We start from the raw sequence: 55454 nt of genomic DNA, 5'->3' as shown, positions 1-55454 counted from the left end.
GCGGTTGCGCAGGCTGTGGAGATACTGCTGGACCGCATGTCTGCCGGCGAGCGCGTTGCTGTTCTGACGGAGGAGCAGGAGGTTAGTCCGAGCGAGGCTGCCTCCATTCTTGGCATATCGCGTCCGCTTGTCGTACTCAGAATGGATCGCGGCGAACTTCCGTTTCGATATGTCGGCAAGCATCGCAGGGCGATCCTACGCGATGTATTGAGACTCAAGTCCGAGCTCGACAAGCGACGGGGCGCTCTTGATGACCTTTCCGCGGATACGGAAGAGTTGATCGTCGATCATAACCTCTGAACGTCGACGATGCCGCGCCTTTCGTTTGTCGCCGTTCTCGACGCTTGTGTTCTATACCCGTTTCAACTTCGCAATCTGTTGATCCAGTGTGCCTTCGATCGGTTGCTGGATGCGCGGTGGTCCGATCGGATACATGATGAGTGGATCCGGAACCTCTCTGCAAATACGCCTGGTCTCAGCATCGACAGACTAAGGTCGACACGCGACAAGATGAAAGCGGTTCTGCCTGAAGCCGATGTCGTCGGCTACGAATCTCTTATCAACCAACTGACTCTGAAGGATCCGGACGATCGCCATGTTCTGGCGGTGGCGATCAAGGCGAATGCACGGCTGATCGTAACGTGGAATATGCGAGATTTTCCGACCAGGGTCCTTCAGCCATTCGGCATCGAGGCAAAGTCGCCGGATGTGTTCTTGATGGAGGTCTATTCCGCCTATCCCAGGCATTTTATGGCTAGCCTGACACAGGCAAGACTGAACCTGCGGAAGACGAAACCTTCTCCCGAAGAATTTGCCGCCTCGCTTGAGAGGCAAGGCCTCGCCAATGTTTCCAAATTGGCTCTACAACATCGTTGAACCTGAAGCAAAGCACTCCCATCAAGCTGGACTTACGAGCATCTCGCCGGTAGCTGCGCGCATGCGGGCGCGTATCTCGGCCTTGCCGTCCCGATAGGCGACATCGCCGCGCAGCACCATGGCCAGCGCATGCGGGTAAAGCGTATGCTCGGCATGCAGCAGGCGCGCCGACAGGGCATTAGCGTCATCGCCGGGCAGGATCGGCACCGCTGCCTGCGCGATGATCGGTCCGCCATCCATCTCCTCGGTCACGAAATGCACCGTGCAGCCATGCACCCGCATGCCCGCCTCGATAGCCCGCTCATGCGTATGCAACCCTGGAAACAGCGGCAGAAGGGACGGGTGGATGTTGATCATCCGTCCGAGAAACCGTGCGACGAAGGCCGGTCCTAGAAGGCGCATGTAGCCGGCAAGGCAGATGACGTCCGGCCGTGCCGCATCGAGGGCCTGCGCCACGGCCGCCTCGTGACCGGCCCGATCCGGGTAAGACTTGTGGTCGAGCGCCAGTGTATCGATGCCGGCGGCGGCGGCCGTCTCCAGCCCCTTGGCCTCGGGCCGGTTGGACAGAACCAGCACGATCTCTCCCGGAAAGTCGGGACTTCTCGATGCTTCGATCAAGGCTTCCATGTTGGAGCCGCGCCCGGAAATTAGCACGGCTATACGCTTCCTTTGCGGCGTCGTCACAGGGAGAGGCTTCCGTTGAAGGTGACGGCCGGCCCGGCATGCCGTGGCAGGATGCGGCCGAGCGGCACCACCGTCTCGCCCTCGCGCTGAAGCACCGCCCCGACGGTTGCCGCATCTGCCGCCGGAACGACGACGATCATGCCGATGCCGCAGTTGAAGGTGCGCAGCATCTCCGCTTCGGCGACGCCGCCCTGCCGCGCCAGCCACTGGAACACCGCCGGCACCTTGAAGGCGTCAAGGTCGATGTCGGCGCGCAGGCCCTCGGGCAGGACGCGCGGGATGTTTTCGGGGAAGCCGCCGCCGGTGATATGCGCCAGCGCCTTGATGCCGCCGGTCTCGCGGATGGCGGAGAGCAGCGGCTTCACATAGATCCGCGTCGGCTCGATCAGCGCGGCTGCCAGGGTCCGGCCATCATCGAAGGGAGCCGGCGCGTCGTAGGCCGCGCCGCTCCGCTCCACGATACGGCGCACCAGAGAGTAGCCGTTGGAGTGGATGCCGGAGGAGGCGAGACCCAAGATCATGTCGCCCTCGGCCAGGCCGGCGGACGGCAGCAACTGGCCGCGCTCCGCGGCGCCGACGGCGAAGCCGGCGAGATCATAGTCCTTTTCGGCATAGAGGCCGGGCATTTCCGCCGTCTCGCCGCCGATGAGAGCGCAACCGGCCTGGCGGCACCCTTCCGCGATGCCGGCGACGATAGCCTCGCCCTGCGCCGGATCGAGCCGGCCGGTCGCGAAATAGTCGAGGAAGAAGAGAGGTTCGGCCCCCTGCACGACGAGGTCGTTGACGCACATCGCCACGAGGTCGATACCGATCGTGTCGTGGAGGCCGGTATCGATCGCGATCTTCAGCTTGGTGCCGACGCCGTCATTGGCGGCCACGAGGACAGGATCGGCAAAGCCCGCCGCCCTGAGGTCGAACAGGCCGCCGAACCCGCCGATCTCGCCATCCGCGCCGGGACGGCGGGTGGACTTGACCAGCGGCTTGATGCGCTGGACGAGTTCGTTGCCGGCATCGATGTCCACGCCCGCATCGCGATAGGTGAGCCCGTTGGTCTTCTGGTCGGTCATTGTCTCGAAACCTTCGTCTTTGCCGTTCGGTTGACAGAAGCGGGGATGGGAAACAAGTGCAAAACGCACGGAAAAGGCGGGATAATGCCGCGATGCATCCCTTGACCCCTTGTCCGGCGGCTGCCTATCTCGTCTTTGAAGTCAGGCGGCCGCAGGGCCGTATTCGCCGGGGAAAGTGCAGCACGGACAAATGGTGAAGGATCGCAGCCGGCTCCTCCGGCGTCAGGCCATGTTCTGGGGCATCGCGGCGGCGGTGGTGCTGGCCTTTATCTGGCTGTTCAGCTCCATCCTCCTGCCATTCGTGCTGGGCATGGTGCTGGCCTACTTCCTCGATCCGATCGCCGATTGGTTCACGCGGCGCGGCCTTTCGCGGCTGACGGCTTCGCTGGTCATCCTCGTCCTGTTCATCGTCCTCATCATCGCGCTGATCCTGGTTGTGGTGCCGGTGATCTCCAGCCAGATCACCGCCTTCGTGTTCAACCTGCCGCATTACCTGCAACGCCTTCAGGAACTGGCCATCGAGGCACGCACCGGCCCGCTGTCCTGGCTGTTCCAGGATCAGGAGCAGAGCCTCAGCCAGGATTTCTCCGATATCGTGCGGCAGAGCTCCGCCTTCTTCACCTCCTTCGTTGGCCAGTTATGGACGTCCAGCCTGGCACTGGTGAACTTCCTGTCGCTCTTCGTCGTCACACCGGTCGTCGCCTTCTACCTGCTGCTCGACTGGGACAGGATGATCGACAAGATCGATACGTGGGTGCCGCGCCAGCACCTGACCACCGTGCGCCGCCTCGCGCGGGAGGTGGACCGGTCCGTGGCCGGGTTCGTTCGCGGGCAGGGCAGCCTGTGCCTGATCCTCGGCACCTACTATGCCGTCGGCCTGACGCTCGTCGGGGTGAATTTCGGGCTGCTGATCGGTTTCTTCGCGGGGATGATCTCCTTCATTCCCTATGTCGGTTCGGCGCTCGGGCTGATCGTGGCCATCGGCGTCGCGCTCGTCCAGTTCTGGCCCGACTGGGTCTGGGTGGCGGCGACTGCCGGCGTGTTCCTGACCGGGCAGTTCATCGAAGGCAACATCCTTCAGCCGAAGCTGGTCGGCGCTTCGGTCGGCCTGCATCCCGTCTGGCTGATGTTCGCCCTCTTTGCCTTCGGCGCCATGTTCGGCTTCGTCGGTCTGCTCATCGCCGTGCCTGCGGCGGCGGCCGTGGGCGTGCTGGTGCGCTTCGCGCTCGGCAAATATCTCGAAAGCGACGTCTATTATGGGCGCACCATCGAACAGCAACCTGCGCCTGTGGTGGAAAGCCTGAACCTGTCCGCTGCCATCCGCAGCGAATTCTCGCCCCGGGGCGAGGCCGGGGACGGAGGCAAAGCATGAGTACGACACGTCAACTTCCGTTCGAACTGCCGCACCGCGCATCCTTCGACCGCGCGGACCTGATAGAGAGCGAAGCGAACCTTCTTGCCATCGAGGCCATCGACGCCTGGCCGCACTGGCGTCACCCCGTGCTGATGATCGTGGGGCCGGCAGGCAGCGGCAAGACGCATATAGCCGAAGCCTTCGCGGCCATGTCCGGCGGCAGCCATGCGCGGGCCGGGGACATTTTCGAGCCGCAACCCGGCTTCGTGCGCGTGATCGACGATGTGGATCGTACCGACATGGCTGAAGAGGAGATCTTCGCCATCGTCAACGCCGCGCGCACGGGCCTCGGCCATGTATTGTTGACCAGCCGCACGCCGGCTCCGCTCCTGCGCCTTCGCCTGCCGGACCTTGCCTCCCGGCTTCGAGCGGCAACCCAGATCGAACTGGGGGCACCCGACGACATGCTCCTGCATGGTGTGCTGGTGAAGCTTTTCGCCGACCGTCAGATGGACGTCGACCCCAAGCTCCTGGCCTATGTCCTGTCGCGGATGGAACGCTCCATCGCCTCTGCCGAAGCGCTGGTGGCGCGCCTGGACCGCGAAAGCCTTGCCAGCGGCCGGCGGATCACCCGGGGGATGGTCGCCTCGGTGATCGAGGATGGGGAGGCCTGACCGTCATCAAAGCGTCGCCGCACCCGGCTATGCGCCTTGCAGTTTTGTCCTAAGATGAAGGCGGGAAGAATCGAGTGAGCGAGATGAGCGGCAAGACGACCCGTAGGAAAGCCGGCGCGACGGCGGCGCAGCCCACACGCAGGGCGGCCCCGCGCAAGCGCAAGGAGCCGGCCATCGCCAAGGCCGATGTCGAGCGGGCGGAAGTGGCGGCCGCCGCCGTCGTGGACGGGCTCGTCGGCAATCTCGCCGCCACGGCGGTGGTGACCGCGGCCCATGCCGGCGCCGACGGGATGCCGCCGGTCATGATGCCGGACCGTCCGCTGATGGAGGCGATCGGCGTCGTCCCGGTGGCTCCCCGAAACGACAATCCGCCGGCCGCAGACGAACTGCCGGCCGACCGCTTCGTGAACCGCGAGTTCTCGTGGCTCCAGTTCAACCGCCGCGTGCTGGAGGAGGCCGAGAACACCAAGCATCCGCTGCTGGAGCGGCTGCGTTTCCTGTCGATTTCGGCCGGCAATCTGGATGAGTTCTTCATGGTCCGCGTCGCCGGGCTGGCGGGACAGGTGCGCGAGAAGATTCCGGTGCGCAGCGCCGACGGGCTTCTGCCGCAGGAGCAGCTCGACAGGGTGCTGGACGAGGTGGAGCTTCTCCAGTCCGAGCAGCAGGCGACGCTTGCGGACCTGGTCAAGGAACTGAAGGCGCAGCGCATCAACATCGTCGCGGCCGGAGAACTGAAGAAGCCCGACCGCGAATGGCTGGAGCGCCATTTCGACGAAACCATCTTCCCGGTGCTTACGCCGCTTTCGATCGATCCGGCGCACCCGTTTCCCTTCATTCCCAATCTCGGCTTCTCGATGGCGCTGGCGCTGGTGCGCGAGCGGGATTCCCATCGCATGAACGCGCTTCTGCGCCTGCCCGTCGCCCTGCAGCGCTTTATCGAGATGCCGGTGACGGAGGCGGGAGAAAACCGCTTCGTGCCGCTTGAAAGTGTCGTGGCGCTGTTCATCGGGCGGCTGTTTCCCGGGTACCGGGTGCGGGGGCAGGGCACGTTCCGCCTGATCCGCGATTCCGATATCGAGGTGGAGGAAGAAGCCGAAGACCTCGTCCGCCTTTTCGAATCCGCGCTCAAGCGGCGGCGGCGCGGCTCGGTGATCCGCATCGAGTTCGATTCGGTGATGCCCGAAAGCCTGCGCAATTTCGTCGCCACGGAACTGGCCGTGGCGGAAAACCGCGTCTCGGTGATGGATGGCATGCTGGCGCTCGACGCCGTGTCGCAAATCGTGAAGCTGCCGCGCGAGGACCTGAAGTTCGAGCCTTATATCCCGCGTTTTCCGGAGCGCATCCGCGAGCATAACGGCGACTGCTTCGCCGCCATCCGCGAGAAGGACATCGTCGTCCATCACCCCTACGAATCCTTCGATGTGGTGGTTCAGTTCCTGCGGCAGGCGGCCTCCGACCCCAATGTCGTGGCGATCAAGCAGACGCTGTACCGCACGTCCAACGACTCGCCCATCGTGCGCGCGCTGATCGACGCGGCCGAGGCCGGCAAGTCCGTGACGGCGCTGGTGGAGCTGAAAGCCCGATTCGACGAGGAGGCGAACATCAAGTGGGCGCGCGACCTCGAGCGGGCCGGCGTGCAGGTCGTGTTCGGCTTCATCGAGAAGAAGACCCATTCCAAGCTGTCGCTCGTCGTGCGGCGCGAGGAAGGGCGCATGGTGTCGTTCGTGCATATGGGCACGGGCAACTACCACCCGATCACCGCGCGCATCTATACCGACCTGTCCTACTTCACGGCCGATCCCGACATCGCGCACGACGTGTCGATGATCTTCAACTACATCACCGGCTATGCCGAGCCGACGGAACTGCGCAAGCTGGCCGTCTCTCCCTTGAACCTGCGCCAGCGCATCATCCAGCATATCGAGGAGGAGGTGCAGCACCAGCGCGCCGGGCGGAGCGGCCAGATCTGGATGAAGATGAATTCCCTGGTGGACCCGAAGATCATCGACGCCCTGTACCGCGCCAGCCAGGCCGGAGTGGAGATCGACCTGATCGTGCGGGGCATCTGCTGCCTTCGGCCACGCGTACCCGGCCTTTCGGAAAATATCCGCGTCAAATCTATCGTCGGCCGCTTCCTGGAACACAGCCGCATCTATTGTTTCGGCAACGGCCATGGGTTGCCATCGGAAAAGGCCATCGTCTACATGAGCTCGGCCGATCTGATGCCGCGCAACCTTGACCGGCGGGTGGAAACGATGATTCCGATGACGACCCCGACCGTGCACAGCCAGGTTTTGTCGCAGATCATGCTCGGCAATATTCTCGACAACCAGCAGAGCTGGTCCGTCCTGTCGGACGGCACCTCGCGGCGCATCAGCCCATCGGTCGGCGAACAGCCTTTCGACGCGCAGCGCTACTTCATGACCAATCCGAGCCTGTCCGGGCGCGGCAAGGCCCTGAAGTCGAATGCGCCGAAGCTCATTGCAAGGCAACGCGCGGAGCACTCCCGTTTCGATTGATCTTACAGGCCAGGGCCGCATTGCCGGGCGTTTGCCCGTCGCGGTCGTCGACATCGGCTCCAACTCGGTGCGCCTCGTCATCTATGAGGGCAACAGCCGCGCGCCGGTACAGTTGTTCAACGAAAAAGTCCTGAGCGGGCTGGGCAAGGGCCTTGCCCGCACGGGCCGGCTGGACGACAAATCCGTGGCCAGCGCGCTGGCCGCCCTGACGCGCTTCCGCGCATTGGCGGAGCTTGCCGGTTGCACGGACGTCTATCCGCTGGCTACGGCGGCCGCGCGCGAGGCGTCCAACGGGGCGGAGTTCATCGAGGCGGCGGAGGCCGCAATCGGCCGCGCCATCATCATCCTGTCCGGCGCGGACGAAGCGCGCTACGCCGCCGAGGGCGTGGCCGCGGGCTTCTTCGCCCCGAATGGCATCGTCGGAGATCTGGGCGGCGGCAGCCTTGAACTGGTGGAGGTCTTGTCCGGGCGGTTCGGGACCGGGTTGACGACGCCGCTCGGCGGCCTTCGCCTGCGCGACCTTTCAGGCGGGGAGATCGCCAGGGCCCGTGCCATCGCCGACGGCGAGATCGGCGGATCGACGCTGGCAGGCGCCTGCGAAGGCAAGAGCTTCTACGCCGTCGGCGGCACCTGGCGCAACCTTGCCAAGCTGCACATGGAGCAGACACGCTATCCGTTGCAGGTCATGCATGGGTACCGCGTCGCCGTGGCCGAGCTTGCGGATTTTCTCGACAAGGTGGCGACCGGCGATCCGGAAAAACTGCCGGGCATCGACGCCGTATCGCGCAGCCGCCGGCCGCTTCTTCCCTATGGAGCCGTCACGCTGCAATCGGTGATAGCCAACCTCAAGCCTGTCGATGTCGTGGTTTCCGCCTATGGCGTGCGCGAGGGATATCTGCACTCGCTTCTGCCCCAGGCCGAGATCGAGAAGGATGCGCTGCTGGTCACGGCCCGGGAATTGTCCACCCTGCGGTCCCGCTCGCCCATTCACAACGAAGAGCTCGTCCGCTTCGCTGCCGATACGTTCCACGCGCTGGGCATCGAGGAGACGCCCGAGGAAGAGCGCCTTCGGGACGCCGCATGCCTCCTGGCCGACGTCAGTTGGCGCGCCCATCCGGACTATCGCGGCGGCCAGGCCCTGTCCTTCACGGTGCATGCGGCGCTGCCGGCGCTCGACCATGCCGGACGGACCTTCCTCGGGCTGACGAACTACTTCCGCTACGAGGGGCATTTTGAGCAGGGGATGATGCCTGACCTGGAAAGGCTGATCCCACCGCGCATGCTTCAGCGCGCGCGGGTGTTGGCTTCCTTGTTCCGGGTCGTCTTCCTGCTGACGGCAGCCATTCCGGGCGTGCTCGGCAAGCTGCGCTGGCTGCAGGATCCGCGTGGCGGCTTTACCCTGGCCGTGCCGGCGGAACTGGCCGACCTTCTGGGGGAAAGACCACGTGCGCGTTTCCAGCAATTCGCCAAGGTGGTGGAGCGCACCTTGCGGCTGGAGGTCCGTTAGAGGGCGTCCCAGTCGATGCGAGCGACCGCGTAGGGTTTCAAGGTCAAGGTGGAGCCGGAAAAGGGCTTTGCCAGGGTTTCCGCGGCGTCCGGCATTCGGCTGGCCGCCTCGAAACTGTCTTCGTCCAACATGAAAACAGCGGTTGCGTTTGCCGGAAGCTGCACGCGGTTTTCCCTGCCGGTACGATTGGCGATCCACAAGGCCGTTCCACGCTCGTCCCGAACGGCCAGCGCCTCGACGCTGTCCCCATGCGAGACCGAAAGGCGCGCAAGCCCTTGCAGTGCGGCAAGGCCACGCAAGACGTGGAAGACGGGGAACAAGCCTCTGGCCGCGTCATACCACGGCTGGGGCCAGTCTCGGGGCGTGTGCACAAGCCCGAACGGACCGGTCGCGCCTCCCAAGGTAATGGCGCTTGCGCCGCCTGCCGCCAGACGCGCGATATAACCCAGCATCCACGCGGCCCCGAGCAGGCCGCGCTGGCGCGGATCGTTGAAGTTCATCGCCTGGCGGATATTGCCCGGATTGGCCATCGGGGCGTCGCCATAAGGGTTCATGCGCATGCCGATGGCGCTGGGACCGATGGCGATGGGTTTGCCGGCGGCGATCGCCCCCGCACTGTCAGAGATCGCCGGAAGCGATTCCAGACCTTCCATGATCGAATGATCGTCGCCCGCATGCAGGGTCGCCGTGGTGGTGAAGCTGACGATATCGAGGAGGTCGGCGGGTGGACGCTTGCGATTCATCTCGGTGAAGTAGCTGAACATGCCGCCACCGATGCGCGCACCGGGAAAGGCCAGTCGCGCCGCCTCGAAAAACCGGCGTGGAGGCGGGGCATCGGGCCACGCGCTGCCCGGCAGCGTGCATTTGAGATCGGGTGCGGGGGAAACAAGGACGGTGGTGAACGGCCGTTCCAATGCGTCGACCCAGCGACCGAGCGTCGACAATTCGGCTTCGAACCCGTCGATGGACTGGATAACGGCTTCGAGCCAGATATCGTCCCCCAGCTTTCGCGCGGTTTCCACGAGGACGCGCAAGGTGGCCTCGTAATGGCCGAGCGCCGGGTTGAAATGACAGACGATCTGCCCTGGCCGGATCGTCGACAGCACGTCGGCCTGCGCCAGCGCCGCCTCGATCTCGGATGGGTCGAGGCCGTAGCCGATGGCAGGTATCGCGCCGGCTTCCTCGCGGATGGACACGCGCTCGCCGACGGCTTCCGCCGCCCTCGCCGGCAAGGCGCCGTCAACCGTCAGTGTCACGACCTGCGCGATCTTCTCGCCCTTCTGCAGGGTATAGGGCCATGGTAGGGAAAGAGGGCGGACATAGGTCTTGTATGATGCGTCCGTCCAGTTGCGCTGGTCTTCCATCTCATAGACGTCGCCTTCCATCCGGCATGTGACGGACAGCCCCGGTGCGGCTTCATGCGTCAGGGCGCGCAGGTTCATCATCGGCTGCACGGGGTCGATCAATTGCGGAAAGGTTCCGTCTTCGATCGTCCCGTCGGCATGCTCGATGCGCACCGCGCGGCCGGCGACGCCGACGATGGGGTGCAGCACCACGAAGCCGGTGCGATTGGTGAGAAAATCTGTATCCGCCGATCCGTCGGCGCTGAAGGTGAGTTGCCCGGCGACGGTGGCGGAGATCCGGGCGCTGTAGCGGAAGGCCTGCGCCTCGTCACGCGCGACGGCGTCGTAGGTGATGCCGAAGCCGTCGGCATTCTCGTCGATAGACAGGTTCTCGATCACGGGATTGTAGGTGCCCCAGTTCCTGTCCCGCACGATGAAGGATATCGCCCTTATCAGTTCCACGCCGCCGAAGCGGATGTGCCGCAGGTTTCCCGCGTCCAGTTCGGCCGTCAGCGGACCCGCGGCAAGGATGCGCGGTTGCGGCGAGGGCTCTTCCGTTCCGAACAGGCGAACGGCGGTGGAGGGTGCGTGCGTCATGGATTGACCTTCGAGCTTACGAGGCGTTCGGCCAGCAAGGCGACGATGATGATCGTGCCGATCGCGGTTCCCTGCCAGAAGGGTGAAACGCCCATCAGGTTCAGGCCATTGCGGATCATGACCATGATGAACACGCCGAACAGCGTGCCGATGATGGAGCCGCGTCCGCCATAGAGGCTGGCGCCCCCGATGACGACCGCCGCGATGGCGTCGAGTTCCATCGCATTGCCCATCAGGGGGTCGGCGGACAGCAACTGGGCAATGGAGAAGGTGATCGCGACGGCCGAGAGCGCCCCGGAAATCACGTAAGGCAGGACGGCATAGAAAAGAACGCTCAGGCCGGCCGCCCGCGCGGCTTCCTTGTTGGAGCCGACGGCGTAGATGGTGCGCCCGCCCTTGGTGTAGCCGAGATACAGGAAGGCGGCGAGGTAGAGCGCCAACAGGAAGACGACGTTGGTCGGCACGCCGAGTACGGTCGTATAGACGATGGACTGCATGGCATCCGGGATGGTCGAGATGGCCGTCTGCCCGGACAGGATGTAGGCCAGGCTGCGTCCGATGGCCATGACGCCCAGAGTGACCACGAAGGCCGCGAGGCCGAAGACGTTGATGAGCAGGCCGGACAGAAGGCCAATGCAGCCGCCGGCGGTGACGGCCAGCGCTATCGCCGGCACGATCGGCATCTCACGCAGGGCGAGGCCCAGGATGATGCCCGTCAGCCCGGCGACGGAGCCGACGGAAAGGTCGATGCCGCCGGTCAGGATCACGAAGGTCATGCCCACCGCCACGATGCCGATGACGACGGACTGGTCCAGCATGTTGAAAATGTTGGATTGCGTCAGGAAGTACGGAGACATGAAGGACAGGCAGAAGGCGATCAGCAGCGCCAGAAGCGTCATGCGCACCTCGAGCCGGCCGATCAGCCGGCGGCCGATGGAGCGACCGGACCTCGATCTTGGGGAAACGGTATCTGCGGTCATGTCCATCAACCTCAAAGCGTTTGCGCCATCGCGTCGATATGGCTGCGGATGGTTTCAGGCGGGGGAAGCGGCGCATTGTCCGGCAGGCTGATGCCGACCCAGCCGAAATCATGCCCGCGCGCACTGCGCATCTGCGTCATCAGGGTGGCGCGGCCACCGGCTGCATCGATCACGAAGCCTGCGTCGCGGCGGGCAAGGGCCGCCGGAATCCGCGTTTGCGCGAAGCGGCACGCCTCGCCGCTGCGAAAGCCCGGGTCGGCTGCCGCGTTCTCCACCACCGCGTTCAGGCAGATCAGGCTGTCGTCTTCCATCAGGGCCCAGAATCCCGCGCCGCCATGCTGCCGGGCGAGACGCTGCAGAAGATCGGTGTTGCGCGCCATGGAGGTGCGCGGCGCGGCCAGAAGCGTCAGCTTTTCCTCGTCCAGCATGGCGCTCGGCAGGTCTGCGATGGAGCGTCCGTCGCTGATGACGACGACCCGGTCGGCAAGGCCCAGCAGTTCCTCAAAATCCGACGATACGATCACCAGCGCCACGCCTTGCGCCGCAACCTCGCGCAGCATGGCGTAGATACCTGCCCGGGTGCCGATATCGACGCCCTTGGTCGGTTCGTCGAGGATCAGCACGCGCGGCTCCAGAAGCAACCACCGGGCGATGATCACCTTCTGCTGCATGCCACCCGAGAAGTTCAGCATGGACGCGTCCATGAGCCGCTCTTCGGGCAGGCCGAGGCCGGCGAGGAGGCGCGATACCTGTTTGTCGCGGGCGCGGTAATTGCAGAAGAACCCGCGATGGGCGCCAAGGTGCGCGAGAAGAAGGTTCTCGCGGACAGAGAAGTCCGGAACGATGTTCTGGGAGCGCCTGTCCTCGGCCACGAAGCCCAGCCCGGCGCGCATGGCCTTGTCGGGCCGGTCGGCGGGCAGGGGCTTGCCCTCCAGCATGACGGTGCCGCCATCGCGCCTGCGCAGGCCGAAGATGGCCTCGATCGTTTCGGAGCGGCCCGCCCCGACGAGCCCGCCGAGGCCGAGGATCTCACCCTTGCGAACGGTAAAGGAGACGTCGCGCACAAGCGGCGCGGATGAAAGGCCGCGCACTTCGAGGGCGGGTTCACCGCCGGCCTGCGGTTGCGCGGCGCCCTCGCGGTGGTAGATCGAATGCAACTCGCTTCCCACCATCGCCCGGATCAGCTCGCCCTGGCTCAGGCTGGCGGTGGGGCGCGCATCCATCACGGTGCGTCCCTCGCGCATCACCGTGACGCGGTCGGTAATGGAGAACACCTCCTCCAGCCGGTGCGATACGAAGACGAGGCCCCGGCCCGATGCGCGAAGGCGCTCCATGACCTCGAACAGGCGCTCGACCTCGCCGGGGCTGAGCGCCGCGGTCGGCTCGTCGAAGATGATGAGCTTGGCGCGGACGCCCAGCGCCTTGGCAATCTCGACAAGCTGTTTCTGCGCCGAGGACAGGGTTCGCACCTCCCTGTCGAATGCCAGCCCCTCGCGCTGGCCGAGAGCCTCGAGGATCTCTTCTCCCTGGATGCGCAGAGTGCGATAGTCGAGGCGGCCGGGGCGTCCGAGCTCCGGCAGGAACATGTTCTCCAGCACCGTCAGGTCCGGCACGAGGCTCGTTTCCTGCATGACGATGGCAATTCCCGCCTGCAAGGCGTCGCGGGTGCTGCGCATGTGGATGTCGTGGCCGCGATATGTGATGTCGCCCGTATCGGCCATGACATGCCCGGAGATCACCTTCGACAGCGTGGACTTGCCCGCGCCATTCGCCCCGAGCAGCCCGTGCACCTCGCCCTCCCGGAGTTCGAAATCGGCTCCGGCGAGGGCGCGGGTGCGCTCGAATGTCTTGGTTAGTCCGCGCGCGCTGAGAAGTATGCCGCTGCGCGCCTGATCCTCATCCACCACCTTGCATCTCCGCACGTCACGCCAGACTATTGGCAGGCCACGCATCGACTCGGCCTGCCTAAGGGCAGTGTCAGACTTCGTTTGCGAAGACGGTTTCCTTCACCGTCGGCAATTCTTCGGCGATGTTCTTGCTGGTGATCGCGAGGATGGGAACGGTGATCTCCTTTTCGGGCGTCTTGCCGTCCAGAACGTCGATCATCGCCTCGCCGGAGCGCACGCCCATGAGATAGGGCTGCTGCATGCCGGACACGACGAGGTCGCCCGACTCCAGAAGCGGCACGAAATCCGGGATGCCGTCAAAGGCCGCCACCAGAACCTCGCCGTCCTTGCGCGCCGCCTTGATGGCCCGCAGGGCGCCCATGGCCGGCTGGTCGGTCTGGATGAAAAGTCCGCGCAATCCGGGATTGGCGGTCAGGATATCCTGCGTGAACTTGAAGGTCTCGTCCGTTGTGTAGCTCCGCATCTGCTGCATGCCCGCCTCGCGGCCGGTGAAGCCGCCTTCCTTCAGCCCGTCGAGGAAGCCTTGCGTGCGCGCCTGGCCGTTCTTGCGGGCCTGCGAAATGGCGACGATGGCGACGTCGCCGCCCTCCCAGCCTTTTTCCTTCAGGGCGGCGGCCAGCGCGGTGCCGACATCGTGCGCGCCGCGATAGTTGTCGGAAATGATGAAGGAGGCATAGTCGCCGCTATTGGTGCCGATATCGGCGATGACGACCGGTATGCCGGCGCGCTGCGCAAGCTGCAGCACACTGGGTGCGGTCGAGGAATCTGTGGGGGAAATGATGATGCCGCCCACGCCGCGCGTGACGGAATCCTGCGCATTCTGCAACTGTGTCTGTGCGCTGTTGTGCGAATCCAGAGCCTGGAAACCATAGCCCTTGGCTGTCACCGCGCTTTCGATGCCTTTGGACAGGTAGCGCCAGAAGGGCAGGTCGAGCCCGGGCGTCAGGTAGACGATGTCCTTGCCCTGGGCGATGGCCGAGGTGAAGGCCGAGAAACCGGTGCTTGCCAGCACGGCGCCGCCGATGGCGAGCTTCAAGACTGTTCTGCGTTCCATTTCGTGTTCTCCTCCCGAACGAAATGTTGAATTCTCTGATGGGTCAGGGGTCGCGCCGCCGGTCTTTGCCGGCCTTTGCGCGGTTTGCATCCGGGGGCGCCTGCCCCTCCATGACGGAGCGCGTCGTGGCATAGATGCGGCCGGTGTGGACGGCAAAGGCCGACACGGCCGCATTCGCGTCTCCAGCTTCGATGGCGGAGACGATGGCTTCGTGTTCGGCGTGGCTGCGCCCGATGGCGTCTGGCTGGCCGATCGCCCGCCGCCTGTATTCCATCATGTAGGTGTAGAGGTCGGTCGCGAAGTCGGCCAGAAGCCGGTTTCCCGGCGCCCGGTAGATCGCAACGTGGAATTCCCGGTCGCAGATCAGGAAGCGGACCGGATCGTCCAGCATCCCGGCCTGCGCCTGCAACAACTCGCGAAGGATGCGGCAAAGCCGGCGGTCGGCCTTGCGGGCAACGTCCGCGACGAGCTTCTGCTCTATGAGGATGCGTGCCGAATGGACGCTGTCGATGTCGTAGGCGTCGATGGCGCGGGCCAGCGCAAGGCCCACGGTGACGGGCCCGACATCGGCGCTGAGGATGCGGGTGCGCGCGCCGTGGCAGACTTCGAGGATTCCGCGTGCGGCAAGGGTTTGTATGGCGCCGCGTACCGCCTCGCGACTGACGTTAAGCGCCAACGCCAGGTCGCGCTCTCCGGGCAGCGTGTCGCCGACCTGCAATATGCCGCTGGCGACAAGCGTGGACAGTTTGTCGGCGATGACTTCGCGAATGGGTTTGCGCACGATCCCCTCGCGGAAGACCGGTAGCTCGGAAAGCTGCAGCGTATGCCCGGCAGCACCCATGACGCCCTCTGATGAACTGGTTGGACCAGTAGACCACTTCAGAGAATGACGAAACGCCGCACCTGTCAAGATGCTGCGAAAGCGGTAGCGCCGTGTGCCGGTCAGGCGTCCGGCATGTCTACGATCTCGACCTTGCGATTGCGGTAGACGAGTGCGGACTGGCCGGAAAGAAGGTCCAGCGCCCGCGCGCCGAAGATGGTCCGGCGCCAGCCAGACAGTGCGGGGATCTGCGCTGCCTCGCCGTGGACGGCCAGCTTTTCGAGGTCGTCGCCGCTGACGAGGATCTTGGCGGCGACGCCTTCCTCTTCCGTCACGATCTTCAACAGGACCTTCAGGAACTCGACCGCTGCAGCCGTACCCTCGGGCAGGGCCGGCGGACGGGGCAGGGCCGGCAGCTCCGTCTTGGGAATTGCGAGCGCGCGCTGAACGCCGGCCAGGATCTCCCGTGCGGCGGACGAGCGTTCGTAGCCGCGCGGGATCGTACGCAGGCGACCGAGCGCCTCTTCGGTGCGCGGCTGCTGCTGGGCGATCTCCTGAAGGGCGTCGTCCTTCAGCACGCGGCCGCGCGGCAGGTTCTTCTGTCGCGCCTCACGCTCGCGCCATGCCGCCACCTCTTTGAGGACGGCCAGCTCGATCGGTTTTTTCACCCGCATCTTCACCCGCGTGTAGGCAAGGTCGGGATGCAGGTCGTAGGTCTCCGGCGTGGTCAATATGGCGAGCTCGCCCTCCAGCCACTCGCGGCGGCCCTGCCTGTCGATCATCGCCGTCAGGTAGCGATAGGCATCGCGGAGATAGGTAACGTCGGCGAGGGCGTATTGAAGCTGGCTCGGCGACAGCGGGCGGGCCCGCCAATCGGTGAAGCGCGAGGTCTTGTCGATTCGACCTTCCGTTGTGCGCGCGACGAGCTGGTCGTAGGCGATGGCCTCGCCGAAGCCGCACACCATGGCGGCGACCTGCGTATCGAACAGCGGCGCGGGTATGATGTTTCCCAGCTTGTAGACGATTTCCACGTCCTGGCGCGCGGCATGGAACACCTTGACGACGGAGGTATCGGCCATCAGCGCGAAGAAGGGGGCGAGGTCGATACCCTCCGCCAGCGGGTCCACCAGGACGGCGCGCTCGTCGCTGGCCATCTGGATCAGGCACAATTCGGGCCAGAAGGTCGTTTCGCGGATGAACTCGGTGTCCACCGTCACGAATTGCGCGCGGGCAAGAGCGTCGCAGGCTTCGGCTAGGGCGGATGTGGTGGTGATGGGCTCCATGAGGTCTTCATAGATCAACGGCCGGCGGCTTTGAACCGCGTTCTGCGGCAGGGACCGCGAAAATCTTGACAGGACAGGCGCGCCATGCGCTTTTCCGCGCGAATTGAACGCCCGACATCCGGGACATGATTTGGCGCGCCTTTGGTCGGCGCCGGGAAGAAAAAGATTATGCATCGCTATCGCAGCCACACATGCGCGGCCCTTCGGGCCGCCGACGTCGGAAGCACCGCCCGCCTGTCGGGCTGGGTCCACCGCGTCCGGGACCATGGGGGACTGCTGTTCATCGACCTGCGCGACCATTACGGGATCACGCAGATCGTGGTGGACCCGGACTCGCCGGCCTTCGCCACCGCCGAGACCGTGCGCAGCGAGTGGGTGATCCGCGTCGACGGCGCGGTCAAGGCGCGCTCGCCCGAGACGGTCAACGCCAAGTTGCCAACCGGCGAGATCGAGGTGTTCGCCGCCGAGATCGAGGTGCTCAGCAAGGCGCGGGAACTGCCGCTTCCCGTCTTCGGAGAACCGGATTATCCGGAAGACACGCGGCTGAAGTTCCGCTTCCTCGACCTTCGCCGGGAGACGCTGCACCGGAACATCATGCGCCGCACGCAGATCATCGCCGCGATGCGCCGCCGCATGGGCGAGGCCAGCTTTACCGAATTCTCGACGCCCATCCTGACGGCATCCTCGCCGGAAGGCGCACGGGACTTCCTGGTGCCGTCGCGCATCCATCAGGGCAAGTTCTACGCGCTCCCGCAGGCGCCGCAGCAGTACAAGCAGCTCATCATGATGAGCGGCTTCGATCGCTACTTCCAGATCGCGCCGTGCTTCCGCGACGAGGATCCGCGCGCCGACCGCCTTCCGGGCGAGTTCTACCAGCTCGACCTGGAAATGAGCTTCGTGACGCAGGAAGACATCTTCCAGACGATGGAGCCGGTGATCCGCGGCATCTTCGAGGAGTTCGCCGAGGGCAAGCCCGTCTCGCAGGAGTTCCGCCGCATCCCCTATGACGAGGCGATGCGCAAATACGGCAGCGACAAGCCGGACCTGCGCAACCCCATAGAGATGCAGGCCGTGACCGGGCATTTCGCCGGTTCGGGCTTCAAGGTATTCGCCAACATGATCGCGTCCGACCCGTCGGTCGAGGTCTGGGCGATCCCGGCCCGCACCGGCGGCTCGCGCGCCTTCTGCGACCGCATGAACGGCTGGGCGCAGGGAGAGGGCCAGCCGGGCCTCGGATACATCTTCTGGCGCGAGGAAGACGGCAAGGTGGCAGGCGCCGGCCCGCTGGCCAAGAACATCGGCGAGGAGCGGACGGAAGCGGTGCGCCAGGCCATGGGGCTCGAGGCCGGTGACGCTTGCTTCTTCGTGGCCGGACAGCCGAAGAAGTTCGTGGACTTCGCGGGGGCGGCGCGCACCCGCGTCGGCGAGGAGCTTAACCTCGTGGACCGCGATCGCTTCGAGCTGGCGTGGATCGTCGATTTCCCCTTCTACGAGTGGCAGGAAGAGGAACGCAGGATCGACTTCTCGCACAACCCGTTCTCCATGCCGCAGGGCGGCATCGAAGCACTGGAAGGCCAGGAACCGCTCACCATCAAGGCTTTCCAGTACGACATCGTATGCAACGGCTACGAAATCGCCTCGGGCGGTATCCGCAACCACCTGCCGGAAACCATGGTGAAGGCGTTCGAGATCGCCGGCTATTCGCGCCAGGACGTGGAAGACCGGTTCGGCGGGCTTTACCGGGCTTTCCAGTATGGCGCGCCGCCGCATGGCGGCATGGCGGCAGGCGTGGACCGGATCGTGATGCTGTTGTGCGGCGTCCGCAACCTGCGGGAGATCACCATGTTCCCGATGAACCAGCAGGCCTACGATCTGTTGATGAACGCGCCGTCGGAAGCTTCGACGACGCAGCTTCGCGAGTTGGGAATCCGCACCGCGCCGCAGCCGAAGGCCTGACCGGGCCCAAAACGCCAGACATGAAAAACCCGGCTGCGCCAAAAGGCGACGCCGGGTTTTTTCGTTCCGCTATTACTGGTTTGCGGTGATGTCGAGATTCAGCACTTCCGGCAGCGTCTGCGGAGCGCCCATCGCAGCGCCGATGACCTGGGTCGCCGGAACGGGAGTCTGCGGCGCAACGGCGATAGACAGGTTCCCGGGGTTGGTCAGATAGGCGGAGACCGCGTCCTGTACCTTGGTCTGGAAGGCTGGATTCTGGATATAGGCAAGCATGGACGGCAGCATCGCCTGCAACTGCTGGACGAGCTGCTCGCGGGTCTGGCCGTTGCGCTCCGCGTAATGGTCCAGCAGCTTGTTCGTCAGGGAATTGTCGGTGATCGCAAGCCTGGCATTGTTGAGATATAATTGCGAGATCAGGCCCAGCATTGCCATGCCGGTGGAGTCGCTACCCTCCGGGTTGGCTGCCATCTGCTGCTGGAGCTGGCTTAGCTGCTGGATGAAGGCAGGCGTATAACCGGTTATCGTGTAAGCAAAATCAAGTTCGGCCGCATCATCCCAGATGATCTTCAGCGGATCGAGCTTCAAAAGGCCGTCTGCCGGATTCCACTCCGCCTGGCCGCTCATGCTGCCATGGATCTGCGGATATCCGATGGCGGCCATGGTGCGGGCGCCCTCCGATTCCGGCTCGACCGTGGTGTCGAAGCTGAACCGGCTGACGTCGAACGTGCCGGAAATTCCTCCGGCCGAGCCTTCCTCGCTGGTCAGCTCGGTGGCTCCCACCGTCAGGACGTCCTTGCCCTGATGCTGCATCGTGATGGCATCGAAGCCGGCGCGGTCGATCTGGATGTTGCTCGGCAGGGCGGGATCGGTCGCGGCGGCGGTGCCGGCCAGGCGCAGGCCCTCCACTTCCATGCCCTTCACCTGCAGGCGGCTGTCGCTTTCGGTGCGGTCGACGTCACGCAGGCCGATGCGAGCGGCGGTGAACCCCTGCTCGACGGTGCCGTCCACGTTTTCGAAGGTCAGATCGCCGAGTTCGAGCTGCTCGCCTTCGCCGGCGATCGAAGCACCCTCGAGGACGACGTCGTCGCCGCTTTCCGAAACGCCCGTGTAATTGAGCGTGACGCCCTGCGGGGCCAGAAGGGTCTTCAGGCGCTGGGCGAAAGCCTCGCCATCCGCGGCGTGGGCCGCCGTCGAACTCATCAGTCCGACGATCAGGCCGGCCATAATGCCACGGGTGCGGAAATGCATCATCGATTGCAACCTCATCAAACGGCCGCCGCGCCTTCGCGGTCCGGCAAATCCTTCGAATCTCGACTGTCGCCCCGGTTTATGGCGCGGGCGCGACGGAAGGCAATCCATGGCGACCGCAAAAAGCATTCCCGGCACGCAAAGCCTTGGATAAGCGCTGTTCCTTGCTTGTTCTTTTCATGTTCGTCGGCTAGGCCAGGATCATGGGCAAAAGCGTTGAACCGCCCGCCGGCGGCGGCGACATCGAACCGGTAGACCTGAAGGCCGCGCTGGAAGAGCGTTACCTGGCCTATGCCTTGTCGACGATCATGGGGCGCGCCTTGCCCGATGTGCGCGACGGGTTGAAGCCCGTGCATCGCCGCATCGTGCACGCCATGCGCGTACTGCGGCTGGACCCTGGCCAGGGCTACAAGAAATGCGCACGCATCGTGGGCGACGTGATGGGCAAGTTCCATCCGCACGGGGATGCCTCCATCTACGATGCGCTTGTCCGCCTGTCTCAGAATTTCGCGATCCGCTATCCGCTGATCGACGGGCAGGGCAATTTCGGCAATGTCGATGGCGATAGCGCGGCCGCCATGCGCTACACCGAAGCGCGGATGACGGATGTCGCCACGCTGCTTCTTCGCGGGATCGACGAGGATGCCGTCGATTTTCGTCCGACCTACAACGAGGAAGACCAGGAGCCCGTCGTCCTGCCGGGCGCGTTCCCGAACCTTCTCGCCAACGGTTCCTCAGGCATCGCCGTCGGCATGGCGACGTCCATTCCGCCGCACAACGTGGCCGAGATCTGCGATGCGGCGCTGAAGCTGATCGAGACGCCGGATGCCCCGGTGGAGGCGCTCCTGCGTTTCGTGCAGGGGCCGGATTTCCCGACGGGCGGCGTCGTGGTGGAAGATGCTGCCGCCATCCGGGAGGCCTATGCCACCGGCCGCGGCTCGTTCCGCGTGCGCGCTCGCTGGGACAAGGAAGACACCGGGCGCGGCTCCTATGTCGTGGTCGTCACGCAGATTCCGTACATGGTGCAGAAGTCGCGCCTGATCGAGAAGATCGCCGACCTGCTCACCGCTCGCAAGCTGCCTCTTCTGGCTGATGTGCGCGATGAATCCGCCGAAGACGTGCGCATCGTGCTCGAGCCGCGTTCCCGCACGGTGGACGCGGAACTGCTGATGGAATCGCTGTTCCGCCTGACCGACCTGGAAAGCCGCATTCCGCTGAACATGAATGTCCTGTCCGGCGGCAAGGTGCCCCGCGTCATGTCGCTGCGCGACGTACTGGTGGAATGGCTGGCCCATCGTCGCGAGGTGCTGCAACGGCGCACGGCCTTCCGCCTCGGGCAGATCGCCCGCCGGCTGGAGATTCTGTCCGGCTATCTCGTCGTCTTCCTGAATATCGACGAGGTGATCCGGATCATCCGCGAGGAGGACGACCCGAAGGCCGAGCTCATGCGAACCTTCGAGTTGACGGATGTCCAGGCCGAAGCCGTCCTGAACCTTCGCCTGCGGTCCTTGCGCAAACTGGAAGAGATGGAACTGCGGCGCGAGTTCGATGCCCTGAGCGAGGAGAAGGCGCGCAAGGAAGCGCTGATGGCGTCGGCCGAACTCCAGTGGTCGGCCATCGGCGAGGAAATCCGCGAGGTTCGCGAGACGTTTTCCAAGAAAACCGCCATCGGGCGCCGGCGCACCTTGTTCGCAGAGGCGCCGAGCCACGATGCCGGGGTGATCGCCGAAGCGATGATCGAGCGCGAGCCGGTAACGATCGTGCTGTCGCAGAAGGGTTTCCTGCGGGCGATGCGCGGCCACATGGCCGATACGTCCACCCTGACCTTCCGGGAGGGCGACAGGCTCAAGATGGCGTTTGCTGCGCATACGACCGACAAGCTCGTCTTCCTGTCCACCAACGGCCGGGCCTTCACGCTGGGGGCCGACAAGCTGCCGGGCGGCCGGGGCCACGGCGACCCGATCCGGCTGGCCATCGAGCTGGAAGACGATCAGGACATCGTCACCGGCTTCGTGGCCAATCCAGGCGCGCGCCGGCTGATCATAGCCGACGACGGCAATGGCTTCGTGGTGGGCGAAGGCGACCTTGTCTCCGGTATGCGCCGAGGCAAGCAGATATTGAACGTCACCGCCAAGGGGCGGCTGGCGCTGGCCGTACCCGTGGATGGCGACAGCGTCGCCGTCGTCGGCGAAAACCGCAAGCTTCTGGTGTTCCCGCTGTCTCAGGTGCCGGAAATGGCGCGGGGCAAGGGGGTGCGCCTGCAGCGCTACAAGGATGGGGGCCTTGCCGACGCGAAAGTGTTCCGGATGGCCGATGGGCTGACATGGACGGATGGCGGCGGCCGGCTCTTCCTGCGCGGCGAGGCCGAGCTTCTGGAATGGCGCGGCGACCGCGCCCAGGCCGGGCGGCTGGTGCCCAAGGGCTTCCCCAAAAGCGGCCGGTTCTCCGGTAGCTGACGGGTTCTCCATTCGATCGCCCCCATTGCATCGAGCCGACCGAGGGAGGAAACCGGATGGCGCTGATCAATTACCTGACCAGAATTCAGTTTGCGGAGGGCGCGGTAAGCCTGCTGGCCGAGGAGCTTGCGGCGTTGGGCATCGCCCGGCCGCTGGTTGTGACGGACCGGGGAGTGCGGGAGGCCGGGCTGCTGGACAAGGCGCTGGCCGGGCTTGCAGGCAATCCCGCCGGGGTATTCGACGAAACGCCCGGAAACCCGACGGAGGCCGCCGTTCGGACGGCAGCGGCCGCATACCTGGAAAGCGGGGCGGACGGCATCGTGGCCATCGGCGGCGGCTCGGCCATCGACCTTGCGAAGGGTGTCGCCATCGCCGCAACTCATGACGGCCCGTTGAAGGACTATGCCGCCATTGCCGGCGGTGCGGCGCGCATTACGGCGCGCACCGCACCCGTGGTGGCGGTGCCCACCACGGCGGGCACCGGCAGCGAAGTCGGCCGGGGCGCGATCATCATCCTCGACGATAAACGCAAGGTCGGGCTGCTGTCGCCTTACCTTATCCCTCGGCTTGCCATCTGCGATCCGGAACTGACGGCCACGCTTCCGGCGGGGCTGACGGCGGCAACCGGCATGGACGCCCTGTCGCATTGCGTGGAAACCTACCTGTCGGCAGCCTTCAACCCGCCGGCCGACGGCATCGCGCTGGAGGGGCTCAGGCTGGGATATGGCGCCATCGTTCGTGCGACCGAGGCTCCGCAAGATCGCGCCGCCCGTCGCGACATGATGGCTGCGTCGATGATGGGGGCGATGGCCTTCCAGAAGGGGCTTGGCTGCGTTCACAGCCTCAGCCATGCGCTGGGCGGGCTTGATCCGAAGCTGCATCACGGCACGCTGAACGCGATTTTTCTTCCTGCGGTCCTGGCTTTCAACCGCGGTGCTGCAAGCGTGAGCGAAGGAGGCAGGTTCGCGCGGCTGGCGGCGGCCATGGGCCTGTCCGATGAGGATGCCGTCATCCCCGCATTTGGGGCCTTGTCGGAGCGCCTGGGCCTGCCGACAGGCCTGTCGCAACTGGGGGTCGGACCAGACATGTTCGATGCCGTCGCCGACGGTGCGCTGAAGGATCATACGCATGTGACCAACCCGCGCGTGGCAACCCGGCAGGATTATCTCGACATGCTGCAGGCTTCGGCCTGACGGGCATCGGATTTTCCAAAGACCGGATGCCACTTTTTCATCCGATGCTCTACGCCTCGGATGGCCGGTACCGTTCCCAGCCGGCGGGGCGCAGGTGTTCCTGCGGCTGGAAGCGTATCTTGTAGCCCATCTTCTCGGACCCCTCGACCCAGTAGCCCAGATAGACATAGGGAAGGCCCATGGCGCGGGCGCGCTCGACATGATCGACGATCATGTAGGTGCCGAGGCTGCGGTCGATCTCGGCCGGCTCGTAGAAAGAGTAGACCATCGACAGGCCGTCGGCCATGACATCCGTCAGGGCTACGCCGACCAGCGCGCCGTCGGAAGAGCGGGAGAAGGCCGAATCCGGCCCGCGCCTGCGATACTGGATCAACTGAGTCTCGACCTGGCTGTCCTCGATCATCATCGAATAGTCCAGCACCGACATTTCCGACATGCCGCCCTGGGCATGGCGCGTATCCAGATAGCGGCGGAACAACGAATACTGCTCGCTGCTGGCCGAGGCCGGGTCCATCCGGCCTATGAGATCCCGGTTGTTGCGCATCACGCGGCGCATCGATTGGGTGGGGCGAAACTCGTCCACCAGGATACGAACGGAAATGCAGGCGCGGCAACGCTCGCAGGCGGGGCGATAGGCGATGTTCTGGCTGCGCCGGAAGCCGCCTTGCGTCAGGAGGTCGAGCAACTCTCCGGCGCGCGTGCCGACCAGATGCGTGAAGACCTTGCGCTCGAGCTGGCCGGGCAGATACGGGCAAACGGATGGGGACGTCAGGAAGAACTGCGGCGTTTGCGGATGATGCGCTGTCATCTCTCACCGAACCGATACCGGGCGCCGGATGCGCCGGTTACCTGCCGCATCTTACGCGAAGCGGGCCGGTAGGGAAGTGGCGCGTCGGACACGAAGAGAACAATCAGTGATTTCTGACGACGACAGTGCCGAGCAGGTAATCGTGCAGCAGTTCCTTATGCCGGGTGAACAGCGAAACGAGAAGCACGAGCGGTGTCAGAAGGGATACGCTGGCCCAGAACAGCACGCCATGAAGCACGGCAAGGACCGGATCCACCGCCACGCCGTCGAGCCGCGAGACGCGTATGTCGAAGAGGCGCATGCCAAGCGTCGCCTGCGTGCGGCCACCCATGGTGAAACCGATGTAGAAGATGGCGATCAACGGAAGCATCACGGCGTAGAGCGCCCAGCCGAGGCCGAGCGTCAGCAGCCCGAGAATGGCGACGACGATCGCCGCGGGTACGGCCAGCGCCAGCACGATGGCATAGTCGACGAGAAAGGCGCAGATGCGCCGGGTCCGCACGCCGCGATAGGCCCGGACGTCGTTTACGATCGTCTGGTCGGTATTCATGTCGGCGGTCTGGCTCATGGGTCTCGTCTCTTTCATCACGGTCACCCCTCGCAGATGGGCGCGGCGCACGCCATGCGCAAGGCTCAGGCCAGCGCTGCCGCGGCGCGTGGCGCGAAATAGGTCAGGATACCGGCCGCCCCTGCGCGCTTGTAGGCCGTCAACACCTCCATCATGGCGGCATCGCCGTCGAGCCAGCCGCGCTCGACCGAGGCCATCATCATCGAGTATTCTCCCGACGTTTGGTAGGCGAAGCAGGGTATGTTGAACTCCTGCACGAGGCGGGTCAGCACGTCGAGATAGGGCAGGCCGGGCTTCACCATGATCATGTCTGCGCCCTCGTCGATGTCCTGCGCGGCCTCGCGCAGCGCCTCGCCGCAATTGCCCATATCCATCTGGTAGGTGCGCTTGTCGCCTTTCAGGACGCCGGACGAGCCGACCGCGTCGCGGAAGGTGGAATAGAAGACGGATGCATATTTGGCGGCATAGGACATGATCATCGTGTCCTGCAGCCCGGTATCGTCCAGTGCCTGCCGGATCAGCGCGACCCGGCCATCCATCATGTCGGACGGGCCGACGATGTCGCAGCCGGCTTCGGCCTGCACGATCGCCTGCCGGCACAGCACCTCCACCGAGCGGTCGTTGTCGATGCGTCCATCGTGCACGATGCCGTCATGGCCGTGGCTGGTATAGGGATCCAGCGCGACATCGCACAGGATGCCCACTTCCGGCACGGCCGCCTTGATGGCCCGCGTGGCGCGGCAGACGAGGTTGTCCGGATTGAGCGCCTCGCTGCCCGTCTCGTCGCGGCAGCCGCCTTCGTTGAAGGGGAACAGGGCCAGAACCGGAATGCCGAGGTCTCGTGCCCTGCGTGCGGCCTCCACCGCACCGGCCACGCTGTGGCGGTGCACGCCGGGCATCGAGGCCACGGGCTCCGGCGCGCCGTCGCCATCCCGCACGAAGATCGGCCAGATCAGGTCTGCCGGCGCAAGCCGCGTCTCGCGGACCAGGCGGCGCGACCATTCATGCTGGCGAAGCCGTCGCAGACGCCGGCCGCCCGTGGCCACGTCTATGGCACGTGTGATGTCGCGATGCTCTCGGCCGGTCATGCAAAAACCCTTTCGAACTCTGGCGGCGTTCTAGAACAAGGGGGCACAAATTGGAACCATTCCGCGAAGTACGGGCGCCATGTGCCCGTTTACGCCTTCACAAGCGTCTCCGGCGCGCGCACTATCGCAGCATGAAGCGTTCGACCCCCCAAGAGAATCCCTCAGGCAACCTGACGCGGTCTATAAGCAATTTTATATATAGAATTGTTGCAATTGCCTTTTTTGGCGCGGGAGCCTATTACTGGGTGCGTCTTGTGGGCGTGTACGACGCGCCGTTGTGGCGTTTCGACCTGATGCCGCTTGGCTGGCGGGTTGCCGCCTGCACCTTCGCGGTGCTGTACCCGTTCGCCGGCCTGGGCCTCTGGCTTGCCGGGTCCTGGGGCGCTGTCCTGTGGGGTCTCGTGGCCTTGATCGAGGCGGGCCTGGTCATCGGCCGGCCGGCGGAATTTTCGGAAAACTGGCCGATCGCCGTGGCCCATGGTGTCGGCCTTTCGCTCATCCTTCTGCTGCGGGTGGCCGATATCGTGGCCAGGCGTACCCGGTCGCGCACCGTGCGCAGGGCAGCGGCGCCCGCGCATTCGTAAACGGCTTGTTAAGTGCGATTGCGTCGGAGGGAAGATTTAACGCTTCGTTGACTCTGCCTTTTAAGGCGCCGTTTAGGCGCCCCGCGCGAGGCTCCGGCCGATCATGCCGCCATGCGCGGCCATCCGTACAAGGACCGGAGCAAGATTCATGAGTAACCAGAGGAACGCCCAGGCTGTGGCGGCCCAAAGGGAAGGAGCGTCGGAGGACGATGCCCCGCTGAAGACGCTCTACCTCGAAACGCTGCAGCTGGTGGAGCGCCTGCACCGGCGTCTGCTGGATGTCGTCAAGGACGAGTTCGACCGCGCCGGCCGCACCGATATCAACGCGGTGCAGGCCCTTCTGCTGTTCAATATCGGCGACAGCGTCCTGACCGCGGGGGAACTGCGCTCGCGCGGGTTCTACCTGGGCTCGAACGTCTCCTACAATCTGAAGAAGCTTGTGGAGCTCGGCTTCATCGATCATCAGAAGTCGGCCAGCGACAAGCGCGCCGTACGCATCTCGCTGACGCCCGAGGGTCTGGCCATCGCGGAAACCGTCGCAGAGCTTTACGACAGGCACATCGTTTCCATCGACAAGGTTGGTGGCCTCGGCGAGCAGGAATTCCAGAAGATGAACAGATCGCTGCAGCGGCTGGACCGGTTCTGGAACGACTCCATCATGTATCGCCTGTAGCAGGAAGAATTCGCCGAATGCGGCGATGGCGCTGTGACACATCTGTCGCAGCGCCTGCCTGCCGTTTGCGAATGTCGCGGTCGGCGGCGGATTTCCTTTCCCTTTCCACGGTTTGGCCATATTGGCATGGCTTGCAGGAAATCTTGCGGCAAGGAGTTGGCCTGCCGGATTTCCATTTGATTTACCATGCGCGTGGTAGGGGTTTCGGCTCATAGGCCGGCTGAGGGTTGCAGGGGGTGCTCATCATGGATGCGATTTCCAGGTTCGGACGTGCAAGAATGACGCGTCGCAGCGTCGTCGCCGGTGCTGCGACAGTGGCGGGGCTTGCCGCCATTCCGGGCTCCGCCCTGGCCCAGTCCGCCTTGCAGGACGTGCTCATGGCGCCCAATCGCGGCGGCTGGAACGACCAGTTCGACACGCGGTCGGCCAACGTCGCCTCCGTGCGTTCCAACCAGCCGGTCTTTTCGCCCAACACGGCGGCTGCCATGCAGCAGGCCATCGCCGCCTACAACCAGATTTCGATGGCCGGTGGCTGGCCGATGGTGCCGGAAGGCCAGGTGCTGAAGCTGGGCGTGGAGCATCCCGCCGTCATGGCCCTGCGCGAGCGGCTTGCCATCTCGGGCGACCTGCCGCGCTCGGCCGGGCAGTCCGCCTCGTTCGACACCTATGTGGACGCGGCGGTCAAACGCTTCCAGTCCCGTCATGGGCTGCCGTCCGATGGCGTCGTTTCCGAGCATACGTTCAAGGCCATGAACGTGCCGACCAGCGTGCGCCTCAGCCAGCTTCAGGTAAACCTGCAGCGCCTGCAGGCCGAGAGCTACGACGCGCCGCGCTTCGTGATGGTGAACATCCCTGCGGCGTCCATCGAGGCCGTCGAGGGCGGCCGCGTGGTGCAGCGCCATACCGCGGTGGTCGGCAAGATCGACCGGCAGACCCCGCTGCTGAAGTCGCGCATCACCAACCTCAACATGAATCCGTACTGGCATGCGCCGACCTCGATCGTGCGCAAGGACATCATTCCGCTGATGCGGAAGGATCCGACCTACCTGGAGCGGAACGACATCTTCATCTATGCCGGCGACGGCAGCGTCATTCCTCCGTCGCAGATTGACTGGAACACGGAAGAGGCGACGCGCTATCTGTTCCGGCAAAATCCGGGCAAGAACAACGCGATGTCCTCGGTGAAGATCAACTTCCCGAACCAGCACTCCGTGTACATGCACGATACGCCGCAGCAGAGCGTGTTCTCGCAGCTGATGCGCTTCGAATCGTCCGGGTGCGTTCGCGTGCAGAACGTGCGTGACCTCATCGTCTGGCTGGCCAAGAACACGCCGGGCTGGGACCGCGCCACGATGGAGCAGGTCATCGCACGCCGCGAGCGCAAGGACGTCAACCTCGTCGATCCCGTGCCGCTGACGTTCACCTACCTCACGGCCTGGGCGACGGACCCGACGGTGGTTCAGTTTCGCGACGACATCTACCGTCGCGACGGTTCGGAGCAGCTGGCCATGACGGACGTGCGTCCGGTGGCCTACCAGCCGGGCGAGCAGGTCGCCACGGGCATCAGCTACTGATTTATTGCCGATCGGAGTTTCGAGGGCCGGCGGCGCACAGCTGCCGGCTTTTGTCGTTTGGGCACCGGATAGATTCGGTGGCGCGCGTTAACCTTCCATGGTAGACGGCACCCCATCGCCGCAGGGCACAGGCAGCCCCGGCCGGTCAAATCGGAGCATTCAGGAATGTCGCAGGCTTACGCGCAGCAACCGTCGCATCGTCATGACGCCTTCTTCAACGAGGGTATCGCGACCGTCGATCCGGAGCTCTTCGCCGCGATGAAGGGCGAACTCAGCCGCCAGAGCCACGAGATCGAGCTGATCGCCTCGGAAAACATCGTCTCGCGCGCCGTGCTGGAGGCGCAGGGATCCGTTCTGACCAACAAGTATGCCGAAGGGTACCCGGGGCGGCGCTACTATGGCGGCTGCGAGTATGTCGACATCGCCGAGCAGCTGGCCATCGACCGGGCACGCGAGCTTTTCGGCTGCGGCTTCGCCAACGTCCAGCCCAATTCCGGCAGCCAGGCCAACCAGGCCGTTCTGATGGCTCTGTCCAGGCCGGGTGAAACCATCCTCGGCATGAGCCTCGATGCCGGCGGCCACCTGACGCATGGAGCAAAGCCAAACCTTTCGGGCCGGTGGTTCAACGCCGTGCAGTACGGGCTCGACGTGGAGACCGGCCTGATCGACTACGACCAGGTCGCCGCGCTGGCCGAGGAGCACAAGCCGCGCATCATCGTAGCCGGCGGCTCCGCCTATTCGCGTCGGATCGATTTCGCGCGTTTTCGCGCCATTGCCGATGCGGTCGGCGCGTTCCTGTGGGTCGACATGGCGCATTTCGCCGGCCTCGTCGCCGCCGGGGAGCATCCGAGCCCGTTCCCGCATGCCGATGTCGTCACCTCCACGACGCACAAGACGCTGCGCGGCCCGCGCGGCGGACTGGTGCTGACGAACGACGAGGACATCGCCAAGAAGATCAATTCGGCGATCTTCCCGGGCCTGCAGGGCGGGCCCCTGATGCATGTGATCGCCGGCAAGGCCGTCGCCTTCAAGGAGGCGCTGGCGCCGGAATACAAGAGCTACATGAAGGCCGTGGCGGACAACGCCAAGGTGCTGGCCGAGACCCTGCGCGAAGGCGGTCTCGATATCGTTTCCGGCGGCACGGACACCCATCTCATGCTGGTGGACCTGCGGCCCAAGATGCTGACGGGGAAGGTTTCGGAAGTGGCCCTCGGCCGCGCCGGCATCACCTGCAACAAGAACGGCGTCCCGAACGATCCCGAAAAGCCCACCATCACGTCGGGCGTGCGCCTGGGCACTCCGGCCGCGACGACGCGCGGCTTCGGGGCGGCCGAGTTCCGCGAGGTCGGCCAGTTGATCGTCGAGGTGCTGGACGGCCTTAAGCGGTCCAACGACCCGGAGGGCAACGCGGCTGTCGAGGCCGCGGTGAAGACGAAGGTGCTTGCCCTTACCGATCGCTTCCCGATCTACCCGACGCTCGGCTGATCCATGCGGTGCCCCTTCTGCGGATCGCAGGAAACGCAGGTCAAGGACTCCCGGCCCGCCGAGGAAGGCGCCGCCATAAGGCGGCGTCGGATCTGCCCGGATTGCAGCGGCCGCTTCACCACCTTCGAGCGGGTGCAACTGCGCGATCTGGTCGTGGTGAAGCGCTCCGGCCGGCGCGTACCCTTCGACAGGGACAAGCTGGCGCGCTCGGTCGAGACGGCGTTGCGCAAGCGCGCCGTCGACCAGGAGCGGGTAGACCGGATGATCTCCGGTATCGTCCGTCAGCTCGAATCCACCAGCGACGGGGATGTCTCCTCCGAAGAGATCGGCCGGCTGGTCATGGAAGCGCTGCGCGGGGTCGACGATGTCGCCTATGTGCGCTTCGCGTCCGTCTACCGGGATTTCCGGGAAGCGCGCGACTTCGAGACCTTGATCAGCGAGCTTGCGTCACCGCCGACCGCTTCCGGCGACAAGGACTGACATGGCCATCGCGCCGATCGAGCAGCATGACGAACGCTTCATGGCGGCGGCGATCCGTCTTTCGCAGCGCCATGTCGGCCTGACGGGCTCCAACCCGTCGGTCGGTGCGCTGGTCGTGCGCTTCGACGGCGCCGGCGCGCCGCTGGTGGTGGCGCGCGGGGTGACCGCCGGCGGCGGCAGGCCGCACGCCGAAGTCGTCGCGCTGTCCGAAGCCGGCGATGCGGCCCGTGGCGCAACCGTCTACGTCACGCTGGAGCCATGTTCGCACCATGGTTTGACGCCGCCCTGTGCCAGCGCGCTTCTGCGCGCGGGCGTAAAGCGCGTGGTCGTCGCCCTGGGCGATCCGGATATGCGCGTGGACGGACGCGGTTTTGCCATGCTTCGTGCCGGCGGGGTGGAGGTGGTGGAGCATGTCGGCGCAGCCGATGCGCGCGATCCGCTTGCCGGGTTCATGTCCCGCATGCGTACCGGCCGGCCGTTGCTGACGGTCAAGGTGGCCGTCTCCGCAGATGGCGGCATCGCCCTGGCCGGTCACCGCCCCGTGCAGATCAGTTCGCCCATCGCCAACGCGCAGACGCATCTGGTTCGCGCGCGGTCGGACGTCATCCTGGTCGGCGTGGGCACGGTGGAAAGCGACGATCCGATGCTTACCTGCCGGCTGCCGGGCCTCGAGAACCGCTCGCCGGTTCGCGTCGTCTACGACCCTGCGCTTCGTACGCGGGTTGACAGGCAGCTCGTGTCCACCGCCCGAGAGGTGCCCACCATCTTCGCCATTCGCGAGAGCATCTCGGAGGAACGGCTTGCGGCATTCCGCGAGGCGGGGTGCGAATTCCTTCCGCTGGCCGAAGGCGAAGGGCCTGAAGCCCTGCTGCGGCATCTGGGCGAACGCCGTGCGTCGTCCGTGCTGTTCGAGGCTGGAGAGCGGTTCGGCCGTGCCGTCCTGGATGCCGGCCTTGCCGACAGGATCGTCGTCGTGCATGCGCCGCTGACGCTGGGGCCGGGACGGGTTGTTTCCCCGGTGCGGGATGATCATCTGTCGGCCATGCGCCTGACGCGCGAGGAGCGCTTCGGATGCGACATCTGGCGCGAATACGAGAGGATTGAAAGCCCATGTTTACCGGTATCGTAACCGATGTCGGGCGGGTTGCCGCCGTTCGCACCCTGGATGAGGGGCGGGCCTTCCGCGTCGAGACCGCCTATGATCCGGCCGGCATCGATATCGGTGCGTCCATCGCCTGCTCGGGTGTCTGCCTGACGGTGACCGCGCTTTCGCCGGAAGGGTCCAACAGCCGCTGGTTCGAGGTCGAGGCGTGGGAAGAGGCTTTGCGGCTGACCACGGCGCGCGCCTGGGGCGAGGGTACGCGGATCAACCTGGAAAGGGCGCTTCGGGTAGGCGACGAGCTGGGCGGACATCTGGTTTCGGGGCATGTCGACGGCACCGGCGAGATCGTCGCCATCGAGGCCGAAGGCGAGGCGACCCGCTTTCGCGTGCGCGTATCGCCCGAACTCAAGCGTTTCATCGCCGTCAAAGGCTCGGTCTGCATGGACGGGACGTCGCTGACGGTCAATGGTGTCGACGACGACGAGTTCGACGTCCTCCTGATCCGCCATTCGCTGGAGGTGACCACCTGGGGCGAAAGACGAAAAGGTGACATCGTCAATCTTGAGGTCGACCAGATTGCGCGCTATGCGGAACGCCTGTTCGGGGCGGACGCAGGCAAGCGCGGCGGTTGACGGCCGGCTCTCCTCAACGCACACGGGGCGTTCTCCCCAGTTTTCTGACATCGGGATTTTCGAAAGACATGGCTCAGGCACCGCACCTCCTTATCGTCGAGGCACGCTTCTACGACCATCTGGCCGACCACCTCATCGAAGGGGCGCGCGGCGAGATCGAGCGTGCGGGTGCAACCTGCGATGTCGTCACGGTTCCGGGGGCGCTCGAGATTCCCGGCGCAATCACCTTCGCCCTCGCCGGCGAGGATACAGGCGGCAAATCCTATGACGGTTTCGTGGCGCTGGGCTGCGTCATCCGCGGCGAGACCTATCATTTCGAGATCGTGGCAAACGAGTCGAGCCGGGCGCTGATGGACCTGTCCATGGAAGGCGTCGCGATCGGCAACGGAATCCTGACGGTCGAGAACGAGGAGCAGGCGCTCGACAGGGCCATGACCTCGCGCAAGAACAAGGGCGCCTCCGCGGCGGCGGCGGCGCTGACCATGATCGACCTGCGCAACCGAATGGGGTTGTGAGCATGTCCGAAGAGACCCCGCGCCCTGTCCGCCAGGCCAACAAGCGCGGCGCTGCCCGGCTGGCGGCGGTGCAGGCCCTGTACCAGATGGATGTGGGCGGCACCGGGCTGGTAGAGACGGTCGCCGAATACGAGTCGTTCCGGCTTGGCCGCGAACTCGACGGTGACACCTATCGCGAGGCCGATGCGGCGTGGTTCCGCGATATCGTATCGGGCGTGGTGCGGGCTCAGAAGAGCATCGATCCGCTGATTCACTCCTCGCTGACGGCCGATTGGCCGCTGTCGCGGCTGGACGCCACCCTGCGCGCCATCCTGCGTGCCGGTTCCTATGAAGTCATGGAGCGCAAGGACGTGCCCGTGGCGGTCATCGTGACGGAGTATGTGGACATCGCCAAGGCCTTCTACACCGAAGACGAGCCGCGCCTCGTCAATGCGGTGCTGGATCGCGTTTCGCGCCGCGCGCGCGGCGAAGGCCGAGGCAGGGAGATCGAAACCAAGGATTGAACTTTCCCGGCCTCCCGCGATAAGCCTTCCATCATGCGAAGACGGCCACCCGATGGGTGGCCGTCTTCGTATCGAAGCCTAATACGGCAGCGCCTACATGGAGCCGGGCTGGTCGCGCTGCAGGGTGCGCTGGATGGCAGAGGGATCGGGCTGCTCGGACAGGATCGAGCCGAGGAAACTGGCGTCGCGGCCCCCGGTGGGCGTCGTACGGGTGACGAAGTCGAACAACTCGCCGTTCTGCAGGCCGTAATTGGCGATACGGTCGACGCGGTTGTCCTTGTTGAAGTAGACGGCCAGGATGCGCTGATCCACCAGCCTGGGCTGCATGAAGGCAAACTGGCGGACGCGCTTCTGCGAGATGTAGTAGAAGACCTCGTTGTCGAAGATCGCGGTGGTGGACGGCGACCCGAGCGCCAGCAGCACCTGCTCGCGGCTGGAGCCGACCGGCACGAGGGAAAGGGCCTGCTCGTCGATAATATAGCCCTGGTTGTAGACCTCCGCCGTCTGGCAGCCTGCAAGGGTGAGGGCGGACGCCACCCCCAATGCAGCGAGCAACGGTCGGATGGGAGGGGCAAGTCTGGTCACGCGGTTCGTCTCCCTGCTGTCGACGCGCAAAAGCATCCATACGGGCATGGGCGCCATGGGCGCCGGTGACGCACATTTAGAGCAAGGTGTGTCCAATTGGAACAGGGCGATTGCACGGCGCCGGCGTTGCAATTGTCGTCCGGCCATGCGAACGCCTGTCCGCACCAAGACCTGCCGGATGAGAAGGGATGCTTGAACGTTTCCGCCGCAAGCGCCGCAACAGGGCGATCGTCGAGCAACTCTACGACGGCATCGTCGCGCGCGCGCGCGCGACGCGCTTCTTTCAGGCGGGGGGTCTTCCCGATACGGTGATGGGGCGGTTCGACGCCCTTGCCATCGAGATGTTCCTGTTCCTGCGCCGTTGCGGAAGCGAGCCCGCGCTGCAGCCGCTGGCGCAGGATGTGGTGGACCGCTTCATGACCGACATGGACCACTCCATGCGGGAGATCGGCATAGGCTACATGACTGTGCCCAAGCGCATGCGGAAGCTGGCCGGGCTTTTCTATCAAAGGGTCCGGGCGCTCGGCGGCCCGCTGGACCGCGCCGACCGCGATGGGCTGGCGGCGGCGGTGAAGGGCGAGAGGCTGGGCGGCGGCGACGACCTGTCCGACGCACAAATCGCCTTCTGGGCCGCTCACATTCTGGACACGTCGCACCTATATGCGGCAATCGATCGAACCGAGATCCTGGCCGGCCGCTGGCCGGTCGATCCGGGCAGGAGCGGCGGAAATGAAGGATGAGAAACCGGTGGTTGATGCGGGCCGACGCTGCCTCGATCTGACGGTCGTCGTCCGCAGTTTGCCGAAGACGGGCAACAGGGTGACGTTCGAGGCTTCCGACAAGGAGCGCGCGGCGCTGGCCGCGTTTCTTGAAATCCTGTCGGTCGATGCGCTGACGGCAGACCTGACCGTGGCGCCCTGGCGTCGTGACGGGGTCAGCGTCAAGGGCGCCATGTCGGCCATCGTGCGGCAGGTTTCGGTGGTTACGCTGGAGCCCGTGGAAGAGCGGATCGACCAGGATCTGGACCTGGTCTTCCTTCCGGAACATTCGCGGCTGGCGCGAATCGATTCCGGCGACGATGGAGAGATCCATCTCGACCCCGATGGAGACGATATTCCGGAAACCTTCAGCGGCGACCGGATCGATCTCGGCGCTGCGCTGGAGGAGCAACTGGCCCTGGCGCTGGAGCCCTACCCGCGCGAGGATGGGGCCGCTTTCGAGGCGTTCGACACCGACCCGGAGCCCGATGCGCGCGCGCCTTCGCCCTTTGCCGGGTTGAAGGGGCTGAAGGCGGCAAAGTCCGAAGAAAAGGGCTGAGGCTGTTGCGGTCCGCTAACATTTGGATATTTTGGCGCCGCGCGGCCCCCCGGCTGCGCAGTGCCGCGATGGAAGGTATCGAGACTTGAGTTCCAATGCAGGAATCCGCATCGCGGTGGATGTCATGGGGGGCGACCATGGCCCGTCCGTCATCCTTCCGGGGGCGGACATCGCCCTCGAGCGGCATCCCGATACCCGCTTCGTCTTGTTCGGACGCGAAGACGAAGTCCTGCCCGAGCTGGAAAAATATCCGCGGCTGAAGGCCGCCTCGACCTTCCATCACTGCGACGTGTCCGTCCGCATGGACGACAAGCCGTCGCAGGCGCTGCGGCAGGGACGCTACAAGTCGTCGATGTGGCGGGCGATCGACGCGGTCAAGACGGGCGAGGCGGATGTCGCCGTTTCGGCCGGAAACACCGGCGCACTGATGGCGATGGCCAAGTTCTGCCTGCGCACGATGGCCAATATAGAGCGGCCCGCCATCGCCTGCATCTGGCCGACCCTCAAAGGCGAGAGCATCGTCCTCGACGTCGGGGCGACGATCGGCGCGGATGCCCAGCAACTGGTGGATTTCTCCGTCATGGGCGCGGCCATGGCGCGTGCGGTGCTGGCCATCGAACGCCCGACCATCGGTCTTCTCAACATCGGCGTGGAAGAGGTGAAGGGCCAGGACGAGATCCGGGAAGCCGGCCGCCTGTTGCGCGAAAGCACGATCGAGGATCTCAGCTACCACGGTTTCGTCGAGGGCAACGATCTCGGCCGCGGTACGGTCGACGTGGTGGTGACGGAAGGCTTTACCGGCAACGTCGCCCTGAAGACGGCGGAAGGGACGGTGAAGCAGGTGGCCTCCTACCTGCGGGATTCGCTGAGCCGGACGCTTCTGTCGCGCCTCGGCTATCTTCTGGCGCGCGGTGCTTTCGCCCGCCTGCGGGAGAAGCTGGATCCGCGGAAGGTGAATGGCGGCGTGTTCCTGGGGTTGAACGGCATCGTCATCAAGAGCCATGGCGGCTCCGACGCGGAGGGCACCGCCGCGGCCATGGATATCGCGCATGCGATGGCGACGGCGGATCTTGTCCGCAAGATCGCCAGGGATCTGGAAATATTCAACTCGGGCCTGACTGCATCCGCAGCGCCTTCGGGTCAAACTGCGGAGCGCGCCCAATGACAGTCGTACGATCGGTCGTCCGAGGCACCGGCTCCTATCTGCCGGATCGCATCATGGCGAACCGCGACTTCGAAGGCGTCGTCGAAACGTCGGACGAGTGGATCCGCCAGCGCACGGGCATTGCCAATCGCCACATCGCCGCGCCCGACGACACCACGGCCTCGATGGGCGAGAAGGCCGCGCGCCGCGCACTGGATGCAGCCGGCCTGCAGCCGGCCGACATCGATCTCATCATCCTGGCCACCGCGACGCCGGACAACACCTTCCCGGCCTCGGCAGTGCAGGTGCAGAACCGGCTGGGCATCGACCACGGTTTCGCCTTCGACATCCAGGCCGTGTGCAGTGGCTTCGTCTATGCCGTCACCACCGCAGATCTCTATTTGCGCTCCGGCATGGCCCGGCGGGCGCTGGTTATCGGCTCGGAGACCTTTTCGCGCATTCTCGACTGGACCGATCGCACCACCTGCGTGCTGTTCGGCGACGGGGCCGGCGCCGTCGTACTGGAAGCGGTCGAGGGCAATGGAACCCTGGCCGACGAGGGCGTCCTCGTTTCCAAGCTCCGTTCGGACGGCCAGCACAAGGAAAAGCTGTTCGTCGACGGGGGCCCCTCGACCACCGGTACGGTGGGCAAGCTGCGCATGGAAGGCCGCGAAGTCTTCAAGCATGCGGTCGGCATGATAACCGACGTCATCGACGATTCCTTCCAGGCCCTCGCCATCGGGCCCGACGACATCGACTGGTTCGTGCCGCATCAGGCCAACCGCCGCATCATCGACGCGTCGGCCAAAAAGCTCGGCATCGCGCCCGAGAAGGTGGTGATGACCGTCGAGAATCACGGCAACACGTCGGCCGCCTCCATCCCGCTTGCGCTGGACAAGGCGGTGCGCGACGGTCGTATCCAGAAGGGCGACCTCGTTCTCATCGAGGCGATGGGCGGCGGCTTCACCTGGGGTGCTTCCATCATCCGATGGTCTTGAATATCCTTGATTCTATTCGGCTATTCGGTATGGTTCGACCATAGGTTCGCAGGAGACGGGCAGGGGGTGCCCTCTTCCGCGGGTTTTCAGATCGAGGGGTAGATATGAGCGACAGGACGGTCACGCGCGCCGATCTGGCTGAAGCGGTGTTTCGGAAGATCGGACTTTCCCGGACGGAATCGGCCTATCTGGTCGAATCCATCCTCGAGGAAATCTGCGCCACGATCGCCCGCGGCGAGAGCGTGAAGATCTCTTCCTTCGGGTCGTTCCTGGTGCGCGACAAGAACGAGCGGGTGGGTCGCAACCCGAAGACCGGCGAGGAGGTGCCCATCTCGCCGCGCCGCGTCACGGTTTTCAAGCCGTCCAACGTCATGAAGGAGCGCATTCTTGCCGCCCACATGGCGCGCACCGAAGAAGGCGTCCTCAAGGCCGCCGAATAAAGGCCGCGCCGACCATGGTTGACAAGAGCGCCGACGCATTCCGCACGATCAGCGAGGTCGCCGAAGACCTCGATCTGCCGCAGCATGTGCTTCGTTTCTGGGAAACGCGATTTCCGCAGATCAAGCCGATGAAGCGGGGTGGAGGGCGCCGTTACTATCGCCCCGACGACGTCGATCTGCTGCGTGGCATCCGGTATCTCCTGTACGTCAAGGGATACACGATCAAGGGCGTGCAGAAGATCCTCAAGGAAAACAGCAATCGCTTCGTCATCGCCATCGGCGCAGGCGATACGCAGGGCCTGGATTCCATGCCGGCTCCGCAGGCCGGCCATGTCGCGGAGGCGCCCCCGCGCGACCTTGAGCCGCAGGCGGAGCGCCAGAAGAGCGGGCTTTCCAACCTGCTCCGCCGCGATCGCGATGGGGTCGGCGGCAGCGCGCTTCCGCCCGACGCCGCCGCACGACTGAACCAGGTGCTGCTGGAACTGCTGGAGCTCAAGCGTCTGCTCGATCAGGTCCGCTGAGCGTTGCGCCACCGCATCATAGTTGCGCAATAGCCATAATGGCCCGACGATGCGTTGCCCGCCCCTTGATAAGGTCCCTGTAACCGACAATTGTGCCGGCAAGGTTCATTGCGTTCGAGGGTCGAGGGACATGCGCAACTTCATCGCACTGCTGATGGCATGCAGCGTATTGGCCGGCATCGGCGCAGCGCAGGCACAGGAAACGCCGGTGACGGCCAACGCACCGGCGCCCGGTACGGATATCGTCATCGAACTCGGCGTGGGGCCGCTTGCCCGGCCGAACTTCGAAGGCGCCAACAAGTACGAGGTCGTGGCCAGCCCGACCATCCGGGTCCACTATCTGAACATTCCGGGCCTGATAGAATTCGGCGGCGGCCTGGATTCCGGCCTGAGCATCGGCCCGTCCTTCGGCTATGTGGGCGAGCGCAAGGCCTCCGACGCACCGGAGCTTGCCGGCCTGCGCGATCTGGATGCCACCTACGAACTCGGCCTTCGGCTCGGCTACGGCTGGGATTTCAGCCAGGCCTACGGGGCGGAAGTCTATGGCGAGGCGCGCTACGCCTTCAACGAAGCGGAAGGTTTCGTCGGCGGCTTCGGCGCCAACGCCATATACCGCCCGACGGAACTGCTGACGCTGAAGCTCGGCCCCAACGCCACGCTGGCCTCGAGCGACTATGCCGACACCTATTTCTCCGTTTCGCCCGAGGAAAGCCTCGCCACCGGCGGTCGCCTCGAGGCCTATGAGGCATCGGGCGGCTTCAAGACGGTCGGCCTTCGGGCGGAATCGCGGTTCGAGGTGCGCCCGACCTGGTTCCTGAACGGCGAATTCGGCTATGACCGCCTCGTCGGCGATGCTGCGGACTCCCCGATCGTCGATGCGGGTAGCCGCGACCAGTTCTTCTTCGGGATCGGGGTATCCAAGACCTTCTCCCTCGACCTCTTTTAGGGAATGCCCATGAACCGCCGCCGCCTGTTGAAAACGATGGCGGCGGTCGGGGCCGCGGCAGGAATGGCAGGCCTGGCGACCCGCAAGGCGCAAGCGGCCAACCGCTATTACGAGGGCCCGGTTTCCGACCATTTCGACGGCACGCGCTTCTTCAATCCGGGTGGGGAGGAGCCGGGCGGCTTCGGCAACTTCCTGCGCTGGAAGCTGAATGGAGAGCGCGCCCGCTGGCCGGAATCGTGGCCCGCAGAGCCGCAATTCGCCACGCCGGCCGAGCGCCTGCCCGACGGCGCGATGCGTGCGACGCTGATCGGCCATGCCACCTACCTCATCCAGATGGCCGGGCTGAATATCCTGACCGATCCCGTCTATTCGGACCGCGCATCGCCCGTCAGCTTTGCCGGTCCCAAGCGCGTGAACCCGCCGGGCATCCGCTTCCGGGAACTGCCGCCCATCGACCTCGTGCTTCTGACGCATAACCACTACGACCATCTGGACGTCGATACGCTCGGGCAGCTCAAATCTGCTCATGATCCGCTTGTGGCGACGCCCTTGGGCAACGACGCGATCGTCCGCCGTCACGTGCCGGACATGCGGATCACCGCCATGGATTGGGGGGAGTCCTTCGCGTTCGGGCCGGTGAACGTGCATTGCGAGCCGGCGCATCATTGGTCGGCGCGGGGCCTCGGCGACCGGCGCATGGCGCTCTGGAGCGCCTTCGCGATCACCCATTCGGCGGGTAATCTGTACCATGTGGGCGATACGGGCTTCCATTCCGGCATCAATTACAGGGACGCCGGGCGAAAGTATTCGGCGTTTCGTCTCGCCTGCCTGCCCATCGGCGCGTACGAGCCGCGCTGGTTCATGCGGGCGCAGCACCAGAACCCCGATGATGCCGTGGAGGGCTTCCGGCTTTGCAACGCCCGCTTTGCCGCCGGCCACCATTGGGGCACGTTCCAGTTGACGGACGAGGCGATCGACGCGCCGCCCTCGGCGCTGGGGGCGGCAATGGATAAGGGCGGGCTGGATCCGTCGCGGTTCCGGGCCTTGTGGCCAGGCGCCGCCTGGGATATTCCGCCGGCCGCCGCCTGAAGGCCGCTACCGCGCCGCAGGCCGGGTCGGACGGCGGGCGGCGTTGTGTTGCGGTGTCCGCGACCGTTTATCCGCGGCACGCAACGGTTTCGTGACAGGCGGCGTGGCCGGTGGGCGATCTATCCGCCGCATCGCGCTTATGGCATGCTTGCCCGGGCGCTAAAGCGGCGGAGAGGTGCATGCTGGCAGCCGTGCTCGGGTGGATCATCGCAGTTTTCTTCATCGCCAACGGGCTGGTGAACCTGTATGGGCCGGAATCCCTGCGTACCGCATTCTTTCGCTGGGGTTTTCCGCGCTGGTTCCACATTACCAACGGGTCGATCCAGATCCTGATCGGGGTGATGATCCTGATGCCGGCCACCCGTATCATCGGTTTCGGCTTCGGGGTCTTACTGTCCCTTGCCATCCTGATCGTGCTGTTCCGGCAGGGCGAAATGCGACATGCGCTGCCCTGCCTGACGCTTTTGGCCTCCCTTCTGGTCGCGGCATGGGAGCAAAGCTTGCGGTAGCGGCCTTGCAGGCCCTGTCGTCACGCCAACGGCCGGTTCCGGCGCATGAGATCGGCTATCCGCTCGGCGATCATGATGGTGGGCACGTTGGTGTTCGCACACGGAATGGTCGGCATGAGAGAGGCGTCGCAGACGCGCAGGCGTTCGACGCCGTGGACACGTCCGGCGTGGTCCGTTACCGCCAGCCTGTCCTCTGCCCGGCCCATGCGGCAGGTGCCGGACGGATGCCATGTACCACCCACCGACGTGGCGATGAACTCATTCATCGACTGCTCATCGCTCAATAGTCGGTCCAGCGTTACGCCCTGCGTGACGATGCTGTCCACCAGCGCGCCCGTGAATGAGCCTGCCACGTCCAGCCCCATGCTCAGCAGCCCGCGTTGGACCTGGTTCCAGCGGCCCGGCATCGCAACGCTTGCCACGCGGGGCGAGTAGCTCGCCGGAAACACATGCCGGCATAGCGGGGCGAGCGCGGGGTCGCGCAGGATCTTCGCGCCTTTGCGAAGTGCGGCTGCAAGGCGGTCCAGGTCGCGCGGGTCTGACAGCATGCGGAAGTCCACATGCGGCTCTTCCTTCGGGTCCGGCGAAGCCAGTTGGACGAAACCGCGCGAATACGACTTGTTGACCCAGAAGAACATGGTTCCGATACGCTCGCCCACCGAGTGCCAGCCCGAGCGGGACAGGATCGCGCCGTGCATGTCGCCCTGCGGCGTGCCGGGCAGGCCGGACGTGAAGCGCCAGATGGCCTGCTCGTGGTGCTCCGCCCGGTCGCGCACCCGCGCCTCCGGCGCAAGGATGGCGGAGACGGCTATGGAGGGGTGCTCCATAAGGTTGCGGCCGACGCCCGCCCTGTCGGCAACGACGGCGATGTCCATCGCGGCAAGACCGGCAGCGGGGCCGATGCCGCTGCGCAGCAGCAGGGCCGGTGTATGGATGGCGCCCGAAGCGACCACTGTTTCGTGCGCCTCGACGCGGCCCGACGTCCCGCCATCGGTGGGAACGATCGTCGCGCCGACGGCGGAGCGCCCATCGAACAGGATCGCCTCGGCCCGATATCCGGTAAGAATACGCAGGTTGGGTCTGCCGCGAACTTCCGGCGTCAGGTAGGCGACCGATGTCGGCATTCTTTCGCCCTGATCGCTGGCGGCGAGCGCGCCCGGGTAGACACCGTCCTGCCAGTCGCCGTTCTGGTCTTCCCGCCGGGGCACGCCGTGAAGCTGCAGCGTTTCCATGACGGCGGCAACGAAGGGCGACAGCCTGTCGGGGCCGGCGCGTCGGATCAGGAGGGGGCCATCCCCGCCATGCAGCGGCCCGCCGAAATCGCGGTCCGTTTCGAGCTTGCGGAAATAGGGAAGACATTCCTGCCAGCTCCAGCCGGTCGCCCCCATTGCTTCCCATTCATCGTAGTCCGAGGGCGCGCCGCGGTTGGCCATCAGGGCGTTGATGGCGGAGCCGCCTCCCAGAAGGCGCGCCTGTTCGTAACGACGGCTCTTGCGCGTATCGCGGTTGCCCATGGGGGCACCCATGAAGGCTGTAAGCGTCCGCCAGATATTGGCGGTATCGAGATAGGCGCGGCCTGGATAGCGCGCGCGAATATCGGCGGGCATCGTCGCCGCCGTCATGTCGCGCCCCGCCTCGACCAGCAGCACGCGCCGGCTTGCGTCCTCTGTCAGGCGCGCTGCCAGCACGCAACCTGCGGAGCCGCCGCCAAGGATCAGCACATCCGTCTCCGCCGGGATGTCCATTCTAGCGGTCCTTTTTCTGGAAGGCGGCGATGACCATTATCAAGGCGAAGGACGTGACCGTCAGCAGCGTGGAGATGGCGGCGATGGTGGGGTCGATCTCGTCGCGGAGCGCGGTAAACATCCGCCTCGTCAACGTCTGGACTTCGCCGCCGGAGATGAACAGGGCGACGACCGTCTCGTCCAGCGAGGATATGAACACGAAGATCGCGCCGGATATGACGCTGGGGCGAATTTGCGGAAGCGTCACCGTCATGAAGGCGCGGAATCGGTTCATGCCCAGCGAGCGCGCAACCATCTCCTGCGTATGGTCGAAGCTCTGCAGCCCCGCAGTTACAGCAAGGACGACGAAGGGAATGCCCAGCATCGTATTGGCGAAGACGAGGCCGGTGACCGAGGAGAGAAGGCCGATCTGCGCATAGACGAGGAAGACGCCTATGGCCACGATGATGATGGGCACCATCAGCGGCAGCATCAGGAGAATGCGCAGCACGCGCATGATCCGCAATGACGAGTAGGTAATGGCGTATGCGGCGGCGATCCCGATGGGCGTCGCCACGATCGTCGCCAGAAGCGCGACCGAGAGGCTCGTCCGTGCCGCACCCATCCACGCGGGGTTGGTGAAGAACGCCTCGTACCAGCGAAGGGAATAAGCGCGCGGCGGAAAGGACAGGAAGCGCGCGTCCGAAAACGACATCGGCACGATGATCGCGATCGGCAGGATCAGGAAGGCGAGTACGAGGCCGACAAGCGCGTAGGTCAGCACGCGGGATAGGGCGGACTGGCTCATCTGGTGGAAAACACCCTGTCGAGAGGCAGGAAGCGGCTGACGGTCCAGAAGATCGCGCCGACGATGGCAAGCAGCACCACGCTGACGGCGCTGGCCGCGCCCCATGCCTGGTAAAGTTCGATGTTGCGGGAGATGACCATGGAGACCATCACCGTGCGGCCGCCGCCCATCAATTCGGGCGTGATGTAGAAGCCGAGGCACAGCACGAAGACGAGCGTGCATCCGGCCAGAATGCCCGGTAGCGACAAGGGCAGGAAGACCCGGCGGAACACATGGAACGGGCTGCCGCCAAGGCTCGATCCGGCTGTCAGGAGGTCTCGCGGGATCCTGGCCATCGTCGCCTGCAGGGGCAGGATCATGAAAGGCAGAAGGATATGGACCGTGGCGATGATCGTGCCCAGTTCGTTGTGGACGAGCGATAGTGGCCGTTCGATCAGCCCGATATCGCGCAGGGTCGAGTTCACGATGCCCGAGCGCTGGAGCAGGATCAGCCAGGCATAGGCCCGCACGAGGACACTGGTCCAGAACGGGACCAGCACGAAGGCGAGGATAAGGGCGCGCCATTTGCCCTTCGCCACCGTCGCCGCATAGGCGACGGGGTAGGCGAGAAGCAGGGTGACGACGGTCACTATGAAGCTGATGCGGAAGGTGAGGACGAAGGTGTTGAAATAGACCGGGTCCGAAAATAGCCGGATATAGTGGTTGAGGGACGGGCCCCCGTCCCAGAACGACTGGAACAGGAGCCATGCCAGGGGCACGAGCAGCAGCAGGAACACCACCGCGAAGGCGGGCAGCGCCAGCACCGACATGAGGAGGTGCTCGCGCCGTTCGAAAGCGCGGGCCCGGTCTGTGTTTCTTTGCTCCGTCATCGAAAGCTCCGGCCTACTGGATGAAGTTCAGCCAGCGCTGCTCCGCGGCTTCGCCCTCGGGAGAGGCCTACCACTCGTCCGAGATCAGCGTCTGCCTGGCAGCGTTTTCCGGAGAGCTCGGCAATTCTGCCGCACGCCCGGCCGGGATCTTGCCCGTATCGAAGGCTGCCGGGTTGCCGGGCCCGTAGTCGATTTCCAGCGGCAGGTTGGCCTGGAGCTCGGGCGACACGGCCGCATTGATGAAGGTGACCGCCGTGTCGAGATTGGGCGCATTCTTCAGGATGCAGAGTTGCGTATTCTGCAGGAAACCGTCGTTGAAGGTGAAGTCTATATCTTCGATGTCCTTCATCACCGCGCTGGCGCGGCCGTTCCAGACCATGGCCATGTCGACTTCGCCATCGGCCAGCAGCTGTGCGGACTGGCCACCGGATGTCCACCAGACGGTGATGTGCGGCTTGATCTCCTCCAGCTTGCGGAAGGCCCGGTCCACATCCAGGGGATAGAGCTTGTCGCGCTCCACGCCGTCGGCCAGGAGGGCGGCCTCCAGCGTTACGTGCGGATGATTGCGCAGCGCGCGCGTGCCGGGAAACGCGTCGACGTTCCAGAAGTCGGCCCAGCTCTGCGGGACCTTGTCCCCGAGGTTCGCCTTGTTGAATGCGAGCACGCTGGAATAGAATTCGTAGGCCACGGAGTAGGGCGTCTTGTATTCCGCGGGCATCGACTCGGCATTCGGGATCTTCGAATAGTCGAGCTCCTCGATCAGCCCGGCCTTGCCGCCGCGCACGCAATTGGCCGGAGGCGTATCGACCACATCCCAGATCGGCTTGCCGGTCTCGCCTTGCGTCTTGATCATCGGCCAGGCGTCCGGCGCGGAATCCTGGTTGATGGTGATGCCGAGCTGTTCGGCGGCCGGGTCCAGGATCGCCTTTGTCTGCGCTTCCTGGTAGGCGCCGCCTTGCGAGACGAAGGTTATCTGACCGTCGGCCAGGGCCGGAAGGGTGCCGAGACCTGCAGTAAGGGCGGTCCCGGCTGCGAGAATGCGGATCTGCTTCAACATCGTCGTTTCTCCGTGGCGCTTAGGGGGATGAGGGGCGATCAGCGTCCGATCGCGTCGAGGAACTGGTACCAACCGGCGACGACGCGTACGGCTGGCTCGCGAATGGGATAAAGCGGAACCGCCTTGGGCGCCGGCGTGGCCAGCAGGCCCAGATCGGGCATGTCGCCCAGCAACAGATCCGCAACGCGGCTTCCCATCAGGCTGGCCGTTGCGATGCCGGTGCCGTTGTAGCCAAGCGAGAAGGCAGTATGCGGGTCCAGCAGGCCCACCTGCGGAACGCTGTCCAGCGTCATGGCGACGAGGCCCGACCAGCGATGCGTAACCCTGGTGCCTTCGAGCTGCGGAAAGATCCTGCGCATCGCCCTTTCCAGCGCGTCGAAGGCCGGCCGGCTGTCGGCCTTGCCGAAGGCTCCGCGTCCGCCGAAGATCATCCTGTCTCCATAAGGGCGGAACCAGCGCATCATCCGCCGTGTCTCGCTGTAGGAACGGCGTTCCCGCAGCATGCTGTCGCGCAGCTCCGGGGCAAGGGGTTCGGTCGCAACCATCGCGCTTCGGAAGGGGATGACGGCTCGGCGTACCGGTTCGCTCGCGCGGGTCAGGTCGCTATAGGCGTTGGTGGCAACGATCAGTCGCCGTGCCGTCAGCGTGCCGCGCGGCGTCTCGATCACGATGGAGCCCGTAGCCTTGCGGATGGAGCATGCCGGCGTGCGCTCGAAGATCGGCACACCCCGCGCAATTAACGCGCGGGCCAGCCCGCGCGCATAATTGAGCGGGTGTATGGTGCCGGCGTGGGGAGTCAGCGTGCCGCCCACAAAATCCCGAGACCCTGTTTCGTCCGCGACCTCGGCCCGCGCCAGCATGCGGATGGATGTATCGCCGAACTCCCGCCGCATGATCTCGGCTTCGGCGGACAGCGCGTCCAGCGCCACCGAATTGTGGGCACAGCGCAGATTGCCGCGCAGTTGGAAGTCCGCATCCCCGATCGCCAGTTCGTCGACATGGCGCTCAACCTCGGCCACGGCGTCGTGGCCGATGTCGTACATGCGCCGCGCCATCGCCATTCCGTGCGCGCGGGCGACTGCCGGAAGCGACACGCGAAACTTGGTGGAAACGACGCCCCCGTTGCGCCCGCTGGCGCCCCAGCCGATGCCGTTCGCATCCAGTATCGCCGGCATCTGCCCGCGTTCGGCCAGTCGGAGCGCTGCGCAAAGGCCGGTATAGCCGCCGCCGATCACCGCTACATCCGCTTGATGGTCGCCCACCAGGGTGTCCTGCGTGCCGTGCAGTGGCCCGGCCGTATCGGCCCACAGCGAGGGCGGCCAAGCCATCGGAAATTTCGTCGCTGCCGCCCTGCCGTCCATCAGGCTGCCGCCTTCCCGTGTCCGGCGCCGCCGGCGATGTCGGCCTCGATGGCATCGGCAAGCTGTGCCAGAGTGGCGAAGTGGAAATCCGGCTTGGTCACTTCGGGCGGGGTCGGCGTGCCGCCGAAGCCCTTCTGCCCCTGGCGACGCTCGATCCAGCAGACCTTGTAGCCGAGTTCCCGTGCAACGCCGATATCGTGATACTGGCTCTGCGCCACATGCAGTATCTCTTCCTGCTTGAAGCCGAAGGCGGACTGGCGTCCCCGGTTGAACGCGAAGAACAGCGGGCTCGGCTTCGGAGTCAAGGCCTCGTCGGCGGTGACGCTGTCGTGGAACGGGTTGTCCAGCGTGTGCGAATAGCTCTGGAAGGTCACGCGGTCGGCGTTGGTCATCGCAACGAGGCGGAACCGCTGGCGCAGCCGCTTCAACGCCTCGACGGAATCAGGGAAGGCCGGATGCCGGAGAATTCGGGCCTGGAAGGCGGCGGCGGCGGCATCGCTTCCGTCGAGGCCGAGCTTGCCCGCCAAATGCCGGTAGACGTCGCCCATCGCCTCGCTCGAGCGGCCCGGAAACAGGTCGCGCCCCTCCACATAGGGCTTGAAGATGTCGTCGTCCGACAAGTCTTCGCCTGCTTCGGGGTTGAGCGCCCGAACGCTGTCGAGAACGCCCTTCTCGAAGTCGATCAACGTGCCGACGACGTCGAATGTCAAAACCTTGAACCGCTCGAATGCCATGATCTTCTTCCAAGCTCCTCGTGGTGGCGGGTGGCCGGGCGGCGCACCCGATGCTTCAGCCCTGCGTTTCCGGAACCACGATCACGTCTTCCGGATGAAGCGTCAGGGACACAGGTTGCCCCGGCTGCGGGATGGCGCTGCGCGCCGCGTGGTGGCTGGGCTGGCGCAAGGCCAGGACCTGCCCGTCGGGCAGGGCCACCGTCACGCGCACGCTTTCGCCCTGGTAGATCACTTCGCGTACGGTGCCCGTCAGCCGGTTCTGCGCCGACGCATCGCCGCCGATCAGCAATTTCTCGGAGTGCACGGCCAGGAACAGCCGTTCCGCCGCCGGTACGGCGCGCGCGGACACGATGCGCGTGCCGGCAACGGAAACGGTCCGCTCGTCCAGCCTTTCGGCTTTGGCCAGCATCGCCTCTCCGATGAAGCGCGCCACGAAGGCATCGGCCGGATGGTCGTGCAGGCGCTGCGGCGCATCCACCTGCACCAGCCGCCCTTCGGACAGGATGGCCACGCGGTCGCTCATGGTCAGCGCCTCGCGCTGGTCGTGCGTCACGTAGATCGTGGTCGCGCCGAGCTTGCGATGAAGTTCGCGCAGTTCGATTTGCATCGATTCCCGCAGTTGCTTGTCCAATGCCGACAATGGCTCGTCCATCAGGATCAGCCGTGGTTCGAAGACGATGGCCCGGGCCAGCGCGACCCGCTGGCGCTGCCCGCCCGACATGGCGGCGATGCGCCTGTCCTCGTAACCGGACAGGGCCACCATGCCCAATGCGTCCCTTACCTTCGGCCCCCATTCAGCCTTTGGGATGCGGCGGGCGCGCAGGGGAAAGGCGACATTCTCGCCGACGGTGAGATGCGGGAAGAGGGCGTAGTTCTGGAAGACGACGCCGATGTCGCGCTTGTGCGGCGGCATGAAGGTGACGTCCTGGCCGCCGATCCTGACATGGCCGGCGCTCGGCGTGACGAAGCCGCCGAGAATGCCGAGGAGGGTGGATTTGCCGGAGCCGGACGGGCCGAGCAGGGAAACGAACTCGCCTGGAGCGACGGACAGGGTCAGGTCGTCGAGCGCGACGAACTTTCCGTAAGTCCGTGTCGCATGTTCGATATCCACTCCGACCCGTTCGCGTAGCTGCATGAAGATACGATGCTCCGTCGTTACGGCAATTACCTGATGTATGGGAGGCCCGATGCAGACATCGGCTCCCGTCCGGCGCGATATGGGCAATCGTGCCCTGCGGCGGTCGAACTCGGCTTGAAAGTCTGGCCTGTCCAGGACAGCTGAACAAATACCGGTCAGAAGGGCAATTGCATAATTGTGCTTCACGGAGTTACAAAATGTAATGTCATCGCTGCGTCGCCTCGTTCCTTCGATGAATGCGCTGCTGGCCTTCGAGGCGGTGGTGCGTTGCGGCAGCTTCGCGCGGGCGGCATCGGAGTTGAGCGTTACGCCGCCCGCCGTCAGCCGCATGGTCGGGCGGCTGGAAGATCATCTCGGCACGCGCCTCCTCAACCGTGCACCCGGCGGCAACACGCCAACCATGGATGGCAGCATCCTGTTCGAGGGAATATCGAAGAGCTTTCGCGGCATCGAGGCGGCGCTCAAGGAGATCGAGCGTCGCCGGAGCGACAGCCAGAGCGTGACGCTGTCGGTCTCGACGGCCTTCACCACGCACTGGCTGATGCCGCGCTTTCCACGTTTCCAGTCCGAAGTGCCGAATGTGGATCTGCGGTTCCAGCTTCTGCCGGGACCGATCGGAGGGCCGGTGGACGATGTGGACCTCGGCATGCGGTTCGACGCCTTCGGAGCCGATCACGAGGTCTTGCTGCTCGCGCCGGAAGTGCTGCTGCCGATCTGTTCTGCATCCTACCTGGAGCGGCAGAAGCGCGGGCGGCTCGGCCCGGATGGCGAAGCGGTCATCAATCTCACCGGTGCACAGCCGGACTGGTCGGGCCTTGTCGATTTCTCGGGCGCCTTCCAGGCGGGCCATGCCCTGGCCTTCTCCGATTATACGATCGTGGTGCAGGCAGCGCTGCTGGGGCAGGGTATCGCCCTAGGCTGGCTCAGCGTCATCGCCCATTGGCTGTCGGTCGGTTCTCTCGTGCCGGCATCGAACCGGCTGCGTGTCACGGGACGGCCATGTCAGATCGTGCGGTCGCGATCACGGCCGGCCCGCCCTGCCGTCGTTGCCGTCCGTGACTGGATCGCGGAGGAGGTCCGGCACGAGATCCGCGTGATCGACGCCAAGTTCCCGGAATTGAAGCTGGCGTCGGCGGTGCGAAATGGGCAGCGCCTCGATAGCACGCGCGCTGAGATCAATCGTTCGAGCACGCGTTTGTGATGGGCCGTGAGCCGCCAGACGCCAAACACGGCCAAAAACATCTACTGATCTGGTATATTATTTCTCGCTGCCCGCCGTCGACCAGCCTTAGGCTGACCTGGGGAATGCATCCTTGGAGAAGCAGCATGAGAAACCATGGGGCCATTACGGCTGTCGCCTTCGCTTTCACGATCATCGGAAGTTCCACCTCGGCCACGGCGCTCGACGCGCCGGACGGGCCGCTCGTCACCACCGAATGGCTGGAAGCTAATCTGGGAGATGAGAATCTTCGCCTGCTGGAGGTTTCCGTCGAGCCCGGCGTCTTCGAACGCGGCCACATCGAAGGGGCGCAGAACGTTGTGTGGCACACGGACCTTGTGGATCCGGTCAAGCGTGACATTGCCAGCCGTAACGAATTCGAGGCGCTTGTGCGGAAGCTCGGCATCGACGATCAAAAGACGGTTGTCCTTTATGGCGACAACAACAACTGGTTCGCGGCCTGGGGCGCCTGGGTGTTCGATACCTACGGCATCGACGTTAAACTGCTCGATGGCGGCCGCAAGAAGTGGGAGGCCGAGAACCTGCCCCTGTCGACGCGCGTCGCTTCAATACCTGAAACGAGCATCGAGCTTCCCGAGCGCAACGAGGCACTGCGTGCGCGCTTGACGCAAGTACTGGATGTAGTGAACGGCGCGGAGGAAGCCACCATCGTCGATATCCGCTCGGCCGACGAGTATTCCGGGCGAATCTTCGCACCGGAAGGCTCCCAGGAATTGACGATCCGGGCGGGGCATGTCCCCGGGGCGATCAACGTGCCGTGGGGAACTGCCGTTGCAGAAGACGGCACGTTCAAACCGGCCGAGGAACTGCGCCGGATCTACGCCGAGAAGGGAATTGACGGCTCGAAGCCGATCATCGTCTATTGCCGCATCGGAGAGCGGTCCAGCCACACATGGTTCCTGCTCGGCAAGATCCTCGGCTATGACGTGCGGAATTACGATGGCTCATGGACGGAATACGGCAATTCGGTCGGCTCGCCGATCGTGAATGTCTCCAACACCGTGTGGACCGGAAATTAGCACGGGACTATGACGGCTCGTCCGCAGAACGTCTTCGCCGCGGCGCCCGGCAGCCTGACGGTTGCCTTGCGTCGCCTCGTTCCCCTCGGCATCGCATCGGCGCTTGTGATCTCGGCTCTTGCACTGTCGTGGGGCGGGGCCGGCGATGGACTGGCGCTGTCGCTGACATTCGGCGCGCTCTTCGGCTTCGTGCTCCAGCGCACCCGCTTCTGCTTCTACTGCTCGATCCGGGAGTGCATCGAGGAAAAGGAGCCGGATGGCGTTCTCGGCATCCTGGCGGCGCTCGCCGTCGGAGTGGCAGGCTATGCTGTTGTCTTCGGCGCCTGGATGCCGGACCCTGCAAGCGGCCGTCTTCCTCCGGACGCCTTCATCGGCCCCGTTGCATGGACCCTCGTTCTAGGCGGGCTTGCCTTCGGCGCCGGCATGGCGGTTTCGGGCTCGTGCCTATCCGCCCATCTTTACCGCCTCGGCGAAGGTTCCCCGACTGCTCCCTTCGCCTTGGTGGGTGCGTTCATGGGTTTCATACTGGGGCTTGGCACCTGGAACAGTCTCTACCTCGGGATGGTCGTAGACAGACCGGCGGTGTGGTTGCCCGGTCATCTTGGATACGCGGGCTGGCTTGCGGCGTCTCTGTTGGTTCTTGTGGCCTTGGCGTGGCCGCTGATGTCCTGGAGGTCCGACCGGCGCGCAGAGACGCGGGCAAGCCTTGTTCGCCTCGATGAAGGTCCATTGAAACCGTTGAGAGCGATATTCACCGGGCGATGGCCCGGATGGCTCGGCGGTATCGCCGTGGGATTGCTGGGCATGATCGCCTTCCTGCGCGTCGCGCCGTTGGGCGTCACGGGCGAACTTTCCAAACGCGCCCGTGCGGCCGGCACCGAACTGGGTTTGGTTCCGGGGCAGTTGCTGGGGTTGGACAGGTTGCGCGGCTGCATTTCCATCGTCGCCGACGCCGCGCTGTCCAACAATGGGCTGTTCGTCGCGGGGCTTGTTTCGGGCAGTTTCGCGGCTGCACTGGCCAGTGGGCAGTTCACGCCGCAGCGTCCGGGTGTCGGGCATGTCGCGCGCGGGTTGGGCGGCGGTATACTGTTGGGATGGGGCGCAACGACCGCGCTGGGCTGTTCTGTGGGCGCGCTTCTGTCCGGCATTCATGCCGGCGCCCTGTCAGGCTGGGTATTTGCCCTTGCAATGCTTGCAGGCATCGTCATGCTTCGGGCGAGAGCGATCCTGGCTCGCTGGACGTGACGTCGACTCCGTCCACTGCACAATGATGAGTTTCTGGTGAGCGCGCAGGGATTCGAACCCTGGACCCCATGATTAAAAGTCTCATTTTTGCGAAATCCTATGGACGGAAACGAACGCTGATAAAAGGCTGAAGCCCTTGCCAAGTAACGGTTTTTATGTCCCCTTACGTTCAACGGCGTTCGGTAGAGTTCCAGCATCCTGGAACCCCCTCGGAACCCCGAACGTAAAATGTGACAATTTGGTCATGGGGTCTGGGTATGCCGAGGAAGAACCTGACAGCGCGGTTTGTGGATAGCGTCAGCGTCGAGACGAGGACCGATTTCTGGGACGAGGCAATGCGCGGCTTGGTGCTCCGGGTAGGCCCATCCGGTGCCAAGTCGTGGACGTTCATCTACACCGCCGAAGGGGACGGCGAGAAGCGCCGCGTGACCTTGGGGAGACATCCTGCCCTGACCTTGGAGAAGGCCCGGCGCAAGGCTCTGGATCTCGCCGCCGCAGTGGCAGACGGCGGAGATCCCGCCAGTGATAAGCGCGCATCCCGCGAAGCAATGACCTTCGCGGATCTGGCCGGCCTCTACGTTGAGCGCTACGCAAAGCGAAACAAGAAATCATGGGAGCAGGACGATCGCCTTCTCCGCGTCGAGGTCCTTCCCGTAATCGGCAAAAAGAAGATGACCGCCGTCACGAAGCGCGACGTCCTCGACATCATCGAGGCCAAGGCCGAGGCCGGCTTCCTTGTCCAATCAAACCGGCTGCTGGCGCTACTGCGGAAACTTGGAAACTGGGCCGTGGCGGAGGACTATATCGCGGCCTCTCCAGCGGCCGGCGTGAAACCCCGTTCGAAGCCGGTCAGCCGCGATAGAGTCCTTTCTGAGGATGAGGTAGCGGCGATATGGAAAGCGCTTCCAGGAGCCGCTCTGAGGGGCGTCACGCGCGACGTATTCCGCCTTCTCCTTCTAACCGGCCAGCGTAGCGGCGAAGTCAGTGGCATGCGCCGCTCAGAAGTTGACGTCGACGCGGCGCTGTGGACCATCCCGGCAGCGCGCACGAAGAACGGAAGAGCTCATACCGTGCCCCTGTCGCCCGCGGCGATGGAGCTTGTTAATGCCCGGCTGTCTAAGGCCGGCGAAGAGAGAGATGCTCCGCTCTTCGCCCACGTTGATGAGCCGATGCCGTCGAACGCCATCGCCCATGCGGCGCGGCTAAAGCTCCAACTCTTCGAGGATCCATGGACTCCCCATGACATACGCCGCACGGTCGCGACCATGATGGCTGACAGTGGAACATTGCCGCATGTCATAGAGGCGGTTCTGAACCATATCTCCGGCTTCCGCGCTGGCGTTGCGGGAACGTACAACCGGAACGCCTATGATCGTGAGAAACGGCAGGCGCTCGATATGTGGGCGGATCGCCTTGATGCCATAGCTACGGGCCGCGCCAGCAACATTTCCCCAATGCGCAGGGGTGCCGCATGACACCCTTCGATGAGTTCGAGCGATCTCATCGTAAGCGGATCGAAGCCTCGCTGAAATTACACAGGGCGATGCACGCTTCCCTAATAAAAGTCTGCAAATATCGACGCCGTAGTATCCCGGAGGACCTCGATTATCTCTGCATGACCATTTGGGAGGCGGAACGTCTATCAGGGCTTCGAGAAGGTGACGCGGGAGATCGGGAGTCAGTAGAACGGGTCGGCCAGTTCATCGCCGCCGCGGACGCCTTGAAGTGCGCGTCCGCGAGCCTCCTGTCGCAGGCGAAAGTCGAGACCGGGAACCGCGCTAACGTTGCCAGTGAGGCAATCGCCTCGATGGGCAGCATGCGTTCGCCGGACGAGGACCCATCAAAGGCAGGACAGTTTCAGAGAGGAGGTCATGAGATCGATGAGATGCTCCAGCGATTGGAATGGCTGGTCGACGACGCACGACACGCGCTGGAGCGACATCCTGCGATAGCAGGAGCGGCACCGAACCGCGACCGGCAGGAGACAATCAGGCAATTATTCTTCGCGTTCCGCCGAGCATTCCCGCGCGCTTCCGTAGCTGTGAACCGGAAGGGGTGGGTAACTGGCGATTTCGTAGCGTTCTACGGCGCCATTGAGCATTGCCTGCCCGAGCGGCTGAGATTCAACAATTATCCGGGGCGATCGGAGGGGATAGGGGCCGCTCTTAGGGGGGAACTCGACTGATCAACTAACAATTCCCCCCGTTCAACATTTGAATCTGTGGGAGTATCTGGAAGACCTCGAAACATCAATTGACGAGGTAAAACCAATGAAACTCCTATCAATCAAGGAAACGTGTCAGCGTTATACGTTCAGCCGAACGACGCTCTGGCATGAAATGAAGATCAATCCGACCTTTCCGAAGCCCATCGAAGTATCGAAGGGCCGGAAGGCTTTCGTCGAGGCTGAGATTGACGCCGACATCGCTGCCCGCATTGCAGCCCGTGACGGGGAGCTCGCCCGATGAACGCCTCTGTCCAAAATGCGCCGATCATGTCGAGCCGAGTATTTGCCGAGGTAATTGATAAGCGCCATGACAACGTCAGTCTGGCCCGACCTTCCAACGCCATGGCAGCAATCGTTACGGAGACCGATTTCACTGGTGCGACGGTTGAAATCGGCGCCGCCGTTGGTCTGATCGTCGATGGAGAGACGTTCGTGGCTCGGGAGGCACGGTCATGAACCACAGTGACGAAGTCTCGGCGCTCATCGATCGTCTATATGGAAAAGGCGTCAATTCAACCAACCGGTTAAGCTTCCTTTTAAGCTTGCTGCACGGCCGCCCGACTGAGGTGTTCTGGCCGGTTTTTCTGGAAACTTGGTCTAGATGCGACGACACTTGGCACGAACGGCGATGGATGCTCTTTATGTTGCGGCAGCATGGATCTGCAAAATCCGGCAATGCGGGCCGGTCGCGTGACTTCATGAGTGTCGACGGCAGGTCCTTCTTCGACAGCCTACCTGATTTAATCACGATATATCGCGGTTGCTCCCGTCCAAGGGTGCGCGGCCTGTCTTGGACAACAGACCAACGAGTAGCGCGGACCTTTGCGAGAGGCCACCGCGGAATAAGGGTTCCTGCGCCGGTAATTGTCACTGCAAGAATTCCTAAAGTGGCGATCTTCGCGGTCATCACGATCGTGTCCCATGGAGTGGTGTAGCTGGATTTCATAGCCATC

General features: G+C 64.7%; 55 protein-coding genes (1 of these 55 running past the window's edge). 35 read left to right on the top strand and 20 right to left on the bottom strand.

Annotated elements, in window-relative coordinates:
- Together NDN16_RS19405 and NDN16_RS19400 are read left to right on the top strand one after the other, a co-directional pair.
- On the top strand, positions 1-300 hold the 3' portion of the coding sequence (locus tag NDN16_RS19405) for a DNA-binding protein (RefSeq protein WP_251115105.1). The gene continues 147 nt to the left of window position 1, outside the view; 300 of the gene's 447 nt are visible here — the last part of the coding sequence; its start codon lies beyond the left edge, outside the window; the stop codon is at positions 298-300.
- A gap of 9 nt (positions 301-309) precedes the next feature.
- Positions 310-876: a PIN domain-containing protein gene (locus NDN16_RS19400; RefSeq protein ID WP_251115104.1), complete on the top strand. Its 567-nt coding sequence runs from the start codon at positions 310-312 to the stop codon at positions 874-876.
- A 21-nt stretch (positions 877-897) separates the two neighbouring features.
- On the opposite strand, the gene purN is transcribed toward NDN16_RS19400, so the two are convergent.
- Positions 898-1503, bottom strand: a complete 606-nt coding sequence (purN, locus tag NDN16_RS19395) for a phosphoribosylglycinamide formyltransferase (RefSeq protein WP_251115115.1) — start codon at positions 1501-1503, stop codon at positions 898-900.
- A 53-nt stretch (positions 1504-1556) separates the two neighbouring features.
- Positions 1557-2627, bottom strand: a complete 1071-nt coding sequence (gene purM, locus NDN16_RS19390) for a phosphoribosylformylglycinamidine cyclo-ligase (protein WP_251115103.1) — start codon at positions 2625-2627, stop codon at positions 1557-1559.
- A gap of 190 nt (positions 2628-2817) precedes the next feature.
- Between purM and NDN16_RS19385 the strand changes: the two genes are divergently transcribed.
- From NDN16_RS19385 to NDN16_RS19370, 4 genes are all read left to right on the top strand, one after another.
- Entirely contained in the window at positions 2818-3999 is a 1182-nt protein-coding gene (locus tag NDN16_RS19385) for an AI-2E family transporter (protein ID WP_251115102.1), read from the top strand.
- The gene (locus NDN16_RS19380) at positions 3996-4655 is read left to right on the top strand and encodes an HdaA/DnaA family protein (protein WP_251115101.1); all 660 of its coding nucleotides are present in this window, start codon (positions 3996-3998) and stop codon (positions 4653-4655) included. The genes NDN16_RS19385 and NDN16_RS19380 overlap by 4 nt, the downstream gene beginning before the upstream one ends.
- A 323-nt stretch (positions 4656-4978) precedes the next feature.
- Entirely contained in the window at positions 4979-7174 is a 2196-nt protein-coding gene (locus NDN16_RS19375; protein WP_251115114.1) for an RNA degradosome polyphosphate kinase, read from the top strand.
- Entirely contained in the window at positions 7122-8681 is a 1560-nt protein-coding gene (locus NDN16_RS19370; RefSeq protein WP_251115100.1) for a Ppx/GppA phosphatase family protein, read from the top strand. Before NDN16_RS19375 ends, NDN16_RS19370 begins: the two co-directional genes overlap by 53 nt.
- Here the strand turns inward: NDN16_RS19370 and NDN16_RS19365 are convergent.
- The 6 genes from NDN16_RS19365 to rnd all read right to left on the bottom strand — a co-directional run bounded on the left by NDN16_RS19365 (position 8678) and on the right by rnd (position 16665).
- Positions 8678-10621 carry a hypothetical protein gene (locus NDN16_RS19365; RefSeq protein ID WP_251115099.1) on the bottom strand — a complete coding sequence of 648 codons (1944 nt, stop codon included), beginning with the start codon at positions 10619-10621 and terminating at the stop codon, positions 8678-8680. The genes NDN16_RS19370 and NDN16_RS19365 overlap by 4 nt on opposite strands.
- On the bottom strand, positions 10618-11601 hold the full coding sequence (locus NDN16_RS19360) for an ABC transporter permease (protein WP_251115098.1): 984 nt from the start codon (positions 11599-11601) through the stop codon (positions 10618-10620). Before NDN16_RS19360 ends, NDN16_RS19365 begins: the two co-directional genes overlap by 4 nt.
- Positions 11602-11612: 11 nt before the next feature.
- Positions 11613-13508, bottom strand: a complete 1896-nt coding sequence (locus NDN16_RS19355; protein ID WP_251115097.1) for a sugar ABC transporter ATP-binding protein — start codon at positions 13506-13508, stop codon at positions 11613-11615.
- A 70-nt stretch (positions 13509-13578) separates the two neighbouring features.
- Positions 13579-14562, bottom strand: a complete 984-nt coding sequence (locus NDN16_RS19350) for a substrate-binding domain-containing protein (RefSeq protein WP_251115096.1) — start codon at positions 14560-14562, stop codon at positions 13579-13581.
- Positions 14563-14605: 43 nt separating this feature from the next.
- On the bottom strand, positions 14606-15403 hold the full coding sequence (locus NDN16_RS19345; RefSeq protein WP_251115095.1) for a FadR/GntR family transcriptional regulator: 798 nt from the start codon (positions 15401-15403) through the stop codon (positions 14606-14608).
- A 101-nt stretch (positions 15404-15504) separates the two neighbouring features.
- Positions 15505-16665, bottom strand: a complete 1161-nt coding sequence (gene rnd, locus NDN16_RS19340; protein WP_251115094.1) for a ribonuclease D — start codon at positions 16663-16665, stop codon at positions 15505-15507.
- Positions 16666-16833: 168 nt separating this feature from the next.
- Between rnd and aspS the strand changes: the two genes are divergently transcribed.
- A complete protein-coding gene (gene aspS / locus NDN16_RS19335; RefSeq protein ID WP_251115093.1) occupies positions 16834-18621 on the top strand; it encodes an aspartate--tRNA ligase in 1788 nt (595 codons plus the stop codon).
- A gap of 72 nt (positions 18622-18693) precedes the next feature.
- Here aspS and NDN16_RS19330 read toward each other — a convergent pair whose 3' ends face one another.
- Positions 18694-19872, bottom strand: a complete 1179-nt coding sequence (locus NDN16_RS19330) for a hypothetical protein (protein WP_251115092.1) — start codon at positions 19870-19872, stop codon at positions 18694-18696.
- A 200-nt stretch (positions 19873-20072) separates the two neighbouring features.
- Between NDN16_RS19330 and parC the strand changes: the two genes are divergently transcribed.
- Positions 20073-22325: a DNA topoisomerase IV subunit A gene (gene parC, locus NDN16_RS19325; protein WP_251115091.1), complete on the top strand. Its 2253-nt coding sequence runs from the start codon at positions 20073-20075 to the stop codon at positions 22323-22325.
- A gap of 56 nt (positions 22326-22381) precedes the next feature.
- Entirely contained in the window at positions 22382-23518 is a 1137-nt protein-coding gene (locus NDN16_RS19320; RefSeq protein WP_251115090.1) for an iron-containing alcohol dehydrogenase, read from the top strand.
- A gap of 49 nt (positions 23519-23567) precedes the next feature.
- Here NDN16_RS19320 and NDN16_RS19315 read toward each other — a convergent pair whose 3' ends face one another.
- The 3 genes from NDN16_RS19315 to hemB all read right to left on the bottom strand — a co-directional run bounded on the left by NDN16_RS19315 (position 23568) and on the right by hemB (position 25982).
- The gene (locus NDN16_RS19315) at positions 23568-24326 is read right to left on the bottom strand and encodes an arginyltransferase (RefSeq protein WP_251115089.1); all 759 of its coding nucleotides are present in this window, start codon (positions 24324-24326) and stop codon (positions 23568-23570) included.
- 103 nt (positions 24327-24429) lie between these two features.
- On the bottom strand, positions 24430-24894 hold the full coding sequence (locus NDN16_RS19310; protein ID WP_251115088.1) for an RDD family protein: 465 nt from the start codon (positions 24892-24894) through the stop codon (positions 24430-24432).
- A 65-nt stretch (positions 24895-24959) separates the two neighbouring features.
- A complete protein-coding gene (gene hemB / locus NDN16_RS19305) occupies positions 24960-25982 on the bottom strand; it encodes a porphobilinogen synthase (RefSeq protein ID WP_251115087.1) in 1023 nt (340 codons plus the stop codon).
- A 245-nt stretch (positions 25983-26227) separates the two neighbouring features.
- Here hemB and NDN16_RS19300 point away from each other — a divergent pair, with 245 nt between their 5' ends.
- The 9 genes from NDN16_RS19300 to nusB all read left to right on the top strand — a co-directional run bounded on the left by NDN16_RS19300 (position 26228) and on the right by nusB (position 33530).
- Complete coding sequence (locus tag NDN16_RS19300) at positions 26228-26566, top strand: DUF6163 family protein (protein WP_435301133.1); 339 nt, start codon at positions 26228-26230, stop codon at positions 26564-26566.
- 148 nt (positions 26567-26714) lie between these two features.
- Positions 26715-27239, top strand: a complete 525-nt coding sequence (ldtR, locus tag NDN16_RS19295; RefSeq protein WP_251115085.1) for a transcriptional regulator LdtR — start codon at positions 26715-26717, stop codon at positions 27237-27239.
- Positions 27240-27484: 245 nt separating this feature from the next.
- Positions 27485-28813 carry a L,D-transpeptidase family protein gene (locus NDN16_RS19290; protein WP_435301132.1) on the top strand — a complete coding sequence of 443 codons (1329 nt, stop codon included), beginning with the start codon at positions 27485-27487 and terminating at the stop codon, positions 28811-28813.
- Positions 28814-28978: 165 nt separating this feature from the next.
- Complete coding sequence (gene glyA, locus NDN16_RS19285; RefSeq protein ID WP_285292853.1) at positions 28979-30298, top strand: serine hydroxymethyltransferase; 1320 nt, start codon at positions 28979-28981, stop codon at positions 30296-30298.
- Between the two features lie 3 nt (positions 30299-30301).
- Complete coding sequence (gene nrdR / locus NDN16_RS19280; RefSeq protein ID WP_251115083.1) at positions 30302-30778, top strand: transcriptional regulator NrdR; 477 nt, start codon at positions 30302-30304, stop codon at positions 30776-30778.
- Position 30779: 1 nt separating this feature from the next.
- Positions 30780-31907, top strand: a complete 1128-nt coding sequence (gene ribD / locus NDN16_RS19275) for a bifunctional diaminohydroxyphosphoribosylaminopyrimidine deaminase/5-amino-6-(5-phosphoribosylamino)uracil reductase RibD (protein WP_251115082.1) — start codon at positions 30780-30782, stop codon at positions 31905-31907.
- A complete protein-coding gene (locus NDN16_RS19270; protein ID WP_251115081.1) occupies positions 31889-32512 on the top strand; it encodes a riboflavin synthase in 624 nt (207 codons plus the stop codon). The genes ribD and NDN16_RS19270 overlap by 19 nt, the downstream gene beginning before the upstream one ends.
- Before the next feature lie 68 nt (positions 32513-32580).
- Positions 32581-33027 (top strand): 6,7-dimethyl-8-ribityllumazine synthase, encoded by a 447-nt coding sequence (locus NDN16_RS19265; protein WP_251115080.1) that lies wholly within the window; start codon positions 32581-32583, stop codon positions 33025-33027.
- Between the two features lie 2 nt (positions 33028-33029).
- Entirely contained in the window at positions 33030-33530 is a 501-nt protein-coding gene (nusB, locus tag NDN16_RS19260; RefSeq protein ID WP_251115079.1) for a transcription antitermination factor NusB, read from the top strand.
- Positions 33531-33623: 93 nt separating this feature from the next.
- Here nusB and NDN16_RS19255 read toward each other — a convergent pair whose 3' ends face one another.
- Positions 33624-34151, bottom strand: a complete 528-nt coding sequence (locus NDN16_RS19255) for an outer membrane protein assembly factor BamE (protein WP_435301134.1) — start codon at positions 34149-34151, stop codon at positions 33624-33626.
- 152 nt (positions 34152-34303) lie between these two features.
- On the opposite strand from NDN16_RS19255, the gene NDN16_RS19250 reads away from it, so the two are divergent.
- The 9 genes from NDN16_RS19250 (at position 34304) to NDN16_RS19210 (ending at position 41079) form a co-directional block, all read left to right on the top strand.
- Complete coding sequence (locus tag NDN16_RS19250) at positions 34304-34855, top strand: ubiquinol-cytochrome C chaperone family protein (protein WP_251115078.1); 552 nt, start codon at positions 34304-34306, stop codon at positions 34853-34855.
- A complete protein-coding gene (locus tag NDN16_RS19245) occupies positions 34845-35432 on the top strand; it encodes a YceD family protein (RefSeq protein WP_251115077.1) in 588 nt (195 codons plus the stop codon). Before NDN16_RS19250 ends, NDN16_RS19245 begins: the two co-directional genes overlap by 11 nt.
- Positions 35433-35517: 85 nt before the next feature.
- Positions 35518-36597 (top strand): phosphate acyltransferase PlsX, encoded by a 1080-nt coding sequence (plsX, locus tag NDN16_RS19240; RefSeq protein WP_285292852.1) that lies wholly within the window; start codon positions 35518-35520, stop codon positions 36595-36597.
- Positions 36594-37574 (top strand): beta-ketoacyl-ACP synthase III, encoded by a 981-nt coding sequence (locus NDN16_RS19235; RefSeq protein WP_251115076.1) that lies wholly within the window; start codon positions 36594-36596, stop codon positions 37572-37574. The genes plsX and NDN16_RS19235 overlap by 4 nt, the downstream gene beginning before the upstream one ends.
- Before the next feature lie 104 nt (positions 37575-37678).
- The gene (locus tag NDN16_RS19230) at positions 37679-38014 is read left to right on the top strand and encodes an integration host factor subunit alpha (RefSeq protein ID WP_039190270.1); all 336 of its coding nucleotides are present in this window, start codon (positions 37679-37681) and stop codon (positions 38012-38014) included.
- Positions 38015-38028: 14 nt separating this feature from the next.
- Complete coding sequence (locus NDN16_RS19225; RefSeq protein WP_251115075.1) at positions 38029-38535, top strand: MerR family transcriptional regulator; 507 nt, start codon at positions 38029-38031, stop codon at positions 38533-38535.
- 130 nt (positions 38536-38665) lie between these two features.
- Entirely contained in the window at positions 38666-39481 is an 816-nt protein-coding gene (locus NDN16_RS19220) for a MipA/OmpV family protein (RefSeq protein ID WP_251115074.1), read from the top strand.
- 9 nt (positions 39482-39490) lie between these two features.
- A complete protein-coding gene (locus tag NDN16_RS19215; protein ID WP_251115073.1) occupies positions 39491-40570 on the top strand; it encodes an MBL fold metallo-hydrolase in 1080 nt (359 codons plus the stop codon).
- 179 nt (positions 40571-40749) lie between these two features.
- The gene (locus NDN16_RS19210) at positions 40750-41079 is read left to right on the top strand and encodes a DoxX family protein (RefSeq protein WP_251115072.1); all 330 of its coding nucleotides are present in this window, start codon (positions 40750-40752) and stop codon (positions 41077-41079) included.
- Positions 41080-41099: 20 nt separating this feature from the next.
- Here NDN16_RS19210 and NDN16_RS19205 read toward each other — a convergent pair whose 3' ends face one another.
- The 7 genes from NDN16_RS19205 to NDN16_RS19175 form a co-directional block, all read right to left on the bottom strand.
- The gene (locus NDN16_RS19205) at positions 41100-42824 is read right to left on the bottom strand and encodes a GMC family oxidoreductase (RefSeq protein ID WP_251115071.1); all 1725 of its coding nucleotides are present in this window, start codon (positions 42822-42824) and stop codon (positions 41100-41102) included.
- A gap of 1 nt (position 42825) precedes the next feature.
- Positions 42826-43611: an ABC transporter permease gene (locus NDN16_RS19200; protein ID WP_251115070.1), complete on the bottom strand. Its 786-nt coding sequence runs from the start codon at positions 43609-43611 to the stop codon at positions 42826-42828.
- Entirely contained in the window at positions 43608-44480 is an 873-nt protein-coding gene (locus tag NDN16_RS19195) for an ABC transporter permease (protein ID WP_251115069.1), read from the bottom strand. The genes NDN16_RS19200 and NDN16_RS19195 overlap by 4 nt, the downstream gene beginning before the upstream one ends.
- A 67-nt stretch (positions 44481-44547) precedes the next feature.
- The gene (locus NDN16_RS19190) at positions 44548-45537 is read right to left on the bottom strand and encodes an ABC transporter substrate-binding protein (protein ID WP_251115068.1); all 990 of its coding nucleotides are present in this window, start codon (positions 45535-45537) and stop codon (positions 44548-44550) included.
- A 38-nt stretch (positions 45538-45575) separates the two neighbouring features.
- Positions 45576-46865, bottom strand: coding sequence for an NAD(P)/FAD-dependent oxidoreductase (locus tag NDN16_RS19185; RefSeq protein WP_251115067.1), 1290 nt, complete (start codon positions 46863-46865; stop codon positions 45576-45578).
- A gap of 32 nt (positions 46866-46897) precedes the next feature.
- On the bottom strand, positions 46898-47632 hold the full coding sequence (locus NDN16_RS19180) for an HAD-IA family hydrolase (RefSeq protein ID WP_251115066.1): 735 nt from the start codon (positions 47630-47632) through the stop codon (positions 46898-46900).
- A 55-nt stretch (positions 47633-47687) separates the two neighbouring features.
- Positions 47688-48767 (bottom strand): ABC transporter ATP-binding protein, encoded by a 1080-nt coding sequence (locus NDN16_RS19175; protein WP_251115065.1) that lies wholly within the window; start codon positions 48765-48767, stop codon positions 47688-47690.
- Between the two features lie 205 nt (positions 48768-48972).
- Between NDN16_RS19175 and NDN16_RS19170 the strand changes: the two genes are divergently transcribed.
- The 8 genes from NDN16_RS19170 to NDN16_RS19140 all read left to right on the top strand — a co-directional run bounded on the left by NDN16_RS19170 (position 48973) and on the right by NDN16_RS19140 (position 55436).
- On the top strand, positions 48973-49971 hold the full coding sequence (locus tag NDN16_RS19170) for a LysR family transcriptional regulator (protein ID WP_251115064.1): 999 nt from the start codon (positions 48973-48975) through the stop codon (positions 49969-49971).
- Positions 49971-51029: a sulfurtransferase gene (locus NDN16_RS19165; RefSeq protein ID WP_251115063.1), complete on the top strand. Its 1059-nt coding sequence runs from the start codon at positions 49971-49973 to the stop codon at positions 51027-51029. The genes NDN16_RS19170 and NDN16_RS19165 overlap by 1 nt, the downstream gene beginning before the upstream one ends.
- Before the next feature lie 9 nt (positions 51030-51038).
- Complete coding sequence (locus NDN16_RS19160) at positions 51039-52274, top strand: YeeE/YedE family protein (RefSeq protein WP_251115062.1); 1236 nt, start codon at positions 51039-51041, stop codon at positions 52272-52274.
- A gap of 257 nt (positions 52275-52531) precedes the next feature.
- Positions 52532-53749, top strand: a complete 1218-nt coding sequence (locus NDN16_RS19155) for a tyrosine-type recombinase/integrase (RefSeq protein WP_192386118.1) — start codon at positions 52532-52534, stop codon at positions 53747-53749.
- The gene (locus NDN16_RS19150; protein WP_192386119.1) at positions 53746-54459 is read left to right on the top strand and encodes a hypothetical protein; all 714 of its coding nucleotides are present in this window, start codon (positions 53746-53748) and stop codon (positions 54457-54459) included. Before NDN16_RS19155 ends, NDN16_RS19150 begins: the two co-directional genes overlap by 4 nt.
- A gap of 85 nt (positions 54460-54544) precedes the next feature.
- A complete protein-coding gene (locus NDN16_RS21180) occupies positions 54545-54742 on the top strand; it encodes a helix-turn-helix transcriptional regulator (RefSeq protein WP_353050237.1) in 198 nt (65 codons plus the stop codon).
- Entirely contained in the window at positions 54739-54957 is a 219-nt protein-coding gene (locus tag NDN16_RS19145) for a hypothetical protein (protein WP_192386121.1), read from the top strand. The genes NDN16_RS21180 and NDN16_RS19145 overlap by 4 nt, the downstream gene beginning before the upstream one ends.
- Positions 54954-55436 carry a hypothetical protein gene (locus tag NDN16_RS19140; RefSeq protein ID WP_251115061.1) on the top strand — a complete coding sequence of 161 codons (483 nt, stop codon included), beginning with the start codon at positions 54954-54956 and terminating at the stop codon, positions 55434-55436. Before NDN16_RS19145 ends, NDN16_RS19140 begins: the two co-directional genes overlap by 4 nt.
- Positions 55437-55454 lie beyond the last annotated feature (18 nt).

Source organism: Aureimonas altamirensis (assembly GCF_023702225.1).
Taxonomy (GTDB): Bacteria; Pseudomonadota; Alphaproteobacteria; order Rhizobiales; family Rhizobiaceae; genus Aureimonas; species Aureimonas altamirensis_B.
This window is presented reverse-complemented; position numbering and strand designations above follow the sequence as displayed.

Bases quoted from the DNA above. Each gene is read 5' to 3' on its own strand.
- NDN16_RS19385 (WP_251115102.1), top strand. From the start codon at position 2,818: ATGGTGAAGGATCGCAGCCGGCTCCTCCGGCGTCAGGCCATGTTCTGG.
- NDN16_RS19190 (WP_251115068.1), bottom strand. From the start codon at position 45,537: ATGTTGAAGCAGATCCGCATTCTCGCAGCCGGGACCGCCCTTACTGCA.
- NDN16_RS19365 (WP_251115099.1), bottom strand. From the start codon at position 10,621: ATGACGCACGCACCCTCCACCGCCGTTCGCCTGTTCGGAACGGAAGAG.
- NDN16_RS19145 (WP_192386121.1), top strand. From the start codon at position 54,739: ATGAACGCCTCTGTCCAAAATGCGCCGATCATGTCGAGCCGAGTATTT.
- purM (WP_251115103.1), bottom strand. From the start codon at position 2,627: ATGACCGACCAGAAGACCAACGGGCTCACCTATCGCGATGCGGGCGTG.
- ribD (WP_251115082.1), top strand. From the start codon at position 30,780: ATGGCCATCGCGCCGATCGAGCAGCATGACGAACGCTTCATGGCGGCG.
- NDN16_RS19170 (WP_251115064.1), top strand. From the start codon at position 48,973: ATGTCATCGCTGCGTCGCCTCGTTCCTTCGATGAATGCGCTGCTGGCC.
- parC (WP_251115091.1), top strand. From the start codon at position 20,073: ATGGGCAAAAGCGTTGAACCGCCCGCCGGCGGCGGCGACATCGAACCG.
- NDN16_RS19310 (WP_251115088.1), bottom strand. From the start codon at position 24,894: ATGAGCCAGACCGCCGACATGAATACCGACCAGACGATCGTAAACGAC.
- NDN16_RS19175 (WP_251115065.1), bottom strand. From the start codon at position 48,767: ATGCAGCTACGCGAACGGGTCGGAGTGGATATCGAACATGCGACACGG.
- NDN16_RS19375 (WP_251115114.1), top strand. From the start codon at position 4,979: ATGGAGGCGATCGGCGTCGTCCCGGTGGCTCCCCGAAACGACAATCCG.
- aspS (WP_251115093.1), top strand. From the start codon at position 16,834: ATGCATCGCTATCGCAGCCACACATGCGCGGCCCTTCGGGCCGCCGAC.
- NDN16_RS19200 (WP_251115070.1), bottom strand. From the start codon at position 43,611: ATGAGCCAGTCCGCCCTATCCCGCGTGCTGACCTACGCGCTTGTCGGC.
- NDN16_RS19215 (WP_251115073.1), top strand. From the start codon at position 39,491: ATGAACCGCCGCCGCCTGTTGAAAACGATGGCGGCGGTCGGGGCCGCG.
- NDN16_RS19150 (WP_192386119.1), top strand. From the start codon at position 53,746: ATGACACCCTTCGATGAGTTCGAGCGATCTCATCGTAAGCGGATCGAA.
- nrdR (WP_251115083.1), top strand. From the start codon at position 30,302: ATGCGGTGCCCCTTCTGCGGATCGCAGGAAACGCAGGTCAAGGACTCC.
- NDN16_RS19270 (WP_251115081.1), top strand. From the start codon at position 31,889: ATGTTTACCGGTATCGTAACCGATGTCGGGCGGGTTGCCGCCGTTCGC.
- NDN16_RS19225 (WP_251115075.1), top strand. From the start codon at position 38,029: ATGGTTGACAAGAGCGCCGACGCATTCCGCACGATCAGCGAGGTCGCC.
- NDN16_RS19255 (WP_435301134.1), bottom strand. From the start codon at position 34,151: ATGCTTTTGCGCGTCGACAGCAGGGAGACGAACCGCGTGACCAGACTT.
- NDN16_RS19380 (WP_251115101.1), top strand. From the start codon at position 3,996: ATGAGTACGACACGTCAACTTCCGTTCGAACTGCCGCACCGCGCATCC.
- NDN16_RS21180 (WP_353050237.1), top strand. From the start codon at position 54,545: ATGAAACTCCTATCAATCAAGGAAACGTGTCAGCGTTATACGTTCAGC.
- NDN16_RS19185 (WP_251115067.1), bottom strand. From the start codon at position 46,865: ATGGCTTGGCCGCCCTCGCTGTGGGCCGATACGGCCGGGCCACTGCAC.
- NDN16_RS19345 (WP_251115095.1), bottom strand. From the start codon at position 15,403: ATGGGTGCTGCCGGGCATACGCTGCAGCTTTCCGAGCTACCGGTCTTC.
- NDN16_RS19360 (WP_251115098.1), bottom strand. From the start codon at position 11,601: ATGACCGCAGATACCGTTTCCCCAAGATCGAGGTCCGGTCGCTCCATC.
- NDN16_RS19330 (WP_251115092.1), bottom strand. From the start codon at position 19,872: ATGATGCATTTCCGCACCCGTGGCATTATGGCCGGCCTGATCGTCGGA.
- NDN16_RS19165 (WP_251115063.1), top strand. From the start codon at position 49,971: ATGGGCCGTGAGCCGCCAGACGCCAAACACGGCCAAAAACATCTACTG.
- NDN16_RS19320 (WP_251115090.1), top strand. From the start codon at position 22,382: ATGGCGCTGATCAATTACCTGACCAGAATTCAGTTTGCGGAGGGCGCG.
- NDN16_RS19155 (WP_192386118.1), top strand. From the start codon at position 52,532: ATGCCGAGGAAGAACCTGACAGCGCGGTTTGTGGATAGCGTCAGCGTC.
- NDN16_RS19220 (WP_251115074.1), top strand. From the start codon at position 38,666: ATGCGCAACTTCATCGCACTGCTGATGGCATGCAGCGTATTGGCCGGC.
- NDN16_RS19250 (WP_251115078.1), top strand. From the start codon at position 34,304: ATGCTTGAACGTTTCCGCCGCAAGCGCCGCAACAGGGCGATCGTCGAG.
- NDN16_RS19180 (WP_251115066.1), bottom strand. From the start codon at position 47,632: ATGGCATTCGAGCGGTTCAAGGTTTTGACATTCGACGTCGTCGGCACG.
- nusB (WP_251115079.1), top strand. From the start codon at position 33,030: ATGTCCGAAGAGACCCCGCGCCCTGTCCGCCAGGCCAACAAGCGCGGC.
- rnd (WP_251115094.1), bottom strand. From the start codon at position 16,665: ATGGAGCCCATCACCACCACATCCGCCCTAGCCGAAGCCTGCGACGCT.
- ldtR (WP_251115085.1), top strand. From the start codon at position 26,715: ATGAGTAACCAGAGGAACGCCCAGGCTGTGGCGGCCCAAAGGGAAGGA.
- hemB (WP_251115087.1), bottom strand. From the start codon at position 25,982: ATGACCGGCCGAGAGCATCGCGACATCACACGTGCCATAGACGTGGCC.
- NDN16_RS19245 (WP_251115077.1), top strand. From the start codon at position 34,845: ATGAAGGATGAGAAACCGGTGGTTGATGCGGGCCGACGCTGCCTCGAT.
- NDN16_RS19140 (WP_251115061.1), top strand. From the start codon at position 54,954: ATGAACCACAGTGACGAAGTCTCGGCGCTCATCGATCGTCTATATGGA.
- NDN16_RS19210 (WP_251115072.1), top strand. From the start codon at position 40,750: ATGCTGGCAGCCGTGCTCGGGTGGATCATCGCAGTTTTCTTCATCGCC.
- glyA (WP_285292853.1), top strand. From the start codon at position 28,979: ATGTCGCAGGCTTACGCGCAGCAACCGTCGCATCGTCATGACGCCTTC.
- purN (WP_251115115.1), bottom strand. From the start codon at position 1,503: ATGGAAGCCTTGATCGAAGCATCGAGAAGTCCCGACTTTCCGGGAGAG.
- NDN16_RS19290 (WP_435301132.1), top strand. From the start codon at position 27,485: ATGGATGCGATTTCCAGGTTCGGACGTGCAAGAATGACGCGTCGCAGC.
- NDN16_RS19205 (WP_251115071.1), bottom strand. From the start codon at position 42,824: ATGGACATCCCGGCGGAGACGGATGTGCTGATCCTTGGCGGCGGCTCC.
- NDN16_RS19400 (WP_251115104.1), top strand. From the start codon at position 310: ATGCCGCGCCTTTCGTTTGTCGCCGTTCTCGACGCTTGTGTTCTATAC.
- NDN16_RS19265 (WP_251115080.1), top strand. From the start codon at position 32,581: ATGGCTCAGGCACCGCACCTCCTTATCGTCGAGGCACGCTTCTACGAC.
- NDN16_RS19235 (WP_251115076.1), top strand. From the start codon at position 36,594: ATGACAGTCGTACGATCGGTCGTCCGAGGCACCGGCTCCTATCTGCCG.
- NDN16_RS19315 (WP_251115089.1), bottom strand. From the start codon at position 24,326: ATGACAGCGCATCATCCGCAAACGCCGCAGTTCTTCCTGACGTCCCCA.
- NDN16_RS19350 (WP_251115096.1), bottom strand. From the start codon at position 14,562: ATGGAACGCAGAACAGTCTTGAAGCTCGCCATCGGCGGCGCCGTGCTG.
- NDN16_RS19195 (WP_251115069.1), bottom strand. From the start codon at position 44,480: ATGACGGAGCAAAGAAACACAGACCGGGCCCGCGCTTTCGAACGGCGC.
- NDN16_RS19230 (WP_039190270.1), top strand. From the start codon at position 37,679: ATGAGCGACAGGACGGTCACGCGCGCCGATCTGGCTGAAGCGGTGTTT.
- NDN16_RS19370 (WP_251115100.1), top strand. From the start codon at position 7,122: ATGCGCCGAAGCTCATTGCAAGGCAACGCGCGGAGCACTCCCGTTTCG.
- NDN16_RS19160 (WP_251115062.1), top strand. From the start codon at position 51,039: ATGACGGCTCGTCCGCAGAACGTCTTCGCCGCGGCGCCCGGCAGCCTG.